Source organism: Shewanella cutis, from assembly GCF_022410515.1.
Classification (GTDB): domain Bacteria; phylum Pseudomonadota; class Gammaproteobacteria; order Enterobacterales; family Shewanellaceae; genus Shewanella; species Shewanella cutis.
In genome coordinates, this window is sequence record NZ_JACSDI010000026.1 from 1 (window position 1) to 50,457 (window position 50,457).

The 50,457-nt window shown below is 43.4% G+C and carries 40 protein-coding genes; 26 read left to right on the forward strand and 14 right to left on the reverse strand.

The genetic code is table 11. The features are described 5' to 3' along the window. Window positions 1-154: 154 nt before the first annotated feature. Window positions 155-2,212, reverse strand: coding sequence for a bifunctional 2',3'-cyclic-nucleotide 2'-phosphodiesterase/3'-nucleotidase (locus tag H9J30_RS20110; protein ID WP_240132615.1), 2,058 nt, complete (start codon window positions 2,210-2,212; stop codon window positions 155-157). Between the two features lie 682 nt (window positions 2,213-2,894). Between H9J30_RS20110 and H9J30_RS20115 the strand changes: the two genes are divergently transcribed. Both H9J30_RS20115 and H9J30_RS20120 read left to right on the forward strand, forming a co-directional pair. Then, complete coding sequence (locus H9J30_RS20115) at window positions 2,895-5,045, forward strand: M3 family metallopeptidase (RefSeq protein ID WP_240132616.1); 2,151 nt, start codon at window positions 2,895-2,897, stop codon at window positions 5,043-5,045. Window positions 5,046-5,270: 225 nt separating this feature from the next. Beyond that, entirely contained in the window at window positions 5,271-5,894 is a 624-nt protein-coding gene (locus H9J30_RS20120; protein WP_140906989.1) for a 2OG-Fe(II) oxygenase, read from the forward strand. 70 nt (window positions 5,895-5,964) lie between these two features. Here H9J30_RS20120 and H9J30_RS20125 read toward each other — a convergent pair whose 3' ends face one another. After that, window positions 5,965-7,206, reverse strand: coding sequence for a dicarboxylate/amino acid:cation symporter (locus tag H9J30_RS20125; RefSeq protein WP_240132617.1), 1,242 nt, complete (start codon window positions 7,204-7,206; stop codon window positions 5,965-5,967). 287 nt (window positions 7,207-7,493) lie between these two features. On the opposite strand from H9J30_RS20125, the gene H9J30_RS20130 reads away from it, so the two are divergent. The 5 genes from H9J30_RS20130 to H9J30_RS20150 all read left to right on the forward strand — a co-directional run bounded on the left by H9J30_RS20130 (window position 7,494) and on the right by H9J30_RS20150 (window position 14,297). Then, window positions 7,494-7,919 carry a YqaA family protein gene (locus H9J30_RS20130; protein WP_240132618.1) on the forward strand — a complete coding sequence of 142 codons (426 nt, stop codon included), beginning with the start codon at window positions 7,494-7,496 and terminating at the stop codon, window positions 7,917-7,919. Window positions 7,920-8,060: 141 nt separating this feature from the next. Continuing rightward, window positions 8,061-10,910: a M16 family metallopeptidase gene (locus H9J30_RS20135; RefSeq protein ID WP_240132619.1), complete on the forward strand. Its 2,850-nt coding sequence runs from the start codon at window positions 8,061-8,063 to the stop codon at window positions 10,908-10,910. Between the two features lie 236 nt (window positions 10,911-11,146). Next, window positions 11,147-12,796: a glutamate--cysteine ligase gene (gene gshA, locus H9J30_RS20140; protein WP_240132620.1), complete on the forward strand. Its 1,650-nt coding sequence runs from the start codon at window positions 11,147-11,149 to the stop codon at window positions 12,794-12,796. 17 nt (window positions 12,797-12,813) lie between these two features. Beyond that, a complete protein-coding gene (locus tag H9J30_RS20145; RefSeq protein ID WP_011073387.1) occupies window positions 12,814-13,257 on the forward strand; it encodes a hypothetical protein in 444 nt (147 codons plus the stop codon). A gap of 422 nt (window positions 13,258-13,679) precedes the next feature. Next, window positions 13,680-14,297, forward strand: a complete 618-nt coding sequence (locus H9J30_RS20150) for a transglycosylase SLT domain-containing protein (protein ID WP_240132621.1) — start codon at window positions 13,680-13,682, stop codon at window positions 14,295-14,297. A gap of 51 nt (window positions 14,298-14,348) precedes the next feature. On the opposite strand, the gene H9J30_RS20155 is transcribed toward H9J30_RS20150, so the two are convergent. The 4 genes from H9J30_RS20155 to dauA form a co-directional block, all read right to left on the reverse strand. Further along, window positions 14,349-15,611: a sensor domain-containing diguanylate cyclase gene (locus tag H9J30_RS20155; protein WP_240132622.1), complete on the reverse strand. Its 1,263-nt coding sequence runs from the start codon at window positions 15,609-15,611 to the stop codon at window positions 14,349-14,351. A gap of 148 nt (window positions 15,612-15,759) precedes the next feature. Next, window positions 15,760-16,857: a 5-(carboxyamino)imidazole ribonucleotide synthase gene (gene purK, locus H9J30_RS20160; RefSeq protein WP_240132623.1), complete on the reverse strand. Its 1,098-nt coding sequence runs from the start codon at window positions 16,855-16,857 to the stop codon at window positions 15,760-15,762. Further along, the gene (gene purE / locus H9J30_RS20165; RefSeq protein ID WP_240132624.1) at window positions 16,857-17,348 is read right to left on the reverse strand and encodes a 5-(carboxyamino)imidazole ribonucleotide mutase; all 492 of its coding nucleotides are present in this window, start codon (window positions 17,346-17,348) and stop codon (window positions 16,857-16,859) included. The genes purK and purE overlap by 1 nt, the downstream gene beginning before the upstream one ends. A 255-nt stretch (window positions 17,349-17,603) precedes the next feature. Next, the gene (dauA, locus tag H9J30_RS20170; protein WP_240132625.1) at window positions 17,604-19,364 is read right to left on the reverse strand and encodes a C4-dicarboxylic acid transporter DauA; all 1,761 of its coding nucleotides are present in this window, start codon (window positions 19,362-19,364) and stop codon (window positions 17,604-17,606) included. Between the two features lie 212 nt (window positions 19,365-19,576). Here dauA and H9J30_RS20175 point away from each other — a divergent pair, with 212 nt between their 5' ends. From H9J30_RS20175 to H9J30_RS20190, 4 genes are all read left to right on the forward strand, one after another. Further along, window positions 19,577-21,442 carry a vWA domain-containing protein gene (locus tag H9J30_RS20175; RefSeq protein ID WP_240132626.1) on the forward strand — a complete coding sequence of 622 codons (1,866 nt, stop codon included), beginning with the start codon at window positions 19,577-19,579 and terminating at the stop codon, window positions 21,440-21,442. A 47-nt stretch (window positions 21,443-21,489) separates the two neighbouring features. After that, window positions 21,490-22,092 carry a sigma-70 family RNA polymerase sigma factor gene (locus H9J30_RS20180; protein WP_240132627.1) on the forward strand — a complete coding sequence of 201 codons (603 nt, stop codon included), beginning with the start codon at window positions 21,490-21,492 and terminating at the stop codon, window positions 22,090-22,092. Next, window positions 22,085-22,831, forward strand: coding sequence for a hypothetical protein (locus H9J30_RS20185; RefSeq protein ID WP_240132628.1), 747 nt, complete (start codon window positions 22,085-22,087; stop codon window positions 22,829-22,831). The genes H9J30_RS20180 and H9J30_RS20185 overlap by 8 nt, the downstream gene beginning before the upstream one ends. Window positions 22,832-23,045: 214 nt before the next feature. After that, window positions 23,046-23,582 carry a hemerythrin domain-containing protein gene (locus H9J30_RS20190; RefSeq protein ID WP_240132629.1) on the forward strand — a complete coding sequence of 179 codons (537 nt, stop codon included), beginning with the start codon at window positions 23,046-23,048 and terminating at the stop codon, window positions 23,580-23,582. An 83-nt stretch (window positions 23,583-23,665) separates the two neighbouring features. On the opposite strand, the gene H9J30_RS20195 is transcribed toward H9J30_RS20190, so the two are convergent. The 5 genes from H9J30_RS20195 to H9J30_RS20215 all read right to left on the reverse strand — a co-directional run bounded on the left by H9J30_RS20195 (window position 23,666) and on the right by H9J30_RS20215 (window position 30,646). Beyond that, entirely contained in the window at window positions 23,666-23,851 is a 186-nt protein-coding gene (locus tag H9J30_RS20195; RefSeq protein ID WP_011073377.1) for a DUF3545 family protein, read from the reverse strand. A gap of 215 nt (window positions 23,852-24,066) precedes the next feature. Further along, window positions 24,067-25,704, reverse strand: coding sequence for a glucose-6-phosphate isomerase (gene pgi, locus H9J30_RS20200; RefSeq protein ID WP_240132630.1), 1,638 nt, complete (start codon window positions 25,702-25,704; stop codon window positions 24,067-24,069). 20 nt (window positions 25,705-25,724) lie between these two features. Next, on the reverse strand, window positions 25,725-26,681 hold the full coding sequence (gene tal, locus H9J30_RS20205; protein ID WP_240132631.1) for a transaldolase: 957 nt from the start codon (window positions 26,679-26,681) through the stop codon (window positions 25,725-25,727). A 246-nt stretch (window positions 26,682-26,927) separates the two neighbouring features. Continuing rightward, the gene (locus tag H9J30_RS20210) at window positions 26,928-28,037 is read right to left on the reverse strand and encodes an OmpA family protein (protein WP_240132632.1); all 1,110 of its coding nucleotides are present in this window, start codon (window positions 28,035-28,037) and stop codon (window positions 26,928-26,930) included. Between the two features lie 242 nt (window positions 28,038-28,279). After that, window positions 28,280-30,646, reverse strand: a complete 2,367-nt coding sequence (locus H9J30_RS20215) for a phosphoketolase family protein (RefSeq protein WP_240132633.1) — start codon at window positions 30,644-30,646, stop codon at window positions 28,280-28,282. Between the two features lie 434 nt (window positions 30,647-31,080). Between H9J30_RS20215 and H9J30_RS20220 the strand changes: the two genes are divergently transcribed. Both H9J30_RS20220 and yaaA read left to right on the forward strand, forming a co-directional pair. Beyond that, window positions 31,081-32,547, forward strand: coding sequence for an alanine/glycine:cation symporter family protein (locus H9J30_RS20220; protein ID WP_240132634.1), 1,467 nt, complete (start codon window positions 31,081-31,083; stop codon window positions 32,545-32,547). A 107-nt stretch (window positions 32,548-32,654) separates the two neighbouring features. Next, window positions 32,655-33,428 carry a peroxide stress protein YaaA gene (gene yaaA / locus H9J30_RS20225; RefSeq protein ID WP_240132635.1) on the forward strand — a complete coding sequence of 258 codons (774 nt, stop codon included), beginning with the start codon at window positions 32,655-32,657 and terminating at the stop codon, window positions 33,426-33,428. An 81-nt stretch (window positions 33,429-33,509) separates the two neighbouring features. On the opposite strand, the gene H9J30_RS20230 is transcribed toward yaaA, so the two are convergent. After that, entirely contained in the window at window positions 33,510-34,910 is a 1,401-nt protein-coding gene (locus tag H9J30_RS20230; RefSeq protein WP_240132636.1) for a M28 family metallopeptidase, read from the reverse strand. 135 nt (window positions 34,911-35,045) lie between these two features. On the opposite strand from H9J30_RS20230, the gene H9J30_RS20235 reads away from it, so the two are divergent. Then, a complete protein-coding gene (locus tag H9J30_RS20235; protein WP_006084975.1) occupies window positions 35,046-35,342 on the forward strand; it encodes an ArsR/SmtB family transcription factor in 297 nt (98 codons plus the stop codon). A 60-nt stretch (window positions 35,343-35,402) separates the two neighbouring features. On the opposite strand, the gene rpsT is transcribed toward H9J30_RS20235, so the two are convergent. After that, window positions 35,403-35,669 (reverse strand): 30S ribosomal protein S20, encoded by a 267-nt coding sequence (gene rpsT, locus H9J30_RS20240; protein WP_011073368.1) that lies wholly within the window; start codon window positions 35,667-35,669, stop codon window positions 35,403-35,405. A 252-nt stretch (window positions 35,670-35,921) separates the two neighbouring features. Here rpsT and murJ point away from each other — a divergent pair, with 252 nt between their 5' ends. The 12 genes from murJ (at window position 35,922) to H9J30_RS20300 (ending at window position 49,635) form a co-directional block, all read left to right on the forward strand. After that, window positions 35,922-37,481, forward strand: a complete 1,560-nt coding sequence (murJ, locus tag H9J30_RS20245; protein ID WP_240132637.1) for a murein biosynthesis integral membrane protein MurJ — start codon at window positions 35,922-35,924, stop codon at window positions 37,479-37,481. 65 nt (window positions 37,482-37,546) lie between these two features. Then, window positions 37,547-38,482, forward strand: a complete 936-nt coding sequence (gene ribF, locus H9J30_RS20250; protein WP_240132638.1) for a bifunctional riboflavin kinase/FAD synthetase — start codon at window positions 37,547-37,549, stop codon at window positions 38,480-38,482. 32 nt (window positions 38,483-38,514) lie between these two features. After that, window positions 38,515-41,337, forward strand: coding sequence for an isoleucine--tRNA ligase (ileS, locus tag H9J30_RS20255; RefSeq protein ID WP_240132639.1), 2,823 nt, complete (start codon window positions 38,515-38,517; stop codon window positions 41,335-41,337). A 9-nt stretch (window positions 41,338-41,346) separates the two neighbouring features. Continuing rightward, entirely contained in the window at window positions 41,347-41,859 is a 513-nt protein-coding gene (gene lspA, locus H9J30_RS20260; protein ID WP_240132640.1) for a signal peptidase II, read from the forward strand. Next, a complete protein-coding gene (gene fkpB / locus H9J30_RS20265) occupies window positions 41,859-42,281 on the forward strand; it encodes an FKBP-type peptidyl-prolyl cis-trans isomerase (RefSeq protein WP_240132641.1) in 423 nt (140 codons plus the stop codon). The genes lspA and fkpB overlap by 1 nt, the downstream gene beginning before the upstream one ends. A gap of 1 nt (window position 42,282) precedes the next feature. Continuing rightward, the gene (gene ispH, locus H9J30_RS20270) at window positions 42,283-43,239 is read left to right on the forward strand and encodes a 4-hydroxy-3-methylbut-2-enyl diphosphate reductase (protein WP_011073362.1); all 957 of its coding nucleotides are present in this window, start codon (window positions 42,283-42,285) and stop codon (window positions 43,237-43,239) included. Between the two features lie 193 nt (window positions 43,240-43,432). Continuing rightward, window positions 43,433-44,020 (forward strand): type IV pilus modification protein PilV, encoded by a 588-nt coding sequence (pilV, locus tag H9J30_RS20275; protein WP_240132642.1) that lies wholly within the window; start codon window positions 43,433-43,435, stop codon window positions 44,018-44,020. Between the two features lie 12 nt (window positions 44,021-44,032). Further along, window positions 44,033-44,992 carry a PilW family protein gene (locus H9J30_RS20280; RefSeq protein ID WP_240132643.1) on the forward strand — a complete coding sequence of 320 codons (960 nt, stop codon included), beginning with the start codon at window positions 44,033-44,035 and terminating at the stop codon, window positions 44,990-44,992. An 11-nt stretch (window positions 44,993-45,003) separates the two neighbouring features. Continuing rightward, on the forward strand, window positions 45,004-45,432 hold the full coding sequence (locus H9J30_RS20285) for a pilus assembly PilX family protein (RefSeq protein WP_240132644.1): 429 nt from the start codon (window positions 45,004-45,006) through the stop codon (window positions 45,430-45,432). Window positions 45,433-45,445: 13 nt separating this feature from the next. Next, window positions 45,446-48,931 carry a pilus assembly protein gene (locus H9J30_RS20290; RefSeq protein WP_240132645.1) on the forward strand — a complete coding sequence of 1,162 codons (3,486 nt, stop codon included), beginning with the start codon at window positions 45,446-45,448 and terminating at the stop codon, window positions 48,929-48,931. A 9-nt stretch (window positions 48,932-48,940) separates the two neighbouring features. Beyond that, window positions 48,941-49,333, forward strand: coding sequence for a type IV pilin protein (locus H9J30_RS20295; RefSeq protein ID WP_240132646.1), 393 nt, complete (start codon window positions 48,941-48,943; stop codon window positions 49,331-49,333). Then, entirely contained in the window at window positions 49,330-49,635 is a 306-nt protein-coding gene (locus tag H9J30_RS20300; RefSeq protein WP_240132647.1) for a TapY2 family type IVa secretion system protein, read from the forward strand. The genes H9J30_RS20295 and H9J30_RS20300 overlap by 4 nt, the downstream gene beginning before the upstream one ends. Window positions 49,636-49,784: 149 nt before the next feature. Here H9J30_RS20300 and H9J30_RS20305 read toward each other — a convergent pair whose 3' ends face one another. Continuing rightward, window positions 49,785-50,279, reverse strand: coding sequence for a GspH/FimT family pseudopilin (locus H9J30_RS20305; protein ID WP_240132648.1), 495 nt, complete (start codon window positions 50,277-50,279; stop codon window positions 49,785-49,787). Window positions 50,280-50,457 lie beyond the last annotated feature (178 nt).

Consider the following 50,457-nt stretch of genomic DNA (forward strand, 5'->3'; position numbering starts at 1 on the left):
TCGTCATTTGAGTAGTATAACGACACATCATTCCTTGTTGCGCGATCACGTGCTTGCCAGAACGAACAAAATCTAATCTCGAAACGTCAACACGCCCTACAATGATGACAAAAAAAAGGCTCACAGGGAGCCTTTTCTGGATAGAGCCGTTTGATTATTTCGTTTTATCTTGGCTTAAATTGATGCTGTAAACCGCGAAGCCGAGTTCATCTTTGCTGATCTTTTTCATTTCGCGTTGTTTATTCGCTTCGATAAAGGTAGCTGCTTTGTCGCTATCTTGGGTTTGAAAACGAATATCCAACGTAACGTTTGTATTGATTGTTTTAAAATCCCAGTTGTAATCAGCACTTGGATTTACTGTTCCTTCGTACTTGCCAGTCGCTTCATTAAACTGAGACTGCGCCGTAATGTAAGCGGCTAAAGCTTCGCGGTTAGTATCTGGCAGTTCTAGTACAACATGGTCACTACCAGTACCAGCAAACTTGCCTCCAAAGGCGCGGTAGTTATTGGATGCAACGATAAATTCTTTAGCCGCAAATTCTTCGCCTGTGAATACTTTACCGTTTTCATCGGTATAGCTTAAATCGACGATACGGTTAGCATTGGCGTTGACTACAGCGCAGTCACGGTCGAACTTACTTGGCTGGGTGACATCAATCTTATAGGTTAAACCATCGAGCACGTCGAAGTTATAAGTTGGGTGGCCATCCCAGTTGATTAATTCCTGTGGCGCTGTTTTGTTTGGATCGATTTGTTTAAACTGGTTAGCGGAACATTCTAACCAGTCTTTAAGCTCAGCACCTGTGGCCTTTACCGCCACCATGGTATTAGGGTAGAGATAAAGATCGGCAGCATTTTTAAAGGTCAATGCGCCTTTATCCACCTGCACATATTGGTCAGCATCGCTAGTGGTGCCATGGCGACCACCGGCTTTAAAGGGGGCTGAGGCGGATAATACGGGCAGATTCTTTAACGCCTCAGGTAATTTAGCTTTGACGTTAGCAATTTGTGCATCGGAAACGATTTGTACCGTTGGATCGTCCTGTACTAAGGTTAAGAAGCTATACATATCCGCAGCTGCAACACCAATAGGCTGATCTACGAAGGTTAAAGTACCTTGGTGCTCAGCCGCTACTGCATCAATAATTTCTTGATCACGCTCCACTAATGGTGTTTTAGTGGCGCCATCATAGATAGGACGCGCTTTCGTCGAGGCACTTAGTACCGACCACTTACCGTCTTTACGCTCCAGTTTAAAATCGACTACACCTAAGTTATCGCCCCAGCGTCCTGGCATAACCGCTGGTACACCATTTAGCAAACCTTTAGTGACGTCTGTATTAGGCAAATCGGCATATTTTGCATCAGGGAAAATGGAGTGGCTGTGACCAAACATAATCGCATTAATATCTTTCACATTTGTTAATGCGTAGGTGGCATTTTCAGCCATTGGATCGCCTGGATTTTCCGTTGAGCCGATACCGGAGTGGGGGATGGCGATAATTAAATCAGCGCCTTTAGCTTTCATTTCAGGCACATACTTTTTCGCGGTGGCAACGATATCTTCAACGGTGACTTTACCTGTGAGATTTTGTTTATCCCACAATAAAATTTGTGGTGGCACAAAACCAATATAACCAATTTTAATGGTTTGGTTATTGCCTTCACTATCGATGATTTGTTTTTCTTTAATGATATAAGGGGTGAATAAATGTTCACCTTTTTTTATACCATTCCAGCAGCCATCATCATCGGCACAATATACGTTGGCGTTAATATAAGGGAATTTTGCACCGTGGAGTGATTTATTTAAGAAGTCTAAACCATAGTTAAATTCGTGGTTACCAATATTACCGACTTCATAGTCTAATAGGTTCATTGCTTTATAGGCTGGGTGAACATCACCCATTTGCAGACCGACTTTCGCCATATAGTCGCCCATTGGACTTCCTTGGAGTAGGTCACCGTTATCCACCAGAACACTGTTTTTCGATTCGCTACGAGCAGCATGGATTAAACTTGCGGTACGCACAAGACCGATTGTTGGGTCCACTTTACCACTGTAGTAGTTGAAATCCATGATATTGGTGTGCAGATCTGTGGTTTCAAGTACACGTAAATCCGCTTGAACGATTGGTTCATCATCTGAGCCGCAGGCGCTTACGCCGAGGGTGGCAGTGATCATTACTGCGAGTATTTTTTTATTTAACATTATCTTCTCTATTTATATTTATGTGACCCGAATACATGTTCTATTTGAACATGCCCATCATCCTGTTAATTCATGCGCTGAACACGATTAAGTGTATAAGCGCTGAGTTAACGAACGGGGATTATAAAGACATTTGATGTTATGAATGTGACATTAATTGGATAAAGGGTGTTTAAAATTGTGATAGTAAACTTCATTGGTTAAATTGCATACAGCTAGGCGGGTTTTTACTTTATTTTAGGTTAATTAATTGTTACTTGCTGTTTGTTGATGATAATTAATGTTTATTGGATTTAGGATTTAAATTTGAATCCATTCTTATGCTGTTATTGAGTTTTATGTTATTGGTGCTTAATTGTTTTTATCTAACTTTATATTTTTAAATTAAAATATTTAATTTGCTTTAGCTTTGTTTGTTTTTGGCCGTCATTCGGTTGGAGACGAACATCACAGTAGATCGTGTATTGATTTGTGGTGGAGGTTCGTCACACATAAAGAGATACAAATCAGCATTGAATCCTCAGTTCGAAAGCTTGGCCGAATGACTGTGAACTTGCTAAGGTTGTGCGTCAACAGCGAGCGTATCTATCGATATGTCTGTTGGAAGATAAGCTAAAATCCGTTGCTTGTACCTTCACTTAAAAAATATAAAGAAAGGACAGTAACACTCTAGGGAGTTCCTATGCGTAAGTCTGTTATTACTACCGCTGTTACTGCGGTGTTGTTTTTGGGTGCCTGTTCTGAAAATTCTGCAGTCAATACAGAAGCGACCAATGCTGTCGCAACCCAAGTTGCTCCAACCACAGCTCAAGCCAGCGCTGGCAATGTATTATTGAGCAAGAGTCCACTGCAGGATCAAGCCCCTCAGTTTAATTCGATTAAGAGCTCGGATTATGCACCCGCCTTTGCGCAGGGGATAAAAGAGCATGAGGCTGAAATCGCAGCGATAATTGCCAATAAGCAGTTACCTAGCTTTGAGAATACTATTCTCGCAATGGAAACCTCAGGTGAGTTGTTGACCCGAGTTTCCCGCACCTTCTTCAATCTTGCTGGTTTGATGTCGGATGACAACATTCAAAAAACAGAAGCCGATTTAGCGCCTAAATTATCGGCTCATCGCGATAATATTTATCTCGATCCAAGCTTGTTTGCCCGTGTTGAGGTGGTATATCAACAACGTGCCAATTTAAACGCTGAGGATAAACGTTTAGTCGAGTTCTATTACGAACAGTTTGTACGTGCCGGTGCCAAATTATCCGATGTCGATAAAGGCAAAATGCGTGACTATAATGCCGAGCTCGCTACGCTTGCGACTGAGTTTTCGCAAAATAGCTTAAAGTCATTTAAAGATGATGGGATTGTTGTGACTGACAAGGCACAGCTAGACGGATTATCTGACAGCGAAATCGCCACTTTAGCCGTTGCGGCAAAAGCGGCGGGCAAAACCGGGTATTTGATCAGTTTAGTGAACACAACTCGTCAGCCGATTCTTACTAGTTTAAATAACCGCGAACTTCGCCAAAAAGTTTGGCAAACCTCAGCCCACAGAGCCGTTGCCAGCAATGGCCCATTGATTGTGAAAATGGCGCAAATTCGCGCTAAGAAAGCCAATTTACTTGGTTTTGACACGTGGGCTGCCTATGCGGTGGCGGATCAAATGGCAAAAACACCTGCTGCAGTTTATGAAATTTTAGATGATCTCGCGCCTAAAGCCTTGGCTCGTGCTAAAGTCGAAGCGGCTGATATTCAAGCTGAAATCAAAAAAGCGGGCGGTGATTTTGAGTTACAACCATGGGATTGGTCTTTTTACGCAGATAAAGTTCGTAAGCAAAAGTATGCTCTTGATGAAAACAGCATTAAACCTTACTTTGAATTTAACTCAGTATTGAAAGATGGTCTGTTCTTCGCGATGCATAAACTCTACGGCATTAGCATCAAACCCCGAACTGATTTACCTGTTTGGCACAGTGATGTGCTGGCCTTTGAGGTTTTCGATAAAGACAATAGTTCTATCGGCTTATTCTATCTCGACCCTTATGCCCGTGAAGGCAAGGGCGGCGGTGCTTGGATGGATGAGTTTGTCACTCAAAGTGGTTTACTGGGCACTAAGCCTGTGGTGTATAACGCGCTTAATATTCCAAAACCTGCCGATGGGCCAACCCTAATGACCTTCGATGAAGTGACGACCCTATTCCATGAGTTTGGTCATGCTGTGCACGGTTTATTCTCTCAGGTGAAATATCCTAGCGTAGCTGGCACTTCTACTGCGCGTGATTTTGTGGAGTTTCCATCCCAAGTCAATGAGGACTGGAATATTGATCCCAAGATAATTGCCAATTACGCCAAACACTACCAAACCGGTGAGCCAATTCCTAAAGCCTTACTCGATAAAATCTTAGCCGCGAATAAATTTGGTCAGGGTTTTGATACTGTTGAGTATCTGTCAGCAGCCTTATTAGACATGGAATGGCATTCTATTAGCGCCGATACTCAAATTAGTGATGTTGAGCAGTTTGAGCACCAAGTGTTAGCTAAACACGGCCTTGATTTCACGCCAATTCCACCGCGTTATAAATCGAGTTATTTTAGCCATGCCTTCTCCGGTGGTTACTCTGCCGGATATTATGCTTATCTGTGGACAGAGGTGTTTGCTGCTGATGCTTTTGCTTATATGGGGCAACATGGAGGCCTAACTCTTGAAAATGGTGATAAATTCCGTGGGGCCGTATTGTCTAAGGGTAACAGTGAGAATTTGATGCAGAATTACATCAACCTAACTGGTCAAAAACCGACGACCGACGCGCTCTTAAAACGTCGTGGATTAGTCGAATAATCGATTCGATGTATAATGGCCAAAGGCTTGATAACACAACCTGTCAAGCCTTTATTCATACTATTGTTTTTCGATAATCTTTACTCTAAAATCCCGCCAAATTTGACTGTGGGATAACTTCTTTATCCCGTATCGACGCCCCTCGAAAATCAGGCTCAGTTTCCCCTTCCTTTGAGCCCTTGAGTACAGCTAAAGCGTAGCCTCTTATTATTGGATGTAGCATTAATGGTTTCGCAATTAAGTGAAGCAGTGCTGGATGTGATCGCTGACGCCTTGGTAGACAAAGGCTATATCTTTTTACCCGAGTTAGTGCCTGCCCATATAAGCCAAGTTTTATTGGAAAAAGTGCAAGCGACAGAAATACATGAGCTAAAAGCGGCCTCCATCGGACGTGGTGCAGAACAACAACTTAACCCCGATATTCGCCGTGATCGGATTCAGTGGTTGGACGAGCAGCATGAGCCTGACTCGCTTTATTTAGATTTGATGATGCAATTAAAAGAGGGGCTCAATCGTCGCTTATTTATGGGCTTGTTTGACTATGAAAGCCATTATGCGGTGTACCAACCTGGTGCCTTCTATAAAAAGCATGTGGATGCATTGAAAGGTAGCCAAAACCGTATTTTAACGACAGTTTTTTTCCTTAATCCTGACTGGATACCCGAACATTGTGGTGAGTTAGTCATTTTTGATGAAGATGATAACGAGATTGAGCGCATCGCGCCTAAAATGGGGCACTTTGTGATTTTCTTAAGTGAGCGTTTTCCCCATGAGGTGACTAAAACCTTGGCTAAACGCAACAGTATTGCGGGTTGGTTTAGGGTGAGCAATAGCGTGCATGGCTTTTAAAAGGGCGAAAAAAAAACCACCTTAGTTAAGGTGGTTTTTTTGTATACAGTTATCCAATCCTAGGTATTAGTTAGGCTAGTGATGCTTGTGTATCCTTAGCATTAAACTGTTCAACATCTAGTTCATTTTCTGACTTACCTATCACGACGGCTGTCATCATATCGCCAGTGACGTTTGTCGTGGTTCGGATCATATCGATAATTCGATCGATTGAGGCAATAAAGGCGATACCTTCGAGCGGTAAACCAATCACACCTAAGGTTACCGTCAACATTACCATGGCACTACCTGGAACACCTGCGGTGCCAACAGAAGCTACGGTCGCGGTCACTGCGATCATCACATAATCTAAGGTATCGAGTGGAATACCGTAAATCTGCGCGATAAAAATCGCGGCAATCGCAGGGTAGATTCCGCCACAGCCATCCATGTTCATGGTGGCCCCAAGAGGCATGACAAAGGCACTGTAACGCTTAGAAACACCCATGGTTTCAACCGCTCTAGTACTTGCGGGCAGCGTGCCAAAGCTTGACGAAGTGCTGAAGGCAACTAATTGAGCTGGCAATGCTTTACGGAAAAATTGTGTCGGGCTTAATCCTGCTAATTTCACAAAGCCGCCATACACAAAAATCATATGTACAAGGGCAGCAATGTAGATTGCGGCAATAAATTTGCCTAAGGGCAGTAAGGTCGATAAACCATACTCACCAACTACCCAAGCCATTAAACCAAATACACCAATAGGAGTGAGTTTGAGCACCATGCGGGTCAGTTGGAACATGACTTCGGCGCCCGCTTCAATCGTGCGTTTTAGCGGCTCAGCCTTCTCGCCGACCTTGTTAATGGCAATCCCCACTAAAGCGGCAAACACAATAATTTGCAGCACTTTACCTTCGGCCAGTGAAGCAAATGGATTGACAGGGATCATATCGAGTAGCACCTGCGCAAATCCAGGGATATTGCGTTCACGGACTTCTGTAGTGGCCAGTTGCATGGTGCCACCCATATCGATAAGCGAACCAACGGCTAAACCGATTAACGAGGCGATTGTACCTGTTAGCATAAACATGCCTAAGGTCTTAATGCTTAGGCGTTTTAGATTGGTTTGAGAACCTAGCGAGGTAATACTTACCACGATAGCGCAAAAGACCAGCGGCGCAACAAGCATCTTAATTGCGCTAATAAACAGATCACCCAGAGGTTTGAGCACGGTTGCGCTTTCGCCTAACAGTACGCCAACGAGTGCACCTAAAATGAAGCCTGTAAGGACTTTTTGCCAAAAAGGGATGCGGCTAATAGTTTGAAGAATCATGCGTTTTCCAAAAATATATCATTACAAGCCCATAGACCTGAGATGCTAGTATGTGCATCCACTTGAAGTGAATGAACTTATACCAAGTGGCGCGTCAGGTACAGGACAATTTCTGCCATTAAAAACATTGTATCGGTAGTTATAGGGTTATAACAAACCGATTTTCTTATAACTTATTGTGATAAATGAGTTTGTTATGAAATGGTTAGTTGCGACATCGTTTTAACACTAAGGTTGCAGCCAAATATTTAATGTAAAAAATTATTAATTTCATAGAGTAAGCTTTTATGTCTGACTTGATTATCATGTTTTCGGGGGCCTTTTTGGCGGCCACCTTGTTACCGGGAGGATCTGAAGTTTTACTGGTCGGTCTGTTAAATAAAGTCCCGCAAGCTTGGCCATCATTAGTCGCCGTAGCTAGTATCGGTAATACCTTAGGGGCGATGACGAGTTTTTATCTCGGACGTTTAGGGCGGTTTGCTAAATCCCCAGAGGCGTTGAGTGAGGGCAAATATACTAAAGCCTTAACGCTAATTGAGCGCTATGGGGTGTGGTCATTATTACTGTCGTGGGCACCTATTATCGGGGATGTCTTATGCTTATTAGCTGGTTGGTTAAAGCTCCCAATGCGACCCGCATTAATCGTGATTTTTATCGGTAAAACCGTTCGTTATCTTGTGGTTGCCGCAGCAACATTACATTGGCTTGGTTGATTTTTTAACGCGGCTGTTCGGTTAAAGTGCGTTACATTGCAAAGGAAGTCATTGTATTGCTTGGAACTTTACTGTGATTTTAGCGTCTTAACTGATTATTAGTAGTGCGCTTTGAGCTGGGACTAATTTTTTAGCCCATTGATGTATAAGGGGAATACTTTGAAAAGATGGATATTAGCCGTCGCGATTTCCGCGGCTCTTGCAGGTTGTGCCACCGAAACCTCAACCCAATTACCCGCAGGTGTAACGTTAATTGAAAATGTGCAATTGACAGACTCTCAAGTCGGTATTCCCTATAAGAAATATCAGCTTGCTAATGGCCTTACCGTGATTTTGCATCAGGATAGCTCAGATCCTTTAGTACACGTCGATGTGACCTATCATGTAGGCTCAGCCCGTGAGCTCGCAGGTCGCTCTGGGTTCGCCCATTTGTTTGAACATATGATGTTCCAAGGTTCGGAGCATGTTGCCGATGAGCAGCATTTTGAGGTGGTGACAGAGGCGGGCGGAATGCTTAACGGTTCCACCAATACCGATAGAACCAACTATTTTGAAACCGTGCCCAGCAATCAGCTTGAGAAAATGCTCTGGCTTGAGTCTGACCGCATGGGGTTTTTATTGCCAGCACTGACCAGTGAAAAATTTGAAGTACAGCGTGAGACGGTAAAAAATGAGCGCGCTCAACGGATTGATAATCAACCCTATGGCCGTATGAGCGAGCGGTTTAATCAAGCCATGTTTCCCGTAGGGCATCCTTATTCTTGGCCAGTGATTGGTTGGCCCGAGGATCTTAACCGCGCGACAGTGGATGATGTGAAGCACTTTTTTCAGCGTTGGTACGGTCCTAATAATGCCACACTGACCATTGGCGGTGATTTCGATGAGCTGCAAGCGTTAGCTTGGGTGACCAAATACTTTGGTGAAATCCCCCGAGGTCCAGAGGTTCAGCCTGAGCCTAAGACCTTAGTTACGCTCGATAAAACGCGTTATCTCTCAATGGAAGATAACGTACATTTACCCTTGATCCGTATTGGTTTTCCGACTGTGTATGCCAACCACCCCGATGAGGCTGCGCTGGATTTGTTAGCTAACATTTTGGGCGGCGGTAAAACCTCATTAGTCTATAAAAATTTGGTAAAAGATGGCTATGCGGTGCAGGCCAGTGTGAGCCAACCCTGTCAAGAGTTGGCGTGTCAGATGTCGATTTATGCCCTATCCAATCCGCAAAAAGGGGTTACCCTTGCTGAACTTGAGCAGCGTATTTTAGCCTCGATTAATGAATTTGAGCAGCGCGGTGTGACCGACGACGATTTGCAAAAAGTCAAAGTACAGTTTGAGGCCGATACCATCTTTGGTCTGCAAAGCGTCAAAGGTAAAGTGTCTAACTTGGCGCTTAATCAAACCCTGTTTGGTAAACCCAATAAGATTGCTTCCGACCTTGCTCGTTACGCTAACGTCACGAAAGACGATGTGATGCGCGTATTTAAAAAGTACATCAAAGACAAACCTATGGTAGTGATGAGTGTGGTGCCGCAGGGGATGACGGCGTTAATTGCCCATCCTGATAACTTCACTGCGCAAACGCTGCCAGTCGCCCAAACGGCGGTTGAAGGTGAATTGCCTAACGCAAAATTGGTTTCAAGCTTTGATCGCTCAAAAATGCCCGCAACGGGTGCCGCGCCAGTGCTTAAAGTGCCGCAAATCTGGACCAGCAAGTTAGCCAATGGCATTGAAGTGATGGGCACTCAAAGCATTGAGACTCCAACGGTTGAGTTGGTGATTTATCTTAATGGTGGTCATCGATTAGTCCCCGTCGAAAAGGCGGGACTGGCAAGTTTAACCGCAGAAATGCTCAATGAATCGACCCAAAAACGAAGCGGTGAACAATTGTCGCAGGCGCTCGAGATGTTAGGCAGCACGGTCGATTTTAGTGCATCGGAGTATCAAAGCACGATTAAGGTCTCTGCGCTCACTGAGCATTTGGATGAAACCTTAGCCATTTTAGAAGAAAAACTGTTTGAACCAGCCTTCAATGAGGCTGATTTTGCTCGGGTGAAGCAGCAACAACTCCAGCAAATTCAGCATATGCAGTCTAATCCGAGTTATCAGGCCAGTGCGGCGCTGTATAGCCTGCTCTATGGTGATAATAACGCCCTTGGGGTCACTGATACGGGGACCTTAGATTCAGTCGCTGCACTGACACTCGCCGATGTGAAGGCGTTTTATGCCGAGCAATACCGTGGTGCTAATGCCAAAATCATTACCGTGGCGAATCTTCCCGAAAATGCGCTATTGCCTAAATTGGCTGGATTGAGCAAATGGCAAGGTGAGGCGAGCGTATTGCCACCGCTCAAATCATTCCCTGCGCTTAAAGGGGGGACCATTTATTTGATTGATAAACCGGGGGCGGCTCAATCGGTGATCAATATAGCGAAACGAGCTTTACCCTATGATGCAACAGGCAATTATTTTAAATCGTATTTAATGAACTACCCTCTAGGAGGGGCTTTTAATAGTCGTATTAACCTTAACCTACGTGAGAATAAGGGCTATACCTATGGTGCGCGTACAAGCTTCTCGGGGACGGGCGAAGTGGGTGAGTTTATCGCCTCTAGTGATGTACGTACTGATGTAACTGCTAAAGCTGTAAATGAGTTTATTAAAGAAATCAAAGCTTACCAGCAGCAAGGGATGACTGATGCGGAGCTGACCTTTATGCGAAACTCGGTTTCCCAAGGGCAGGCGTTGGATTATGAGACGCCTTATCAGAAGGCGGGTTTTATGCGAATGATTCAGCGTTATCAGTTAAGCCAAGATTTTACTACCGAGCAGGACAAAATTATAAATACTGTAACAAAAGATGAACTCAATGCCCTCGCGGCTTCCGAGCTAGATATCTCGAAAATGATTATCTTGGTTGTTGGCGATAAGGCTAAAATTGAAGCGGATTTAGCAACTTTAGGCTATCCAATTGAAACTTTAGTATTGTAAATTAGCTTTTCGGCCTTATATATACCTAACAAACCCAAAGATACAAGTTTCAACCTCTTTAGGTTGTTTGGGTATAAATTGCAGACAAGTTAATCGTGCAGCACAAAGTGGCTGTTGTCTAAAGTGTTAAAGTGTATGGCGGTGACAGCATTAGCTGTCACCGTCTGCGTTTCATCGCAGAAGAATGTAATTTGGCTTGCCCCATGGACAGGTTTAGATTTATTTTGAGGCGTATTTTGAAAGATAAGCCTCAAAATAAAGGTCTGACTGTTAACCTTGTCGCGATAGCGAACCACCAATCAGAGAAGCGCAAATTGAAGCCATTCAATGAATTAGTACAACATTTCTCGGACGCTCAAGGGCGTGCCGCACTCCTTGGCATGTTACGTGGAATTGAGCGTGAAGCACTGCGTATCGACGAGTCAGGCTACCTTGCGTTAGATGGGCATCCATTGGAGCTTGGTTCGGCATTAACGCATTCGCGCATTACGACAGATTATAGTGAGGCACTGCTTGAATTTATCACTCCGGTGAATAATCAGGTTGAGCCGCTATTGCAAGGTTTGACCGAGACCCATGCCTTTAGCGTGCGGCATTTGCATGGTCAGCGCTTGTGGCCCGTGAGCATGCCCTGCTATGTAAAAGATGAGGCGAATATCCCCATTGCTCGGTACGGCACGTCGAACACGGGTAAGATGAAAACCTTGTATCGTAAAGGTTTAACTTACCGTTACGGCGCCTTGATGCAGATTATCTCTGGGGTGCATTTTAACTTTTCGGTTTCGCAGGAGCTATGGCAAAGCCTCTATGAGTTGAGTGATAAAAGCTTGAGCTTTGAGGATTTTATCTCCGAGTCTTACTTCGGACTTATCCGCAATTATCGCCGTTTGGTCTGGGTGTTGCCTTATTTGTTTGGTGCCTCTCCAGCGTTGTGTAGCTCATTTATCAAGGGGCAAAAGACCGATTTACGTTTTGAAAAGTCGGGACGCGGCACTTTGTATTTACCCTATGCAACGTCGCTGCGGATGAGCGATTTGGGCTATACCAACAAAGAGCAAGAAGATCTCAATATTAGTTATAACTCTCTGCCCGAGTATTTGGCGGGGATTAAAGCGGCAATTAAGATGCCATCGGCCAACTTTGCCAATATTGGGGTGAAGGTGGATGGTGAATATCGTCAACTCAATGCTAACGTGCTGCAAATTGAGAACGAATTTTACTCACCCATCCGTGCTAAACGGGTGACAAAAAGTGGTGAGAAACCCTCAGAGGCCCTTGCTCGTGCTGGGGTGGAATATATTGAGGTGCGTGCATTAGATGTCAATCCCTTTAGCCCTATCGGGATTGAGGCAAGCCAAGTACGCTTCCTCGACTTATTCTTACTCTATTGTTTATTAACACCATCACCTAAGTCAGATGCCGCTGAAGAGGTGCGATTAAGCGCCAACTTAAAGTCAGTGGTACTTGAGGGACGTAAGCCTGGACTTGAGCTGCTTACGGCAACGGGAACATTATCATTACAGACATGGCTCTTGGAGCTATTTGATCACTTATCGTCACTGGCAGTATTACTCGATGGTGAAACAAATGCTTATCAAGCAGCCTTAGCCCATTGGCGAGACGCTGTGGTTGATCCACAGAAAACCTTGTCTGGCCAAGTGCTTCAGCAATTGGTTACCAAGGGGCAAGATCATGGTCAGTGGGTGATGTCATTGGCACAGCAATACCATCAATATTTCATCGATTACCCATTATCCTCAGAAGCAGTGAGCGATTATGACGCTGAGGCGCAAAGTTCGTTAGCCAAACAAGTGGAATTAGAGGCTGCACAGAGCGCGGTATCCTTTGATGATTATCTGACTGACTATTTCGGTGCGCCAGCCTAATGAGTCAAGGTGTGAAGATGCGGACATTTATTCTCGCTGCCAGTTTGCTTGGGTCTACTGCGTTACTCTCTGGTTGCGCTTCATCCCCTGAAGATGATTTAAGTTGTGGTACGGTATCGGGCTATTTGCAACCCGATGCTAGTACCCATTGGTATCGAGTGGTGGTGACTCATCTAGATGGTAAGCCTGTGGTCTCAAAGCCTAATTATCAATTAGCACCTGGGGAATATGAGTTTACCGTTGCCGAGTTGATTGATGCTCCATCGCTTGGGGTGTCCCTTAGTGCACGAACGCCAAAAACCTTCACATTAATGGTGGAAGGGCACCAGCGTTACCACATAGGAGCATTATTCCACACGGATAAACGCTACATGGGTAAAGATACTAACTATTGGGAGCCCGGTGTGTGGCAGCAAGAAAATCATGACTGTCAGTTTGATTTGAGTCCTGAAACAAAATAGCTTGTGTTAACAATGGATTGTCATTTCTGCTAATGAGTGTTGCCTGAACTTATACCAATCGTATTAAATATCTGTTCATTCAGCGGGAGTTAAACGGGCTTTAGACAAGGCGAAGGCTTGAAGGCATAGTGGCGCTCTGTCGAAAGCCTTAAACGCAGTATAAAGCCCGTTCAACCCCGCCCTTCGGGAGCCTCACAGGCATCTCACTCCCGTGTTACATTGACTTAAAAGGGAATCACCATTTCTTCGTCAATGCGCCTTGGATTGAGATGCCTGTGAGGCTCTGAACTGATTAGATATTTAATGTGATTGGTATTAGGCGCTTAAGTGATTTTGACGCCAAAAATAGATTTGAGGCTTTGGCGTATTCTACTACTGTGCGATGATGAGCCGTTTTTATTACTTGGGAGAATAAGCGCTTCATGAATTGGCTTTCGACAACTCTGTTATGTACATCCATAGGTTTACTGTCTGGCTGCGCCACTTCTCCGCCTAAATCTCCTGAAAATATTTGCGATATTTTCCAAGAACATCGTTCATGGTACGAAGCCGCAAAGGATACCCGCGATAAATGGGGTGTACCAGTGCATGTACCTCTGGCGATGATGTATCAAGAAAGCTCGTTTAAACATAATGCGGCGCCGCCGATGGAGTACTTTTTAGGCTTTATTCCCATTGGTCGAGCCAGTGATGCCTATGGTTATGCGCAGGCAAAATCTATGACGTGGGACGACTATGTTCGCGAGACGGGCAACAGTTGGTCTTCGCGCAGTAATTTTGATGATGCTATAGATTTTATGGGCTGGTTTATTTATAAGACCAATAAAATCAATGGGATTTCTAAGTGGGATGCGAGAGCGCAATATCTCAATTATCACGAAGGTTGGGGAGGCTATCGTCGGGGCTCTTATAAGTCTAAGGCATGGTTAGTGAAGGTTGCCACTAAGGTCGATGATCGAGCGAAGCGTTACGCGGCGCAATATAAAACCTGCCAGAAAGATTTAGATTCCTCTTGGCTGTGGCGATTATTTTTTGATTAACCTTGCGCCTATGCACGAGGAACTTATTGACTATGAGCTGTTGCCGAATGCTTATTGCGGCAGCTGATTATTAGCCGCAATGGCTTCGAGTGCATTAACGGCCTGTTTTTTACCACGCTTTTGCTCATACATTGCATTATCAGCCTGTTTAAAAGACTTAGCCCAATCATTATCGTAGGGGGCGATGCCCACACTAAAATTGAGATTTAGGGGCGACTCATGATGTAACTTAAGGCGCATGGCATCCAGATCGTTTTCGATTAGTTCAAGCGGGCCATGGCATAGGGCGACAAACTCATCACCACCAAACCGAGAGATAATGCCTTTGTGTTTCCAGAAACCTAGGATTGTTTTAGCGACTTCTTTTATTGCCACATCGCCGACCTGATGCCCCTGTTGATCATTGATAATCTTGAGATTATCCATATCAATAATCACTAAAAAGCTGCCTAATTGAGCTTTAGGCTGCCAATGCTGTAAGGCATCTTCAAAGTTTTTACGGTTATAGAGCCCGGTTAAGTTATCGAAATTGGCTAGCTTGGTGATTTGCTGTGACTTTTGATACAAGGCAATGGCGTTGCTGGCCTCGTGGGTGAGGATAGAGACCAAATTACGGTCGTAGTCGTTAAAGGCGCCGACACTGCTGCTGTCGAGGTTGAGCATACCATAAAGTTTGCCATCAATTCGTATTGGGCTGGAGAGTGTGGAGCGTATCGGTTGCTTGGCTGCTGTAAGCAGCACCTGCTGCTGTTCATTTGTTAGCGTGCTTGCAGCATTGATATTTTTCATATCATCAACGACCACTACACGGTCACATTTACCCTTGGTGAGTCGATACTCGAAGGATTGTTCAAGGGAAAAGTTCAGTCTTTTTAGCTTGTTCAGATCGAGTCCTACGACGGATTCAAAATGTAGCTTGTGGTTATCCTCATTGACCTTGATGATGCTGCCCATTTCTGCACCATTAATAATACAGACAGCTTTATTGAGTAGGGCATCGAGAAATGCATGCTCATTTTTATATTGGCTTGATAGGTGGGCAAGTTCATAAATGGCATCATTAATACTGACAACCTGCTCTAAGTGTTGCCATAGGCGAGTTAAACGCCCCTGATGCAGATAGTAAATTAAGCTATAGGTAACGACATAGGTAAGACAAACAAACAGCAGGGGGAGAATGGTCCAGCCTTCTGTCGGGGCATTAAAAACAAACAATAAAACAAAGAGGACTATCGGCATAATCAACAGCAAGAGATGATAGCGATAATCCAAGCGATCTATAGTCTTACGTTTAAAATTATCCCTTAATTTCACTCGGTAGTTCCTTTATTCGTGCTTCGGCTAGCTTGATTTTATCACCATATCACTCATTTATGCTGAGTAGGATAAGTATATAACAAACATTAAAATCCACTGATAAGGGGACAACTTACTCCCCCTATCAGTGCTGAATGCTATTAAATTAGCTTTTTGTAAACTCAGCCAAAATCCAAGCGAGAGGTGCTTGATATTGGTTTGGCATCCATGTTTGTAGTGCACTAATGCTGTTTGTTAACACAGTAAGATTAGGCACCGAAAGATTTAAATGCCCGACTTTGCGGCCTGAACGTACTTCTTTGTTGTACCAATAGAGTTCTGCATTGGGCAAGCTTAACCAGCGGGCATCATTGTCAATACCAATCAGATTGACCATTACGCATTGAAAGTTCACCTGTGGCTGCGGAATGGCAATCCCACACAGGGCTCTTAAATGCAGTTGGAATTGATCCATATGGGTACCTGCTTGGGTCCAATGCCCTGAGTTATGCACCCGCGGTGCTAACTCGTTAACCAGCAGATTGTCGCCAACACGGAAGCATTCCATCGCCATCACGCCGACATATTCCAGCTCATGCATAATTGCGCTGAGCATGGTTTCGGCTTGGGCTTGCAGATGATCTAAACGAGCCAGTGGCGCAATCGACGCCATCAAAATGCCATCTTGATGCAGGTTAAGTGTTAATGGATAAAACACGCATTGGCCTTCACGGGTACGCACGCCAACTAAGGACACTTCCTCATCGAAGTTTATCGCTTGCTCGGCAATGGCTAAGTTGCGCCAATCATGGGGAATATCAACCGCTTCAGCTTGTTTTAGCCAATGCTGACCTTTGCCATCATAGCCGCCAGTGCGGCGCTTCATTAGAACTCTTGGGCCAAACGCTTGATACAGAGTTTCGACCTTTGTGTGATCATCAACGAGTGACCAAGGTGCTGTTGGGACGTTAAGCTGATCGAGTAAGCTTTTTTGGCTATAGCGATCGGCTAAGCGGCTAAAGACTGGGCCGTTAACAAAATGCGGATGGGTGCTGAGTTGTAAGCTTAAGGCGGATTCAGGCCACTGCTCACGTTCGGCGGTAATAATATCGTTTGGCGCGAGGGGTAAAATATCATCCGTTGGCGTCATGATATCCACGGCGCGAACATTGATAGCCAGCGGCTCGCCAGCGTGGGTTAGCATGGCACCCAGTTGGCCATTTCCTAATACCCAAACCTTAGGTTTTGCGCTTGCTTGAGTCATTAGGCTTCCCTCGGATCGGGATTATCAAGCACGGCACGAGTTTGTTCTTCTCTGAAGGCGTCTAAACGAGCAGCAAGCGCTACATCGTTATTGGCTAAAATTTGGCAGGCGAGTAAACCAGCGTTAAAGGCTCCAGCTGTACCAATCGCTAAGGTGCCTACAGCGATCCCTTTAGGCATTTGCACGATAGACAGTAAGCTATCCATACCTGAGAGTGCTTTACTTTGTACTGGTACGCCTAATACGGGTAAGCGAGTTTTAGAGGCGATCATCCCAGGTAAGTGCGCGGCGCCGCCTGCACCACCGATAATAATTTTAAAACCACGGTCAGCGGCACCGGCTGCAAACTCCATCAGTTTATCTGGCGTTCTATGGGCTGATACAACTTCAACATGGTAAGGCACTTGCAGTTTATCCATGATCTCAGCGGCGGCTTCCATTGTGGGCCAATCACTCTTAGAACCCATAACAACAGCAACAAGGGCTTGCATGATAACTCCTTAACTCACTAATTTTAATTATATTACGACCTTGTTTCAGGTCTGGGTACAGTCGATGTTCCAAGGCCCTATTCGAGCAGGGAGCATCATGGCGCAGAATAATACCATGTTAAGCTCGATTTCTGACGTTTTTTGCTAGTAAAAATAGTGTCTTTAGGATGGATAAAGTGTTCGTTGAATTAAGCTAAATTAACCCTATGCCCCAACGCAGATATTGTGCGTTGGGGATAAAATACCGGCTTGGGATTAGTGGTTTGCTGCTGGATTAGATTCGATGATATGCTCAAATGATGGTGCCTCGGCTAAGGCTTCTCGCAGGGTCGGATAAAATTTCAATACCCCTTCAATTGGTTGCACTTTGGCCCTCGCTAAGGTTCTAATAGGCTGAAACTGCAGTTCGGCAATGATCAATTTGGTGTGATTAAGTTTACATTTATCAATTAGCTTACTGAGTGCAGCAAGACCGCCTGCATCCAGAATTGATACCCCATCCAAGTAAAGTACAATCACTTGCTTATCTTGAGTGAGGCTGGCAATTTCGGCAAAAATGCGATCGGCTGCGGCAAAAAATAATGGCCCATTAATTTTGAGTACAGCCCAGTCAGCGGGTAGAGATTGATCTACATAGCGTTTGTTACTACTGATATCATAAAGCTTGGTCATCTCTGCGATTTCTTTCATAAATAGCAGCGCAGCTAAAATAATCCCCACACTGATGGCGATCACCATATCGAAAATCACAGTGAGAGAAAAACAGCTTAAAAACACCAATATGTCGCTGGTGGGGGCTGTTTTGAGTAAATGCACTGCTTTTGGTGCCTCACTCATATTCCAAGCCACTACCAGTAATAATGCGGCCATCGCCGACATGGGTAAATAGGCTAAAATCCCTGCGAGGGCCACGAGGCCAATTAATACCACTAAGGCGTGGATCATCGACGCGATTGGACTTTGAGCGCCAGCTTTTACGTTTGCCGCACTGCGGGCAATTGCTGCGGTTGCAGGGATCCCACCAAAGAAGGGCGCGATAATATTGCCTATCCCTTGGCCGAGTAATTCACTGTTGGCGCTGTGGCGTTTGCCTGTCATGCCATCAAGCACTACGGCACAGAGTAGTGACTCAATAGCGCCTAACATGGCAATGGCAAATGCTGCTGGGAGTAAGGCTTGAAAGGCTGCCAGATTAAATTCAAAGGCTTGACCATTCGGGCCAGTCTGTAGCCAAGGCCATTCAAAGTGAGGCAAGACCGCGGGAATACCACTGCCAATGCTGCCATCGATTAATTGGTAGTGAAAACGTGTTCCAATGGTTTCAATCTCTGCGCCCATGGCATTGAGTATTAAGGCGAGGATACTGCCTAAGGCGATAGCGGGAAGGTGTGCCGGTACAGGAATTTTTAATCTAGGCCAGAGTAACATGGTGGCTAAGGTGGCTGCAGCTATGAACAGGCTTGGTAGATGAAGCGATGGCAGCGCCTGCCCTAGCGCCATGAGTTTGGCAAAGTACTGCTCTGGCATATGGGCAATCTGCAGACCAAAAAAGTCTTTTAGCTGTAACGTGGCAATCACTACTCCAATACCAGCGGTAAAGCCTAAGGTGACTGATTCTGGAATGTATAGGATTAATCGGCCAAGTCTTAACATCGCCATGGCAACGAGCATCATGCCTGACATAATGGTGGCAATGAGTAAGCCCGCTAAGCCAAATTGCTGGGCTATAGGATAGAGCAATACCACAAAGGCGGCGGTTGGCCCTGAGACGCTGTAACGGGAGCCGCCCGTCATCGCTATGATAAAACCACCTACAATCGCGGTGTAAAGGCCGTATTGTGGCGGCACGCCGCTAGCAATCGCTAGAGCCATGGCCAGCGGAATGGCAATAATCCCGACAGTCAGTCCCGCGAGAAGATCTTGTCCAAAACGTTTAAACGAATACCTATCTTTTACGCACGCTTCGTTAAGGGCGTGCGCAATTCTTAATGAAAACAAATGAGCAGAGTGTGACACGTGTGGGTCCATAAACGCGGCTTATTACAAGGCTCTATTCTAGAGTCCAGAAGAATGTTTTTGTGTGATCATAGCTGCAAAAGAAGGGTAAATGTCTTTGTTTTTAATAAATAGTATGCTTGGTCAATTAAATATCGCAATTTCCTCTGATGAAATAACTCTTTTGTACTTGAACTGCGTTTATGGAGATATACATCATTGAGGGTAAAGTTATGACACATCCATTATATTTATTGAACGCCCAACTCGTTTCCATCTCCTTAAATAAACAGCGCCACAATGCAGCTGTTTCGGCCTTAACGCTCGCCATTATATTGGGATTGAGTGGTTGTATGGATAAACAAACTGAATCGGAGAGTCGTACTGAATTAGCGACTCAAGCTAACGAGGCTGCTGAGCAACAAGCGGCACTTGTGCAACGTGTTGAGGCTGAGCGGCAGGCTAAAATACAACATGAAAATGAATTGCGTGCCAAATCGAAGGATATACATGCTGAGCATATGCCAACTATCGCTCAATATGCAGCCAATACCAGTGTTGCCGCTCCCAGGTTAAATGATGGTTTGCAAGGGGCAGTGCTCCCTAAACGTAACCAATTTGAGAAGCAAGTACAAAACGGCATTATGGTCGCGGGTGAAATTCCTGTATCGACCTTTTCAATTGATGTTGATACCGGCAGTTACACCACGTTAAGGCGGATGTTAAAGGAAGGGCGATTACCTCAAAAAGAGACGCTACGTGTTGAAGAAATGCTGAATTATTTTTCTTATGACTACCCTCTACCCAATAAAAATGAGGCGCCATTTAGCGTAACAACCGAGCTTGCATCATCACCTTATAATGATGACATGATGTTATTGCGCATTGGCTTAAAAGGATATGAGCAGAATAAAGCTGAGCTTGGGGCGAGTAATTTAGTCTTCTTGCTGGATGTTTCTGGCTCTATGGCGTCTGATGATAAGTTACCTCTGCTGCAAACCGCCTTAAAAATGCTGACTCAACAGCTGGATGCACAGGATAAAGTATCGATTGTAGTCTACGCGGGGGCTGCAGGCGTGGTGCTCGATGGCGCTGCAGGTAACGATATTCAAATCCTTACCTATGCATTGGAGCAGTTAACTGCTGGTGGTTCAACCAATGGCGCAGAAGGGATCCAATTGGCTTATCAATTAGCCCAGAAGCACTTTGTTAAAGGTGGCATTAACCGAGTCATTCTCGCAACCGATGGTGATTTTAATGTGGGGACCACCAACCTCGATGAGTTAATCGATTTGGTTGAAGCACAGAAAAAACATGGAATTGGCTTGACGACCCTTGGCTTTGGCATGGGTAACTACAATGACCATTTAATGGAGCAACTCGCCGATAAAGGTAATGGACAATATGCCTACATTGATTCTGTGAATGAAGCTCGAAAAGTGCTGGTGGAACAGTTAACTGCAACACTGCTGACCATCGCCAAAGAGGTAAAAGTGCAAGTTGAGTTTAATCCCGCTTTAGTTTCAGAGTATCGTCTTATTGGTTATGAAAACCGCGCCTTAGCCCGCGAGGATTTTAATAACGATAAGGTGGACGCTGGAGAAATTGGTGCGGGTCATACAGTTACCGCGCTTTATGAACTTCGCTATGTTGAAACGGGTCATATGGCTAATGACAAACTCCGTTATGGTTATAACCCTGATACAGGCAGTGAAAAATATAGCCGTGACGAAATTGCCTATCTTAAATTACGTTATCAACTGCCCGACGCGAGTAACAGTCAATTATTGACGTATCCGATAAGGGCCGATCAGAGCGTTAAAACTGTAGACCAAGCCAGTGATGATTTTAGATTTGCGGCGGCAGTTGCGGGATTAGGGCAGTTACTGAATCAAAGCCACTACTTGCATCAATTTGATTATAATAAACTTAGGGTGCTTACTCGTTCTGCGCTAGGAGAAGATACAATGGGTTATCGACATGAGTTTATGCAACTTGTTGAAACTGCAACGCTGCTAGCGCAAACGAATCAAGTCCCCATTAAGAAATCCTTTGATGCAGAGAACAAACCTTTTCCACCTCAGGATAAACTTCATTAGCATGGAGTAACCTATTTATTCAGTTAGTTAACCAGTAGGGAGCTGTCATGGCACTGGCGATACCGCAAATTCATGCCCATGAGCATACCGATGAACAGTTAATGCAGCGCTATGCAGAGGGCGATGCCAAAGCGTTTGAGCAGCTTTACCTTAAACACAAAGGGGCATTGTATCGCTACTTTGTGCGCCAACTTGGGGATAAACAGCTAGCCGAAGACTTATATCAAGAGACTTGGGGGCGAGTGATCCGTGCAGCTACGAATTATGAACCTAGCGCTAAGTTTAATACTTGGTTGTACCGGATTGCTCACAACCTATTGATTGACCATGTAAGAGCGGTAAAGCCAGTCGATTTAGTGAGTCATGATAATGAGGAAGGTCTCGATACCTTCGCGGGGCAAGCGCAGTCGCAGCCGGATGTACATTGGCAGGAAACACAAAAAAGTCTCTTACTAAAAAATTGTGTAGCCCTATTGCCTCAAGTACAGAAAGAAGCCTTTATTTTAAATATCGAAATGGGTTTTACCGCCGCTGTGATCAGCGATATTGCAGGTGTGACGTTAGAGGCCACGAAGAGCCGTATTCGTTATGCCTATCAAAGCTTAAAAGATTGTGTCAATGCTAAATGGCAGGAGGTTGGTCATGAGTAATTCCACTCTGTCATCCGAAGAACTGGCATTACGCCAAGAAGTCTCAACTTGGTATTTCAAGCAAGCACTCGAAATGCCCCCCGATAGGCTCGACCAAGATATTTTACGGCTAGCACAAACCCAGTTGTCAGAAAGAAATGTAAGCCAGTTAACGCCCTCGGCAATGCCTATTTGGCGTCGTTTTCCTTGGGTGTTATCAAGCGCGGCCTCCTTAGTCATCGTCGTTGGCTTGGTGGTGCTAAATCGAGGACAGTTTGAGGAAGACATGGGCGCGCCAGCCGCTTTGACCATGAGTGCACCCATGCCTGCTCGTGTAGCAACTGATGTGGCTGAGGCTAAAGTGCAAGAGGCTGAAATGACTAGCCAAGCTAGATTGGCAGAAGATACAGCTAAGCAAACTGCGCAAAGAGAGGTGATGAGGGCGCAAGCAAACATGGCTGCTGAAGAGAATATTCAAGCTAAGTCTCGGTCATTACCGCAAGTTGCTCGCGCACATCCTGAAGGAGATGTACAAGCCACCGTAAACACTGATACCGCAGCACTTATGTCGTCTCTAGCACGTTTGCAAGAGCTTATTGAATCTAAAAAAATTCAAGAAGCGTTAGTTTTAGAGCAAACTCTTGTTAAGCAGTATCCCGAGTTGTCACAAAGTAGCAGTGTTAAAGCAGCTGCGAATGATGCTAAGGCGGTTGTTAAATTTAAAGCCTTGCAACAACAGCTTCATCCATTGCGCAATTAATCCTTAATCAGTGGTGAGGTTTCGTTAGGGCTCTCTCACTGATTTTGATGTCCTATTTTGGGCTTGATGTTGTTTATCGATACATGTTTTTACAGACAGTTATGTTAATTACTTGATCATGGTCATAAAGCAAACAGGAATTCGCCTGTTATATTGGAGATCAATAAACGACTTGACTAGTATCAATACTCAGAGCCCAAGTTCAGGAGGCGATATGCTTAGAAGACTCATGCATGACCATAAACATATAGCAGTGCTATTGAATGTCTTGAAAAACAAACAGATGAAATTAGTTGAAGGTGAAGCGATTAATTTTATCGTAGTGAGAGACATTGTTGAGTATATGCAAGGATATGCTGAGCGTAGCCATCATCCCGTTGAAGACATTATTTATGCTTACTATTTAGCGCATAAGGCAAATGATGAAATTGATAATCTCAGTGCCGAGCATCAAACCGTGACTGCAGCGTCGTCAGCATTAATGAATACCCTGAACCTGATATTAAGTGACATTGTGGTCGCAAGGGATAAACTGATTGCCGATTTTGCTGAATATGTTGAATTACAAGAAAAACATATGCAAATGGAGGAGCGGGACATTTTCCCTTTGCTTGCGAAGACGTTAACCGAACATGACTGGAAGGTGATAGAGCAACAATGCCAAGCGTCTTTAATCGATGATCCGCTATTTCTTGACCGCGAACAGCAAGCCTTCGATGACTTACGTTCTTATTTAAAAAATTCTGAATAGGGCTATCGGCTAATCAAAAGAGCACAAAACAGAAAAAGCGCCAAAAGCGCTTTTTCTTTATATGCTGTCAATAAAACAACAGGTTACAACTGGATGGTATCTATATCGTAATCAAAGTTGTTATCAATTTCTTGTAATTCCTTGAGTAAACGATGTTTGTCCTTTAAGGCCTCGATTTCGCGCCACTTACGTTTTTTATTAGAACCTCGTGAGCGGTCGGGTCTTTCTACAACTTCATCTAGCGCACAACCATAATCTAAACGATCCATGGTAACCTCCTGTTGTTGTATGTTTTGTCAGCAATTAAATAACATATTTTTAAAACAGGGTGCAAGAATTATGTTTCATTTGTGTTAACTTGAAATGAAGTTTGAATGATATGCCATTGTTCTTGGCTATTACTTTAGAGATGGTAGCTAGAATTTTTTTAACTTTATTAACTAGATATAATAAAAAAGCCAGCAATCGCTGGCTTTTTGTTCGATCAGATTTTACCCCGTCGATAAAGATTAATTAACCCATTACTCGACGCATCTAAGGCCGTTGCCTCTTGATCTGCGCCAATACGGGTGAGTACATCATTGCCTAGGGTTTTACCCAGTTCTACGCCCCATTGGTCGAAGGAATTAATATCCCAAATAGCGCCTTGAACAAAGGTTCTGTGCTCATAGAGGGCAATCAACGAACCTAAGGTTTCTGGTGTGAGTTTATCCATCAGTAAGGTGTTACTGGGTTTATTGCCCTGCATGACTTTGTGTTTAGCAATAAGTAGCTTTTCCTCGTCGCTTAAGGTGCTTTTACTCAATTCTGCTAGTGCTTCATCCAAGGTGCGTCCTTGCATGAGCGCTTGGGTTTGTCCAAAACAGTTAGATGCTAACTGATCATGGTGTTCTCCGATCGGATTATGGCTTTGCAGCGGCATAATAAAATCGGCTGGGATCAAGGCTGTACCTTGGTGTAGCAGCTGGTGGTAAGCGTGTTGACCGTTTGTACCTTCACCGCCCCAAATCACTGGACCTGTGCTGTAATCGACATGGGTGCCATTGAGTGTGACTGACTTACCGTTACTTTCCATATCAAGTTGTTGAAAGTAAGCTGGAAGTCCACGTAGGTAATGATCATAGGTCAATACAACATGGCTTTGAGCATTAAAGAAGTTACCGTACCACAGGGAGAGCATTCCCATAATAACAGGCATATTTTCCGCCAGAGGCGCATTGGCAAAATGGGTATCCATTTGCTGTGCCCCCTTTAGTAGAGCTCTAAAGTTATCCATGCCGATGAGTAAGGCAATAGGCAAACCAATGGCAGACCACAGAGAATAGCGACCTCCAACCCAGTCCCACATCGGGAAGATATTGTCGGCATCGATACCAAACTCAGTTGCTTTTGCCACATTAGAGGTGACTGCAGCAAAGTGCTTAGCTACATCAGACTGTGAACCACCTTTCGCTAAAAACCACGCTTTTGCCGTTAAGGTGTTGGTGAGCGTTTCTTGTGTACCAAAAGACTTAGACGACATGATAAACAGGGTGGTTTCAGGATCGAGCAGCTTGAGTTTTTCACTGATCGAGGTGCCATCGACGTTTGCAACAAAATGGCAATTGAGACCTGTTATCCAGTATGGGCGTAAGGCTTGGGAAACAATTTTAGGGCCAAGGAATGAACCACCGATACCGATACTGACAATATCGGTAATGGCTTTGCCTGTGTAGCCTTTCCACAGTCTTGAGGTGACTGAAGTGACAAACTGCTGCATCTTGTTCAGCGTTTGCTGTACTTCAGGAACGATATCTTGACCTTCGGCAATGATGGATTGGTCCACGGTGCTGCGCAGTGCGGTATGCAAAACGGCACGTTTTTCGGTGGTGTTAATGATATCACCGGCAAACATCGCCTTGATTTTAGCGTCAAGCTTGGCTTCTTGCGCCAGTGTCAGCAGTAAGTTGAGAGTCTCAGGTGTTGCTCTATTTTTTGAATAATCTAAAAATAGGCCGCAGCTTGAAAGCGACATTTTGGTAAAGCGTGCAGGATCTGATGCAAATAACTCACGCATATGCGGAATATTTTGGCTATGGGCCGATAAAGCCTGCCAGGTTGTGCTTTGGGTCAAGATGGTCATCGAATTGTCTCCGAAGATACTTAGTTTGCCAGTTTTGCCTTGAGCATGACTTCGAGTTTGCCTTGGTCTATAGCAAAGTTACGGATACCTTCAGCTAACTTATCGACAGCCATCGCATCTTGGTTGAATTCCCAACGGAATTGCGCTTCTGTTAATGGTTCACCTGCGGCAACTGTTGTGCTTGTCGGGACAAGTTTTGGCTGAATAGCCACTTGCGAATTGGCTAATTCTTCAAGTAATGAAGGACCAATTGTTAGGCGGTCACAGCCTGCTAACTCTATGATTTCACCAATATTACGGAAACTTGCACCCATTACTACAGTGTTATAGCCATGCTGTTTGTAGTAGTTGTAAATTTCGGTTACAGAAACGACACCTGGATCATTTACTGCGTCGTACTCTTTGCCTGTGTCTTTTTTGTACCAGTCGAGGATGCGGCCAACGAATGGAGAAATTAAGTACACGCCAGCTTCAGCACAGGCTCGTGCCTGCGCAAAGCTGAATAGCAGCGTTAAGTTACAGTTGATACCTTCTTGCTCTAATTCTTTGGCGGCACAAATACCTTCCCAAGTTGATGCAAGTTTGATCAAAATACGAGATTTATCTACACCAGCTTCCTGATATAGGCGAACTAGTTTGTGCGCTTTCGCAATAGATTTTTCTTTATCGAAGGATAAGCGGGCATCGACTTCAGTTGAGATTCGACCTGGAACGAGTTTTAGAATTTCGACTCCAATGTTGACGGCAAGTTTATCGCTGGCATCATCAATCTGTTGCTCAATATCAGTACTTTGTAATTTAGCCCATGCGATGGCATTGTCGATTAGCGCGCTATACTCAGGGATTTGTGATGCTTTTAAAATGAGTGATGGGTTAGTGGTTGCGTCTTCTGGTTGATAGCGCTTAATTGCTTCAATATCGCCAGTATCGGCCACAATAGTAGTGTATGACTTGAGTTGCTCTAATGTATTTGCCATGAAAAACATCCTTCTCAGATAGCGGTCAAAACTCAGAAATTAACTGATGACTATTAGAAGCGATTTTGCCAAATTTTCCAACCATCAATGTAAAAAAATTACAAAAATGGTGAAACTATATCGTTTCTTGCTGAATATTGTGTTTGTAGCACTCTATCAGCCCAAGCGCCATCAGATTAGATAGTGTAGATGCCGTAAAAACAAAAAGTCGCTGCAAGCAGCGACTTTTTTATTCTAACAGTGCAATTACTTCAGAACAGGTTGTTTTTCAGTCGTTGTCACGATAGCTTCGATGCGGCGGTTAGCTGCATGAGCTTCTTTTGAATTACCAGCTACTAAAGGCTTGGTAATGCCGTAACCGTTTGAAGTTACACGGCTTTGGCTAATGCCAAACTTTTCAACAAGGATTTTGGCAACAGCGTCAGCACGTTTGTCAGACAGAACCATGTTGTATTCTGGTTTACCTACGTTAGAAGCGTGACCCGCGATTTCAACTGTGAATTCTGGGTTTTTATTCATGTAGTTAGCCAATCTTTCGATATCTTTGTAGTACTCTTTTTTCACTACAGCAGAATCGTTAGCAAATTGGATAGAACCTACATCTTCTTGCTTTTTAACGTTTTCATAGATAGTACAGCCAACAGAGTCAACTTTGTGAGTTGCTGGCGTTGCTGGGCACTGATCTTTATCGTCGTATACACCATCGTTGTCTGAGTCAACTGGTGCTGCTGCAACAACTGCTGCTACAGGTGCAACGGCTGCTGGCGTACCGAAACGGTAGCTTAATTCTAAACCCCAGTAATTGCTATCAGCTTCAATCGTGTTGAAGTCAGTATCGTCTAAGTTTTCATAACGACGATATTTAGCTTGTAACTTCAGGTTATCAGTAAAGTTATAACCTACGCCTGCACCGAAGTAAGGTGCAAAATCGTTAGAGCTGTATGAGCTTGAAGTTGTACCAATATGTTGGCTGTTTTCTAAGGTGTAGTACATTGCACCCGCTTCAGCAGATAGGCTCCAACGGTTACCTAGTGGCCATACACCAACTAAGCCCAGAGTTGCTCCTTTAACGTCTGCATCATTGCTAATGCTACCTGTAGTCCAGTCTGCACTACCTAGATCACGATAGCCGATTTCTGCACCAAAGTAGTCATTAAACATATAGCCAGCGAAGATGTCCCATGCATATGGGTTGTCATCACCGTTGTCAGTTGCAATGTGTTCATAGTTATTAACGCCTAAACCTGCGCCAACATACCAAGGTGTTAATTCCTGAGATGCGCTGGCAGCAAGTGGAAGCATTGATGTAAGCAAAACTACTTTTAATGTGTTCTTCATCATTTTCTCTAAGTCCATTGTTTATGATTCTCCACCAAAAATATGCTTTGCGGTTTTTATGCAAAACATTGCTAGCACTTAGTGTGGGGATCCTTTGGTATTGTAGCCAGCGACTAATTATCACCGCATTTGTTAAAATTTTCCAGTGCTTAGTCTGAAGTTTTTTCTTGGGGTAGCATTTTGTTATTTTTTTATGGTGTTAAAAAGGCATCACTTAGGATGCCTTTTAATTGTATGTATTTTGTTAATTTGATTAACGGTTAGCGTGTCCAAACCCAATTTTCAATTTCAACAGGGTCTACTCCATTTGCTTTGATATAGTTGCGGTGATCAACGAGTCTTTGCAGCATATCGGTTGTAATTGAAACATGCTTAGTTTCGTCAATAACGCCCTGTTGGAATAGTTTGTAAGCCATATCAATAACAAGGTGATAGCGAGAAGTTCCATTACGAACACCCATATCAAATGGAGTGGTCGTTGAACCTTCTTCCTCGTAACCTTTAATTCTGAAACGACGACTTCCTTTGTAATCAAAAATTAACTTTTTGATCGTATTTGGATAACCATGATAGTTAAATACAACGCCTTTATCTTGGGTAAATATTTCATCCATCATCCATGGTTTTTCTTTAAATTTACGGCTACCTAAGCCATCGCTGCTTAATTCTGTAACGCTAACAAAACGAATTTTTACTCGAGGAAGCAATTCACGAATGATCACTAATGATGCCATACATTCTTGTGTTACATAGTCACCGCAACCAGCAAGGACGATATCTGGATTTTCATCTGAAGCAAAATCCCACACCATGACGCCGTCTTTTGCTTGTCTACGTGCTTCTTCTAAGCTTAACCATTGTGGCAGTTCTTTTTTACCTGCAACGAGGATGTTCAGCTTGTCACGATCCGCAAAAGCACGTTCGGTGTAAACTAAAGTGCTGTTAGCATCAGCGGGTAAATAGGCAGAGATAATCTTCGGGTGCTTCTCTAACATTGCACCTAAGAAAGACGGATTTTGGTGTGAGTAGCCATTGTGATCCTGACGTTCTAATAATGAAGATAGAACCACGTTACACGCAGGTAAAGGTTTACGGAAATGCACACCTTGGCTTGCATAAACATATTTACAGTATTGATCTGCCATTGATGAAACCACCTGTGAGAATGACTCGTAGGTTGGGAACATGCCGTGGCGGCCTGTGACTGTGTAGCCGTGCAACATACCGAAAAGCAAGTTTTCAGATAGTAGCTCTATTACTCGACCATCACGAGACATATCTTCGTCCCAGCTTTCAATTGGCCATTGCCAAGCACGGTCTGTTTCTTCAAATACGGCTTGCAGTTGGTTTGAATAGGTTTCGTCTGGGCTAAAGATACGTAAATTACGTTGATCACGGTTGAGTTTGAACGCATCACGCATCCATTGTCCCATCTTCAGCATAGAGTAACCGCGTTGTCCACGTGGCACTTCTGGGCCGTAGCTGAGTTTCTCTAAATCAGGATTAGATAAGGCTCTGACAACTTCGCCACCATAGGTAAGATGTTGGCGACCACAAGCTAAGTGTTTTGGTGGGATCAATGAGCAAATATCTGCATCAAAAATCAATTCACCTTGGGCATTGATTTGGTAGAGCTCTTGGAACTGATAGCTGGCTAACCAGTTATCAAGGGCGGCTAGATGACCTTTGTCAGTCGCACATTTATTCACGATAACTTGGTGTGATTCGCAGTTCCCTTCCAGTTTTTGACCGTTATATTCGCTCACACCCGTCCAGCCTTTAGCTGTACGCATTAAAATCACTGGCCAGCGAGGTTTAACAATATCTTCACCTTTGCGGGCACGGGTTTGAATATCGTTGATCATGCTATAAGCAGCATCCATGGCAGTTGCCATTTGGATATAAACATCTTCTTCGGCTTCACTGTCCACAATAATTGGGTGGTAGCCAAGGCCACGGAATTCAAGATCTAATTCTTCATGGCTCATACGTCCCATACGTGTTGGGCCTGAAATTTTATAGCCGTTAATATGGACGATAGGTAATACAGCACCGTTTGTTGCAGGTGAAACTAAACGGTTTGCGTACCAGGATGCGGCTAATGGACCGGTTTCAGATTCACCGTCACCAACTAATACGGTCGCGATAAGATCAGGGTTATCAAGCACTGCCCCCCAGCCAACGGATAATGAATAGCCTAATTCACCACCTTCAAGAATTTGTCCTGGAGCCTCTGGGTTAGCATGCGAAGGATAACCGTAAGCTGCTGAGAATTTCTTACAGATATCCTCAATACCAGTTTCATTATAAGGAATGGTTTCTGGATAGTAATGGCTTAGAGAGCCTTCAATGAATAAGTTAGCTTGTACCGCGGGAAAGCCATGGCCAGGACCGACTAAATAAATAAAAGGACGATTATGTTTTACTATAAGTCGGTTAATGTTGGCGTAGACAAAGTTGATACCAGGACAAGTTCCCCAGTGACCGAGCAAGCGAGGCTTTATGTCCGAATGCGCAAGCGGGCGTTTGTGTAGTACGTTTTGCTTTAAGTAAATCTGGGAGGTGGCGAGGAAGTTAGTAGCTCTTACGTATTTTTTAAGAGCATTTATTTCATGTGTATTCGTCATATTAAGCCTCACTAGAGCAGACGGAAGTGAATTATGTTTTCTTGGAGTTACTATATTTGTAATTTTCTTACAAAAATGTGTCCTACATCCAAATTTTAAAACATGTATCCGTGGTTAATGCATGTGGCTTAAGTTTGTATTTTTGTTAATTTAATATTAACGGTGACTTATCTAAGCTTTATCAGTGTGAGATTGCTGTTGTTTAAGTATGCAAACGTAGGCTTGATCACATGAGTAATTTCGAATACTGTGCTATTTTGCTGCGTTGAATTCGGTAGCCGTGATGTTGTAAATTCACGGAAGGATAATTTGAAAGAATAAATCTACCGATATTCTTACCTTTATTAGGAAGGATTCGTTCACCACAGATGTTGCACCTTTTAGCTTAAGTATAGGTGGAGGAGAGCATTTGCTACGGGAAAAAGTAAAATAATATGTTAGAAACTATTGTAAATTTTTTGAACGCACTCCTTTGGGGCAAGTTACTTGTATATGGATTAGTTGGAGCTGGCCTATATTTCACCTTACGGCTTGTTTTTATTCAACTTACACATTTTAAACACTCCCTTAAAGTCATGACAATGAGCCGTCAAGGTTGCGAGAGTGGTCTGTCTTCATTCCAAGTGTTTTGTACCAGTATGGCTGCTCGTGTCGGCGCTGGGAATATGGCTGGGGTTGCTGTCGCAATTGGCGCTGCAGGTCCTGGCGCAGTATTCTGGATGTGGTTAATTGCCATGTTAGGGATGGCGACTGCCATGGTGGAGTCAACACTTGCGCAAGTGTATAAAGTACGTGATGCCAATGGCCAATTTCGCGGAGGTCCTTCTTATTATATGGAGAAAGGGCTTGGTCAGAGATGGATGGGAGTGCTGTTTGCTTTCTTTCTGATTATCGCGTTCGGTTTAGTGTTTAATGCTGTTCAGGCGAATACGATTACGGGGGCAATGGAGCGGGTATTTGGGTTTGATCCTACCTATGTCGGCATTGGGTTGGTGCTAGCCAGTGGCTTTGTGATTATGGGGGGGCTGCGTAAAGTCGCACGAGTGTCAGAGTTTATTGTCCCTATTATGGCTCTAGCCTACATTCTGATTGCATTTATTATTGTGCTATTCAATTTAGATCAATTGCCTGCCGTGATTAGTCTGATCGTGAAAAGTGCCTTTGGTTGGCAAGAAGCTGCTGCGGGTGGTGTTGCCTACACGGTCGCTCAGGCTATGCAAGCGGGTATTGCGCGTGGGCTATTCTCAAACGAGGCGGGGATGGGAAGTGCGGCAAACGTTGCTGCAAGTGCATCACCAAACCCTAATCATCCTGCATCCCAAGGTTTTGTGCAAATGATGGGGGTATTTGTTGATACCATCGTGATTTGTACCGCAACGGCTGCCATTATTCTGCTTTCTGGGGATATTGGTTCTAGTGATGATGGTATTCGTCTCACAATCAATGCGATGTCAAACCATGTGGGCGATTGGGGCGGAGCCTTTATTGCCGTAGCCATTTTCCTATTCTGTTTTACTTCTATTATTGCTAACTATTCCTATGCAGAAACCAACGTGATGTTTTTAACGGGGAACAGTACTAAAGCATTACCGTTATTTCGCCTGTGTGTGCTGGGGATGGTGATGTTTGGCTCTGTGGCTAAAATTAGCTTAGTTTGGAATTTAGCGGATGTGTCAATGGGGCTAATGGCAACGGTCAATATAGTCGCTTTGTTATTGTTGTCTGGTTTGGCTATTCGAGTGATCAATGATTACTGCGATCAACTTAAGAGCGGTAAAATGCCTGAGTTTGATCGAAGTAAGTTTCCTGAGTTAATGGAACAACTTGACGATGGAATTTGGCAGAATAACAGCGTAAACGAACTGGCTAAAGCGCCTTCTGAATCTGCTATCAGTCGATAAACTCAAGTTCACTGATTAATGCTATCGAAAAAACCACGCCATCTGTACGTGGTTTTTTTATGTCTGTTCAGTATCATAGTAGGTAATCTATTAGTTGGAGCGTGTTAATGTTGATTTTGGTTTCACCTGCGAAAACCCTAGATTTTGAGCAACCACCTTTGACTCAAATCCATACTCGGCCTGATTTTTTAGCCCAAAGCCAAGAGCTAATCCAAGTCTGTCAGCAGTTAACGCCCAGCGATATAGCAACATTGATGAAGGTCAGCGATAGTATTGCTGGATTAAATGCGGCGCGATTTGGCGAGTGGAAACCCGATTACAGCATTGATAATGCCAAACAGGCTATCTTTGCTTTTCGAGGTGATGTTTATACAGGTTTTAATGCAGATACACTAACAGCGGCACAGCTTGAGCGTACCCAGTCACAATTGCGGATTTTATCGGGACTATATGGTTTACTGCGTCCACTCGATTTGATTTTGCCCTATCGTTTAGAAATGGGAACAGTACTCACTAATCAAAAGGGCAAGAATCTCTACGAGTTTTGGGGAAATACTCTTACTGATGCGGTCAATAGTGCGGTAGCAGCGCAGAGGGATAATATCATTATAAACCTTGCCTCAAATGAATATTTTAAAGCAATCAAACCTAAGCTGTTAAATGCACAATTAATCACCCCAGTATTTAAGGACTTTAAAAATGGTCAGTATAAAGTCATTAGTTTCTTCGCTAAACGCGCACGAGGAATGATGGCAAGATATATTATTGATCAGCAAGTAAGTTCTACTGACGGGTTAAAAGCTTTTGAGGTCGATGGTTATTACTACAGCGAAGATCACAGTAAGCCAAATGAACCAACCTTCCTGCGGGAAGCACAGTAGTATTGATTTGAGTTAAACAGCTAACGAGCAGCCGAGGCTGCTCGTTAGCTATGCACTTAATTTGTAGTGGAATCGTTCTTTTTATTCATTGTGTAATGGTGTTAACACGATATTCGAGTTCGCCATGATATAAGCAAATTGGGCGTAGGCCGCCACATTTTGCGCTAATGCCTTAGGATTGATTTTATCTAAGGTATCGTTGGGGGTATGGTGATAATCGAAGTAATCGTGACCATCTTGTCTTAATGAGGCTACCGGAACTCCTAATGCGGGCAACATGGAGACATCCGGCCCGCCGGAGGCTTGATTATCACCGAGCGCGACACCGTTATAAGCCATTGGCTTTATGCTTTCTTGGACTTGAGCAAAAACCTTTTCATTTACCTTGGTATCGATTTGATAAATTGGGCCTGCGCCGAAATCAGATTCAGCAGCAATATAATGTAACGGTAACTCTGTTTTATGGGCCTCGGCATAAGCTTTACCGCCGATCAACCCCATTTCTTCAGCTGCATAGAGTACAACCCTTATGGTGCGAGCCGGTTTTTGGGGGAGATCTTGAATATGCTTTGCTGCTGCCGTCACAATGGCAACGCCCGCACCATCATCAATTGCGCCAGTGCCTTCATCCCACGAATCTAAGTGAGCCCCGATCAAAACTATTTCATGAGGCTTACTACTCCCCGTGACTTCTGCAATCACATTATAAGAGGTATTGGTGCCTAAATCCTTTGGTGACATATTAAGCTCTAGCACTGCATTAGGATCACGTTTTAACATGGCTTCGACTAAGTCGGCATCAGGATTAGACATGGCAGCAGCCGGAATTTTAGGTACACCATCTTGATAACGCATTATGCCTGTATGCGCCATACGATCATGGTCGGTACCAATTGAGCGTATTATTACCGCAACAGCCCCCTTTTGTGCTGCTGCAACGGCACCTTTTGAGCGTCCCCCAACACTTTTACCGTAACCTTCCCCTGTAATATGACGCACTGTTTTTTGATCGATAAAAGCAATTTTACCTTTTACGTCATCGGGAGTTGCTTGTTGAAGCGCTTCTAAACTATTAAAGCGAGCAATTTTAGCCTTAATTCCTTCTACGGGCGTTGCAACACTGCCGCCTAATGCGGTAATCACTAGGGGTTGCTCTACCGGAGAGATAATTTTGGCTTTCGCTTCGCCTCGCTCCCAAATTGGAACTTGTACAGGCTCTTTATAGACCTTATCAAATCCTAGACTGGCCAGCTTATTCATTGCCCAATTGACGGCAATAACATCTTTAGGGCTACCTGCGAGCCGTGGACCTACTTCCACGGTGAGAGATTCGACTATGTCATACCCCAATGATGAAGCTAATGCAGTTTGTTGTAATTGAGCTGGAATATCGGTTTTGGCTGATGTTTCTACATGGGTTTGACAGGCGCTTAAACCGCTAATAAATAGGCCTGTTATTAACGTTGTTTGGTAGGATTTCATAGGTTTCCTTTATTTTTATTAAGCATGTCCCATTTTTGAAAACAATCTAGCAAAAAGTGTGCTTTATGTCCCGACTATATCTGTAAGGCAACGCTATATTAGCGCAGGGGTTAGTTTTAGGAGAAAAAGTGCGTAATGAATATTGAATTGATGCAGGAGCGAGCCGATCATGCCGTGGTGCTATTAAAGGCACTCGCAAACGAACGCCGTTTATTTATCCTTTGTTATTTATTGAATGAAGGAGAAATGTGCGTTGGCGAAATGAATAAAAAATTAGGCTTAAGTCAATCGGCACTATCACAACACCTTGCTTGGTTGCGCAAAGATAATTTAGTGACCACACGCAAAGAAGCGCAAACTGTATTTTACTCACTGAAAAGTGATGAGGTACGTGAGATGATCCATTTATTGAACAATATTTATTGTCATTAATGGTTTTCATCAGATATAAAAAAACCGGCAATTGCCGGTTTTTTTTATTTGCTAAGGAAATTAAGCAACAAGTGCTTTGATCTTAGCGTTCAAACGAGCCTTATGACGTGCAGCTTTATTCTTGTGAATAAGGCCTTTAGTCGCCATACGGTCAACGATTGGTTGTGCAGCAGCGAAAGCTTCGGTTGCTGTTTTGTGATCGCCTGCTCTGATAGCTGCGATAACTTTTTTAACGTATGTACGTAACATTGAGCGACGGCTGGCGTTATGCTGACGACGCTTTTCAGATTGAAGCGCGCGCTTCTTTGCAGACTTGCTATTAGCCAAGGTGCAACTCCTAAAAACTGGATTTGATACTTTTAAAGGCCGAGGAATATGCCTGCATTTAGTCACTTTGTCAATGACTATGATTGAATAATCATCATAAAGATAAATTAATTCAACCCGCCTTGGCTATCTTCAACCCAACTCGTGTAATATGTGGCGCAATTCTAGCAGCTATTGCCGCAGTGTGACAGAGCCTGAGTCGATTTTTTGAGATGAATCACCTAATCCATTCGATGTAGGTCTGGGGGACGTTTGAGTAAAAAATTATTGAAATCTGGCATGATTGTTAGTGCTATGACGTTGATTTCCCGTGTTTTAGGTTTGGTTCGAGATGTTGTCGTTGCCAATTTAATGGGAGCAGGGACAAGCGCCGATGTTTTTTTCTTCGCGAATAAAATTCCTAACTTTTTACGTCGATTATTTGCCGAGGGGGCTTTTGCTCAGGCATTTGTTCCCGTACTGACCGAATATCAAGAAAAACACACCTCGGACGAAACCCGCGAGTTACTCAGCAAGGTTGCTGGTACTTTAGGTTTATTGGTCACTGCAGTGACGCTTGTCGGTGTCATTGCGTCACCAGTGTTATCCGCCTTATTTGGCGGTGGCTGGTTTGTTGCTTGGCTGAATAATGAGCCCGATGGTGTCAAGTTTGAACTGGCAACAGTCGTGCTTAAAATCACGTTTCCCTATCTGTGGTTTATCACCTTTACTGCTTTAGCTGGCTCAATCCTAAATACTCGAGGACGTTTTGCTGTATCGGCTTTTACGCCAGTATTTTTAAATGTGGCCATTATTGCTGCGGCTATGTTTTTTGCTCCAACGTCTTCTCAGCCAGAAATTACTTTGGCGTGGGGGGTTTTTTGCGGTGGTTTAATTCAGTTTTTATTCCAAATTCCGTTTTTGCTTCGGGAAAAGGCGTTAGTTAAGCCTTCTTGGGGATGGAATCATCCTGGGGTTGTGAAGATCAGAACTTTGATGATCCCTGCCTTATTTGGGGTTTCTGTCTCACAAATCAATTTGTTATTTGATACCTTTATCGCCAGTTTCCTGATGACTGGCTCCATTAGTTGGCTCTATTATTCAGACCGATTATTAGAGTTCCCGCTTGGTTTATTTGGTATTGCTATTGCGACCGTGATTTTACCCGCTTTATCTCGAAATCATGTGAATGCTGAAGGCGATGGTTTTGGTCAAACCATGGATTGGGGGATTAAAGCAATTCTTTTGCTCGGTTTACCTGCAATGATGGGGTTGATTGTACTCGCACAGCCGATGTTGATGGTGTTGTTTATGCGTGGGGCCTTTACTATCAATGATGTGCAAATGGCATCTTATAGTTTGATGGCTTACGGTAGTGGCTTACTGAGCTTTATGCTAATTAAGGTGTTAGCACCTGGATATTACTCTCGCCAAGATACTAAAACCCCAGTCCGTTACGGCATTATCGCCATGATCACCAACATGGGTTTTAACTTAATATTTGCAATCCCATTTGGCTATGTGGGTTTGGCTGTGGCCACATCCATGTCTGCCTTGCTAAATGCGACATTGTTATACCGCGGTCTGCATAAAGCTGGAGTTTACCGCATTACCAAGCCAACTATGGTGTTTTTCCTTAAAGCCGTGGTTTCGACAGCCTTGATGGTGGTAGTCTTGTACTATTTATTGCCTACGCAATCTCAGTGGCTGGAATGGCAGTTAGTTGGGCGAGCTAAGGCATTGATTGGTTTAATTGCTGTTGGTGCTATGACGTATTTAGTTGGGCTATTGGTGTTGGGAATTCGTCCTTGGTCAATGAAACGGGGAGTTTGATTGCTGATTCTTATCGTTAGCTGTTATATAATCAGCCGATTTGCGCTTGGCAGTTATCTAAAGTTATGGAATTAATCCGCGGTATACATAACATTTTGTCATCTCACCATGGCTGTGTGCTGACTATAGGTAATTTTGATGGGGTACATCGAGGCCATGCACAGGTGATTGCCAATCTCGTGCAAAAGGCCAAGCAGCTATCGTTACCCCCGACTGTCATGACATTTGAACCTCAGCCACAGGAGTTATTCCGTGGTGAAAATGCGCCCGCGCGTTTGAGCTTACTACGTGACAAAATTATCTTGCTTGGTGAGCTAGGTGTTGAGCGGTTAGTGTGTGTTAACTTTAACCGTGCCTTTGCTGATCAACCTGCAGAGCATTTCATTGAAGAATTGCTGGTGCGTAAGTTAGGGGTTAAGTATCTCGTTGTCGGTGACGATTTTTGTTTTGGCAAAGGTCGTAAAGGCGATTTTGAGATGCTGAAGCAAGCGGGAGCCAGATATGGCTTTACCGTGGTTAGCACCCAGAGTTTTATTGTAGGATCGCAACGAGTCAGTTCGACAGCTGTCAGAGAGCAATTGGCTAAAGGTAACCTTGAGCAGGCAAGGCGGCTACTGGGTCATCCTTTTATCTTAAGTGGTCGTGTTGCTCACGGACAAAAAATCGGTAGAACTATCGGTTTCCCTACCGCCAATATTGCACTTAAGCGCAATGTGGTCCCTGTTCGCGGGGTATTTGCGGTGAAACTCTATTGGGAAGATAGCGATATCTATGAGGGTGTTGCCAATATAGGTTTTCGCCCGACGGTAAATGGTCAAATTTGCCAGCTTGAGGTTCATCTTTTGGATTTTGAAGGTGACATTTATGGCAAACATGTTGAGGTTGAGTTAGTGGCAAAACTTCGCGATGAACAACCTTTTGATTCATTGGATGCCCTGAAACAACAGATTTTGAATGATGCAAATGAGGCCAGAGCTTTATTTGGTAACGATGCAGGCTGATATTTATCAGTTTAATTAACGGTATAGGATCAATGAGCGACTATAAATTTACTTTGAATTTGCCGGAAACTGAGTTTCCGATGCGTGGTAATTTGGCAAATCGCGAGCCAGAGATGTTAGAACGCTGGACTAAAGACGGTCTGTACCAGCAGATCCGTGATAGCCGAATTGGCCGTACGCCTTTTATTTTGCATGACGGCCCACCGTATGCGAACGGCAGCATTCATATTGGTCACTCAGTCAACAAAATTCTTAAGGACATTATTGTTAAGTCAAAAACCATGTCAGGTTTTGATGCGCCATATGTGCCAGGTTGGGATTGCCATGGTCTGCCAATTGAACTGAAAGTCGAGCAAAAAGTCGGCAAGCCAGGTCAAAAGATTTCTGCGGCTGAATTCCGTGAAGAGTGCCGTAAATATGCCGCCGAGCAAGTTGATGGTCAACGCGAAGATTTTATTCGTTTAGGCGTGTTAGGCGATTGGCAGAATCCTTATCTGACGATGGATTTTGCTACCGAAGCTAATATCGTGCGCTCTTTATCAAAAGTGATTGAAAACGGTCACTTACACAAAGGCGTTAAACCTGTACATTGGTGTACTGACTGTGGCTCGGCATTGGCTGAAGCCGAAGTGGAATACGAGGATAAAACTTCGCCCGCTATCGATGTGGCCTTTACTGCCGTAGACAGCAAAGCCGTTGCCGCTCAGTTTGGTGTAAGCGATTACTCACATCCTGTCTCAATGGTGATTTGGACAACGACACCTTGGACTCTGCCTGCAAACCGTGCCTTATCAATCAGCCCAGAGCTTGACTACAGCTTGGTTGAATTTGTTAAAGATGGCGTGACTCACGCTGTCATCTTAGCCGATGTGTTAGTTGAAGCTTGTACGACCCGCTACGGCGCCGAGAGCCACAGCGTGTTAGGTAAAGTTAAAGGCGCAGCACTCGAACTGGTTCGCTTTAAGCATCCATTCTTAGCTTTTGATGTTCCTGCGATTTTGGGCGATCACGTCACAACTGATGCCGGCACGGGTGTGGTTCACACTGCGCCTGGTCACGGTCAAGACGACTTTGTGGTTGGTCAAAAATACGGTTTAGAAGTGGCAAACCCTGTTGGCGATAACGGTGTTTACAAACCAGACACAGAGTTTTTTGCCGGTCAACACGTATTTAAAGCAAACGACAATGTGGTTGCACTGCTGAAAGAAAAAGGTGCGTTATTACATCATGTTGCGTATCGCCACAGCTATCCACACTGCTGGCGCCATAAAACACCCATTATCTTCCGTGCTACGCCACAATGGTTTATCTCTATGGATAACCACAACCTGCGCAATCAAGCACTAAGTGAAATTGAGCAGACTCAGTGGATCCCTGATTGGGGACAAAGCCGTATTGAGAAGATGGTTGAAAATCGCCCTGATTGGTGTATTTCCCGTCAACGTACTTGGGGCGTGCCAATTACCTTATTCGTCCACCGCGAAACCGAAGAGTTACACCCTGACAGCGTGTCATTAATGGCGCGTGTGGCCAACCGCATTGAGCAGGAAGGCATTCAAGCTTGGTGGGATCTCGATGCTGCTGAATTACTGGGTGAAGAAGCCGAGCAATACCGCAAAGTAACTGATACCTTAGACGTATGGTACGACTCAGGTTCAACTTTTGCCTCTGTTGTTGCTGCTCGCCCTGAGTTCCATGGTCATGGTGTGGATTTGTATCTTGAAGGTAGCGATCAACACCGTGGCTGGTTTATGTCATCTCTGATGATATCTACCGCAATGACTGGCAAGGCTCCTTATAAGCAAGTGCTCACCCACGGCTTTACCGTTGATGGTAAAGGTCGCAAGATGTCCAAATCTATTGGTAACGTTATTGCTCCGCAGCAAGTCACTAATAAGTTAGGTGCGGACATTCTGCGTCTTTGGGTTGCGGCAACCGACTACAGTGGTGAGATGACTGTGTCGGATGAAATCTTAAACCGTAGTGCTGATGCCTATCGTCGTATTCGTAACACAGCTCGTTTCTTACTGGCGAACTTAAATGGTTTCGACCCGAAAAATGATTTAGTCGCTGTTGAAGATATGGTTGCGCTAGATCGTTGGGCTGTTCGCCGCGCTGCTGCGCTGCAGCAGGAAATCATTGAAGCCTACGAGCAATATAACTTCCATATTGTGACGCAAAAGCTGATGCAATTCTGCTCGGTTGAATTAGGTAGCTTCTACTTAGACATCATCAAAGACCGCCAATATACCGCGAAGCAAGAAGGCCACGCTCGCCGTAGCTGCCAATCAGCGCTATTCCATATTGCTGAAGCGATGGTGCGTTGGATTGCGCCTGTCTTAAGCTTTACTGCGGATGAAGTATGGCAGTTACTGCCGGGGCAGCGTGATGCTTATGTATTTACCCAAGAATGGTATCAAGGTCTGCAATCTATCACTTTAGATACGGATCTAAGCGATGCTTATTGGGAAAATTTGCTGACCGTACGTAATGAAGTCAACAAGGTGATCGAACAAGCTCGCCGTGATAAACGTATCGGTGGTTCGTTAGAAGCGGAAGTGACATTATTTGCCGATGCAACCTTAACCGAGCAGTTAACTCATATTGGTGATGAGTTACGTTTCGTGTTGTTAACCTCTGAAGCTAAAGTTCTGCCTTTAGTTGATGCTACTAGCGATGCAGTTGAAACCGAATTGGCGTCATTGAAGTTAGTGGTAAATGCGACAATAGCAGAGAAATGCGAACGTTGTTGGCACCACAGGGAAGAAGTCGGCACTATCGAGGCTCACCCAACACTTTGTCATCGCTGCGTAACCAACATTGAAGGTGACGGCGAAGTTCGTCTGTTTGCGTAAAGGATCTGTATGCCATTAACTTGGAAAGACAGTGGCTTACGTTGGTATTGGGTAGTTGTATTGGTGTTTTTGGCCGATCAACTATCCAAACAATGGGTCTTAGCCAATTTTGATTTGTTTGAATCGGTGCAGTTATTACCTTTTTTTAATTTCACCTATGTCCGTAACTATGGCGCCGCGTTTAGCTTTTTGAGTGAAGCCGGTGGCTGGCAACGTTGGTTGTTTACTATCGTCGCCGTTGGATTTAGCACCTTGCTGACTGTTTGGTTGCGTAAGCAGTCGGCATCATTATTGAAGTTAAATCTGGCCTACACCTTAGTGATTGGCGGGGCCTTGGGTAATCTAGTCGATCGATTAATGCATGGTTTTGTAGTGGATTTTATCGATTTCTATTGGGGCAAGAGCCATTATCCCGCCTTTAATATCGCCGATTCAGCGATTTTTATCGGTGCTGTACTGATTATTTGGGATTCGTTTTTTAACAGTGAATCCAAGCAAGATAAAACCGAAGAGGTGAAGTAGTGACTGTGACACGTTCATTAGTGTGCCATATGAATATTGTGCTTGAAGATGGTTCTACCGCTGATAGCACTAAAGCCTCTGGTAAACCTGCACGCTTAAATATCGGTGATGGCACCTTAAGTCCAGCATTCGAAGCACAACTTGTATCCTTAAATGAAGGTGATAAGCATAGTTTTACGCTTGAAGCTGTCGATGCGTTTGGTGAATCAAATCCTGATGCGATCCACTATATGGATAGAACGCGTTTTCCGGCTGATATGGCACTGGAGGTTGGTGTGATTGTTAGCTTTGCCGGCCCCGGTGGCAGTGAAATCCCTGGAATTATACGTGAAGTTGCAGGCGATTCGATTACCGTGGATCTCAATCATCCCTTGGCGGGGCGCAAAGTCACTTTTGAACTCGACGTGGTAAAGGTACTGTAAGATGAAATTTGATCCTACCAGCCCAAGTTTAAATATCATGCTGGCCAATCCTCGCGGCTTTTGTGCTGGTGTGGATCGTGCTATCAGCATTGTTGAACGCGCGCTCGAGTTATTTTCACCCCCTATTTATGTTCGCCATGAAGTCGTACATAACCGCTATGTGGTGCAAAATCTTAAAGACCGCGGTGCTGTTTTTGTTGAAGAGTTAGATCAAGTGCCTGATAACAATATTGTTATCTTTAGTGCGCATGGTGTTTCTCAGGCGGTACGTGCTGAGGCAAAAGCCCGTGGTTTACGGGTGTTTGATGCCACTTGTCCGTTAGTCACTAAAGTACATTTACAGGTTACACGCGCGAGTCGCAAGGGTATTGAATGTATTTTAATTGGCCACGCTGGGCACCCTGAAGTCGAAGGTACGATGGGGCAATATGATAATCCTAATGGCGGAGTCTATCTGATTGAATCTCCTGCTGATGTCGAAACCTTAGAAGTTCGCGATCCGAATAATCTGTGCTTCGTGACCCAAACTACGCTCTCGGTAGATGATACTCTGGACATTATCTCTGCGCTACTAAAGCGTTTTCCTTCTATTGAAGGTCCTCGCAAGGATGATATTTGTTACGCGACCCAAAACCGCCAGGATGCGGTGCGTAATCTTTCAGCCGATGTGGATCTGTTAATCGTAGTCGGCTCGAAAAACAGCTCTAATTCTAATCGATTACGTGAATTAGCCTTAAAAACGGGCACCCAGTCTTATCTCGTTGATACTGCAGATGATATTGATTCATCTTGGTTTGAAAATATTACAAAAGTCGCAGTGACTGCTGGCGCGTCTGCACCAGAAGTTCTCGTACAGCAAGTGGTTCAAGCCATCGCGAAATTAGCGCCGAGTGTGGTGACTGAAGTCGAAGGACGTAAAGAAGATACTGTCTTTGCAGTACCCGCTGAATTACGTTAACCGATTTGGCAAAATTTTGATGAATGAAAAGAGGCTGTTAGCCTCTTTTTTATTACCAAAAATACACTAAATGCAAACGAGTCATAATGGAAGCCATGCTTATATGCTATTGTTACTGGCTACTTACATTCTTCTCATCTATTATTAACTGTTAGTAATGTTTTTATTGTAAGATTAAGATTTTAAAGGGTAAATGTCTGAAAAGCATGTCAAGAATATGACTAAATTCGAACGGTTGACACATCAAGGATTTCAACGAGGCTTCTCATTAATTGAAGTACTTGTTGCATTGGTTATCCTCGTAATTGGTTTGATTGGTATTTTTAATCTACATATCGTTGCTAAACGAGGCAGCTTTGAGTCTTTTCAGCAGACTCAAGCTTCATACTATGCTAATGACATCATTAACCGGATGAAACTTAATCGAACTCAATTAGCCAATTATAGCGGTGAATATACTGGGGCGCTGAGTAAACCAAATAAAGAGTGCGATGTAGCTGTCGGGGCTGTAAGTCTGTGTTCTTCAGTCGAAACTCAAGCTTGGGATCTATATCAATGGGAGCAAAGTATTATCGGTGCTGCTGAAACTGTTGGCGGGCAGAATGTGGGGGGATTAGATTCTCCAACGGCTTGTATTGATATTGATGGTACTACTGTCACTGTTGCCGTGGCGTGGAGAGGTATTCGCGAGGGCGCTGGAACCACATATTCTGGAAATGAGTGTGGTAAGGATCTTGGCACTCGTAGGCGTATTTTTGTCGTGTCGACAGTGATTATTTAGGTTAGTGAATAGATGAAAAATTGTCAGAAGGGGATGTCTTTAGTTGAGTTAATGGTCTCGATGCTTATCGGACTGTTTCTCACGCTTGGGCTTTTTGCCATGTTTAGTATGTCATCTTCTAATGTTGTGACGACCAGCCAATTCAATCAATTACAAGAAAATGGCCGCATAGCTCTCGCCCTTATGGAAAGGGATATTACCCAGCTTGGTTTTATGGGCGATATAACAGGAACCGATTTTGTGCTTGGCACCAATATGACCTTAAGAGATGGTATTACAAATGACTGCATCGGTGCAGGCGTAAACAACGGTACATTACCAAATACGGAACCTGCGCATTTTAGGCGATTATGGGGATATGAAGCAGGTAAAAGTGCTGAGAGTCTGAGTTGTTTGAATGGGGTAAATGCCAACACGGATGTGATCCAAATAAAAAGGCTGGTTGGGCCGCCTGTCACCAATCCAAACGGTGAACGTTATTATATGGCTGCGACCTCGAGCCAAGCGGTGCTATTTAAAGGGGGGAATCCTCCAAATCCAGCGCTTGAAAACGCACGATTTTGGGAATATCAACATCATATTTATTTTATTAAGAATGATGGTTCAGTGCCGGTATTAAGACGTAAAACCTTAACTAAAAACAATGGTATGAACAATGAAGAACAATTAGTCGAAGGCATTGAGAATATGCGTATTCTCTATGGTTTTGATAATGACGGTGATGATACCGCTGATAGCTTTATGCCTGCGGAAAATGTGACTACATTAATGTGGGATAATGAATTATTTCAACGTTTAGTTGCTGTTAGAGTTTTTTTATTGGTTAGAGCGATAGATGAAGATAAAAGCTATACAAACGATACCACTTACACTTTAGGTGATAAGGAAATTGACGGCTTAAATGATCACTACCGACGAAAAGTGGTTTCAACAACGATGGTGCTTGCCAATCCTGTGTTAATTCGGAATTAGAGGGTAAAGGGATGAAAAAGCAGAAAGGGATAGTACTATTTTTCGCACTTATTGTGCTGCTTTTGATGACAATTATAGGTGTCGCGTTGGCCGTCAATTCAACCCAATCTATGCGTATGTCTGGAGCGGGGGCTGAGCGAATTGAAGCGAAATCAATTGCTGATGGTGGGTTACAACAAGTGATACTCAAATATGAAGGCATGCTATTGGCGAATTTAAATGTTGTTACTACGGAAAAACTTTTTAATGGTACACAGCGACTTACTCCATACCCTCTCACTGGAGTCAGAAACGTAGCCTGTCAGCGAACAGCAAATGCAACAGGGGCTAATTTAGTGAATTGTCGCCGAGTCGAAATTAGCAGCACAAGAACATTTGGTCGAGATGATTTAGGTCAACTAACCGTTGTTGCTGGTGTAGAGCAGCAAGTCTTGCCTTAATAGGATGAATATCATGCTAAACAAATTGCTTATAGGAATATTAACAGTTGTCACCTGCACAGCTGGCTTGACGTTTGCTGATGATACAGAACTCTATTTGGTTGATTCAACTGTTCGAACAGGCAAACGTCCACAGGTGTTATTTATTTTCGATAATTCTGGCAGTATGTCTACTGTGGAAGAGAATGCGGTGACATCTTATTGTTCAGAGGCTGATAGGAGTGCAGGAATTTGTAGTTATCCTGATGGATTTGGAACTTTTTTGGAGGGTTACTCTGGTTATATTAACGATAAGGGAACCTACTGGAATGCGGGGGGGATTGATAATACCAGTAATATGCCTACTCCAGATAAACCTAATGATGGGCGGCGATTCTATAAAGATAATAATAACTGTAATACAGCTGCAAAGGCTTTAGCTTCTAAGGGACGTTATACTGGTTATTTAAGAGAGTTTAGTAGCAGCAGAAACACATGGAATAATCTAGCTGATAATAATGGTTTCAATCAGAATGATATTGTGGATTGCTATGAAGATATTTTAAATGCCGACCCTGTTAATCCGGGTAAATTGAAAGGTAACTCTTTTGCAAATGGTTATCCCATAAACAATAAATCGATGTATACAACTAGTGCTACTGAAGCCGATCGCTTAAATAGTTTGAAAAATACTCAGTTTGGCTCTGGGCAACCAGTGACTCTTTACACGGCTCATTATCTGGTTTGGCATAAATGGGTTACGACAACCAAAGAAGGGCAAGAGAGTGGCGGTGTTGGAACTCGTTTAGATGTTGCAAAAAAAGCATTAATATCCGCTTTAGACTCACTTGCAGTACCAATCGATGCTAGTCTAGCTGTATTTAATCTCAATTTCCCTGATGAGTCTAATGCTGATGGCGGCCGAGTAGTTTATGACTTGGCGGAAATGAATTCTGTGAATAAAACAAGTTTAACCAATTTAATCAAAGGTATGCCAGCCCAAACGAATACACCATTATGTGAAACTCTTTATGAGGCTTACATGTACTTTAGTGGTGGTCCTGTGACTTTTGGAAACAAAGATACTGACTATAAATCTTTAAATTATAAAAAAAATACACCGCCAAGTATTTTGATGGCGGGAAGTTATACAACACCTTTTAAAAAATGTCCTGATACAGCTTATGTTATTTATATTACCGACGGGGCGCCAACAGTTGATAAGTCAGCTGATTTGTTAATTAAAAATTTAACAGCAACAGCTAAAAATAAAGATGCTGATTATAATATATTTAACTTTAAAAACCCCCAGAATCAAAATGATACTAGTTATATGCCAGCTCTAGCTGCCTATATGTACAATAATGATGTCGTTATTGGGAATAAAGATTCAATGGGAGTTGATAACAAGCAAAATATTCGTATTTTTACTATTGGTTTTTCTGACGGTGCAGATGCCGCCGCAGATTTATTAGAGGAAACCGCTTTTAGAGGAGGAAATCCGCGTAATAGTGATGGTGTATCTAAAGGATACTATGTCGCAAAAAATGGTCTTGACTTAGTAACGGCTCTGGACGATGCATTAAAATCGATTTTAACAATTGACTCAACGTTTACATCTCCGAGTATTGCCAGTAATAATTTTGATAAAACTCAAACCTATAATGCCGCATACTATGCTATGTTTCTTCCTGGAAATGGTCCGCGTTGGAGTGGTAACCTTAAAAAACTTAAGGTGAACTCTGCTGGCGAGATTGTCGGTCCTAGTGGTAGCGCTAATGCCATTGATACAAATGGTAATATTTCGATTGACACTTGTACGTATTGGAATGCTTGCTCTGGTGCAAACGATGGTAATAAAGTGCTCTCTGGTGGTGTATTACCAACATTAAGAAGCCAACTTAAAAATCGCAAGATTTATACTAATAGTGATAACAATCTAGTTAATTTAGCAACGTCTTCTTTTGTTTCTAGTTATTCTCAGACTGATTTAGATTGGTTGTATGGTGTTGATGTCGATGATGATGATAATGATGATAGCACTTCAGATCCTAGGGAAGATCTGATGGGCGATCCTCTGCACTCTAAGCCTTTAGCTATTAATTTTGGCACCGCTAACGCTTTGGATGTGAGAATTATCCTGGGCACAAACCAAGGTTTAGTGCATATGTTCAAGGACTCCGATGCGGGAAGTGACGATTATTCAGTTGGTTCTGTTTCTGAATCTTGGGCTTTTATGCCTAATGAACTTTGGAGTAATGTTCCAAAATTGCGAGAAAACCCTGCAACAGGTGTGCACTCTGTTTATGGTATGGATTTATCTCCTGTCGCCTATACGAAAACTAAAGCAGATGGGGAGATTGAAGTCGCATGGGTGTTTTTAGGTATGCGAAGTGGTGGTTCTTCTTATTATGCTTTGGATGTAACTAAGCCTGATTCACCATCCTTAAAATGGGTGATTAATTCCGATTCGAGCAACTTTGAGGATTTAGGACAAACTTGGTCGGAGCCCGTAGTCACATCTTTGAAAGGCATAGCCGATCCCGTACTAATTTTGGGTGGTGGTATGGCATCATCTCAAGGTACTGGCAAATCGGTATATATAGTTAATGCTAAAACTGGAAATTTTATTACAAAATTTACTGATGTAGACATGGGAAGTATAGCTAGTAAAGTCGCCGTATTAGATAGTGATAATGATGGATATACCGACCGAATTTATGCAAGTGATATAGTGGGTAATGTATGGCGTATGGATTTAGCAGGAACAGATACTGCCCAGTGGACATTGTTTAAATTCGCTTCAATTGCTGGGGCTTCACCTGATAATCGAATGTTTTTTACTGGTCCTGTAGTCGCCCAAACCGAATTTAATAATGTACATTCTGATGGTAACGTTCTGAGCTATCAGAAGATTCCCTATGACGCTGTGACTATTGGCTCGGGCAATCGTGATAACCCACTAGGTCTCAGTATTAAAGATAAATTTTATGTATTCCAAGACCGTAACGTTGTTACGCAAAATTTTACTACAAAGCCCGCAACATTGACTTCTACGGATTTGTATGATGTCACAAGTTCAGCACCTAGTAGTAAAGATGGTGATATTGCATTTGGAAAGATGAAAGGCTGGCAGTACAGTTTTACCGCTATTGGAGAAAAGAGTTTATCAGCCTCACTAATTTTTAATGGTAAAGTCTATTTTACCTCTTTTGTACCGCCAACTAATCAATCAGTTGATTTGGATTCTGGCGTGTGTGGTTTTTCTGGACAAGGTCGGTTGTACGTGTTCGATTTACATAAGGGGACTCGTTCTTATAGCCAAGTTTATTACGAGGTGGGTGAGCGGGTACCAGATACCCCACAAATAGTTATTCCTAAGCCTGAAGATGGTGAAAAAGCTGAGGCGTATATTATTGGTGTGGGAAAAGGGGAGTGTGATAATGGTAAATGTAAAGGTACCATTGGATTAGGTGGTGGTTTAAATACCAATAAAATTTATTACCATATAGATGAATAAGTATTTTATATGAAGATTAAAGATAAAGGTTTTACCTTAATTGAGGTGATGATAGTTGTTGTCATTATTGGAATTCTATCGGCAATAGCCTATCCCTCTTATACTCGTTATGTTGCTCAGAGTACGAGGGCTGAGGGATTGTCTGCGTTAATGAAATTAGCCAATCTACAAGAGCAGTATTATTTAGATAATCGTAAGTATGCTGCTGATTTGACTAAAATTATAGATGCAGATCCATATATTACTGAAAACGGTAATTACTCAGTGACATCAAGTGGTACTTCATCATTTACTCTAAAAGCGGTCGCAAAAGGGATACAGGCAAGCCGAGATTCTTCTTGTACTCCTTTGACCATCACTGATACAGGGGCTAAAGGCCCAAGTGCGGAGTGTTGGAAATGAAATTAGTCATTCTCTCCACGATTTTGGTTTTGACATCGAGCAATCTTTGGGCAGATACCATTAATTCACAGACAGAACAGGATTTTAAATGTTTTATTATGTTTAAAAATAATGCTGAAATTGCTTTTTACCGTTGGAAAACGAGTGAAATGCCATTAAGAATGGCAAATCTTGTAGGGACTCGTCGTCAGTCGAATGATGGTAAAAAGTCTTACATCAATGCAGTAGAAGAATGTGTTGAGCTTAACGCATTTTTCAGTAGCAGCAAGGCTCAAGCATTGGATAAGTTAACTCCAAGATAAACACGTTTAGTGAATAATTTAAAGCTAAATTAAAACTATATAAAAAAGGTAATACTTTTTAAAAGTAACTTAAAATTATCAAATCGTTCCATTTCATCAGGAATTTTGACTGATACTGAGGTGATAATATATCTGTGCTTGTCCGTTATTTATGAACAGCTTTGATTATCACTTTCCTCTTTAATCAAACCTGATGTGCTAATTTTAATGCTTTTAGAACCGTCACTTTCTCCGCTAGGACAATATATAATTGATGTCTCAGTAGAAACTAAGCCATCAGGAGTAAAGTTCACGGTTTTATCTGTTGGGCCAGTTAATGAGATAGTGTCTTTAGAGTTAAACCCCTCTATTACCTTAAGGACTTTTTTGGCGCCATTATTCTCAATATACACACTAAACCCTTTAGTCCAGTCATTACCACAGGGCGTTGCTGCATAGGGGCATACTGTGACAGTAGCACCGTAATTCACTGCTTGATTTCGAGCAAAGGCAAAGAGATCATTGATTTTTTGCATTTCATTTGCACTGCGAGTCGCTTCATAGATTGCAGTGAATGATGGGACGCCAATAGAAAGGAGCAAAGCTGCAATCGCGATGGTAACCATCAGTTCAACTAAAGTAAAACCTTTTGAGATAGTAAACATTACACAATCCTCGCTTTAATTCGCTTAAGTATATGCGAGAGAGTCTTTAAGATCAGTAACTATCTAAGTTATTCAATATAACCAATAAGTTGATTGGCATGACTGTTTATAATTGGAGCTGCCAATAGGCAGGGTTTAAAATGGTTCTTACTTTTTGTTGAGCGATTTATATACAGAA

Bases quoted from the DNA above. Each gene is read 5' to 3' on its own strand.
- H9J30_RS20130 (WP_240132618.1), top strand. From the start codon at position 7,494: ATGTCTGACTTGATTATCATGTTTTCGGGGGCCTTTTTGGCGGCCACC.
- H9J30_RS20230 (WP_240132636.1), bottom strand. From the start codon at position 34,910: ATGAAATCCTACCAAACAACGTTAATAACAGGCCTATTTATTAGCGGT.
- H9J30_RS20125 (WP_240132617.1), bottom strand. From the start codon at position 7,206: ATGATTCTTCAAACTATTAGCCGCATCCCTTTTTGGCAAAAAGTCCTT.
- yaaA (WP_240132635.1), top strand. From the start codon at position 32,655: ATGTTGATTTTGGTTTCACCTGCGAAAACCCTAGATTTTGAGCAACCA.
- H9J30_RS20290 (WP_240132645.1), top strand. From the start codon at position 45,446: ATGCTAAACAAATTGCTTATAGGAATATTAACAGTTGTCACCTGCACA.
- lspA (WP_240132640.1), top strand. From the start codon at position 41,347: ATGCCATTAACTTGGAAAGACAGTGGCTTACGTTGGTATTGGGTAGTT.
- H9J30_RS20295 (WP_240132646.1), top strand. From the start codon at position 48,941: ATGAAGATTAAAGATAAAGGTTTTACCTTAATTGAGGTGATGATAGTT.
- pilV (WP_240132642.1), top strand. From the start codon at position 43,433: ATGTCTGAAAAGCATGTCAAGAATATGACTAAATTCGAACGGTTGACA.
- H9J30_RS20305 (WP_240132648.1), bottom strand. From the start codon at position 50,279: ATGTTTACTATCTCAAAAGGTTTTACTTTAGTTGAACTGATGGTTACC.
- ispH (WP_011073362.1), top strand. From the start codon at position 42,283: ATGAAATTTGATCCTACCAGCCCAAGTTTAAATATCATGCTGGCCAAT.
- H9J30_RS20190 (WP_240132629.1), top strand. From the start codon at position 23,046: ATGCTTAGAAGACTCATGCATGACCATAAACATATAGCAGTGCTATTG.
- pgi (WP_240132630.1), bottom strand. From the start codon at position 25,704: ATGACCATCTTGACCCAAAGCACAACCTGGCAGGCTTTATCGGCCCAT.
- H9J30_RS20235 (WP_006084975.1), top strand. From the start codon at position 35,046: ATGAATATTGAATTGATGCAGGAGCGAGCCGATCATGCCGTGGTGCTA.
- purE (WP_240132624.1), bottom strand. From the start codon at position 17,348: ATGCAAGCCCTTGTTGCTGTTGTTATGGGTTCTAAGAGTGATTGGCCC.
- ileS (WP_240132639.1), top strand. From the start codon at position 38,515: ATGAGCGACTATAAATTTACTTTGAATTTGCCGGAAACTGAGTTTCCG.
- H9J30_RS20150 (WP_240132621.1), top strand. From the start codon at position 13,680: ATGAATTGGCTTTCGACAACTCTGTTATGTACATCCATAGGTTTACTG.
- H9J30_RS20220 (WP_240132634.1), top strand. From the start codon at position 31,081: ATGTTAGAAACTATTGTAAATTTTTTGAACGCACTCCTTTGGGGCAAG.
- H9J30_RS20285 (WP_240132644.1), top strand. From the start codon at position 45,004: ATGAAAAAGCAGAAAGGGATAGTACTATTTTTCGCACTTATTGTGCTG.
- purK (WP_240132623.1), bottom strand. From the start codon at position 16,857: ATGACTCAAGCAAGCGCAAAACCTAAGGTTTGGGTATTAGGAAATGGC.
- H9J30_RS20210 (WP_240132632.1), bottom strand. From the start codon at position 28,037: ATGGACTTAGAGAAAATGATGAAGAACACATTAAAAGTAGTTTTGCTT.
- H9J30_RS20145 (WP_011073387.1), top strand. From the start codon at position 12,814: ATGCGGACATTTATTCTCGCTGCCAGTTTGCTTGGGTCTACTGCGTTA.
- tal (WP_240132631.1), bottom strand. From the start codon at position 26,681: ATGGCAAATACATTAGAGCAACTCAAGTCATACACTACTATTGTGGCC.
- H9J30_RS20280 (WP_240132643.1), top strand. From the start codon at position 44,033: ATGAAAAATTGTCAGAAGGGGATGTCTTTAGTTGAGTTAATGGTCTCG.
- H9J30_RS20120 (WP_140906989.1), top strand. From the start codon at position 5,271: ATGGTTTCGCAATTAAGTGAAGCAGTGCTGGATGTGATCGCTGACGCC.
- H9J30_RS20135 (WP_240132619.1), top strand. From the start codon at position 8,061: ATGTATAAGGGGAATACTTTGAAAAGATGGATATTAGCCGTCGCGATT.
- H9J30_RS20195 (WP_011073377.1), bottom strand. From the start codon at position 23,851: ATGGATCGTTTAGATTATGGTTGTGCGCTAGATGAAGTTGTAGAAAGA.
- ribF (WP_240132638.1), top strand. From the start codon at position 37,547: ATGGAATTAATCCGCGGTATACATAACATTTTGTCATCTCACCATGGC.
- H9J30_RS20175 (WP_240132626.1), top strand. From the start codon at position 19,577: ATGACACATCCATTATATTTATTGAACGCCCAACTCGTTTCCATCTCC.
- H9J30_RS20185 (WP_240132628.1), top strand. From the start codon at position 22,085: ATGAGTAATTCCACTCTGTCATCCGAAGAACTGGCATTACGCCAAGAA.
- H9J30_RS20180 (WP_240132627.1), top strand. From the start codon at position 21,490: ATGGCACTGGCGATACCGCAAATTCATGCCCATGAGCATACCGATGAA.
- H9J30_RS20300 (WP_240132647.1), top strand. From the start codon at position 49,330: ATGAAATTAGTCATTCTCTCCACGATTTTGGTTTTGACATCGAGCAAT.
- H9J30_RS20115 (WP_240132616.1), top strand. From the start codon at position 2,895: ATGCGTAAGTCTGTTATTACTACCGCTGTTACTGCGGTGTTGTTTTTG.
- H9J30_RS20215 (WP_240132633.1), bottom strand. From the start codon at position 30,646: ATGACGAATACACATGAAATAAATGCTCTTAAAAAATACGTAAGAGCT.
- H9J30_RS20110 (WP_240132615.1), bottom strand. From the start codon at position 2,212: ATGTTAAATAAAAAAATACTCGCAGTAATGATCACTGCCACCCTCGGC.